Source organism: Nocardia transvalensis NBRC 15921 (assembly GCF_000308875.1).
Lineage (GTDB): Bacteria > Actinomycetota > Actinomycetes > Mycobacteriales > Mycobacteriaceae > Nocardia > Nocardia transvalensis.
In genome coordinates this window covers 284926-335688 of sequence record NZ_BAGL01000055.1, presented here as the reverse complement: position 1 = coordinate 335688, position 50763 = coordinate 284926, and the positions used below count along the sequence as shown (strand labels likewise).

General features: G+C 70.1%; 47 protein-coding genes and 1 pseudogene. 29 read left to right on the top strand and 19 right to left on the bottom strand.

Annotated elements, in window-relative coordinates:
- From ON41_RS18335 to ON41_RS18310, 6 genes are all read left to right on the top strand, one after another.
- Positions 1-1613: putative type IV secretion/conjugal transfer ATPase (locus tag ON41_RS18335; RefSeq protein ID WP_040748817.1), on the top strand; the 1613-nt coding region annotated here is incomplete at its 5' end.
- Between the two features lie 118 nt (positions 1614-1731).
- Complete coding sequence (locus ON41_RS18330; RefSeq protein WP_246829553.1) at positions 1732-2016, top strand: transposase; 285 nt, start codon at positions 1732-1734, stop codon at positions 2014-2016.
- A 178-nt stretch (positions 2017-2194) separates the two neighbouring features.
- A complete protein-coding gene (locus tag ON41_RS18325) occupies positions 2195-3889 on the top strand; it encodes a M23 family metallopeptidase (RefSeq protein WP_040748904.1) in 1695 nt (564 codons plus the stop codon).
- A gap of 122 nt (positions 3890-4011) precedes the next feature.
- Positions 4012-4554, top strand: coding sequence for a hypothetical protein (locus ON41_RS18320; RefSeq protein ID WP_051161793.1), 543 nt, complete (start codon positions 4012-4014; stop codon positions 4552-4554).
- A 37-nt stretch (positions 4555-4591) separates the two neighbouring features.
- On the top strand, positions 4592-6445 hold the full coding sequence (locus ON41_RS18315; RefSeq protein ID WP_040748815.1) for a type IV secretory system conjugative DNA transfer family protein: 1854 nt from the start codon (positions 4592-4594) through the stop codon (positions 6443-6445).
- Positions 6442-6837: a DUF4913 domain-containing protein gene (locus ON41_RS18310; RefSeq protein ID WP_246829552.1), complete on the top strand. Its 396-nt coding sequence runs from the start codon at positions 6442-6444 to the stop codon at positions 6835-6837. The genes ON41_RS18315 and ON41_RS18310 overlap by 4 nt, the downstream gene beginning before the upstream one ends.
- Positions 6838-6976: 139 nt before the next feature.
- Here ON41_RS18310 and ON41_RS18305 read toward each other — a convergent pair whose 3' ends face one another.
- Entirely contained in the window at positions 6977-7537 is a 561-nt protein-coding gene (locus tag ON41_RS18305) for a hypothetical protein (RefSeq protein WP_040748814.1), read from the bottom strand.
- A 352-nt stretch (positions 7538-7889) separates the two neighbouring features.
- A complete protein-coding gene (locus tag ON41_RS18300) occupies positions 7890-8759 on the bottom strand; it encodes a peptidylprolyl isomerase (RefSeq protein WP_040748813.1) in 870 nt (289 codons plus the stop codon).
- A 345-nt stretch (positions 8760-9104) separates the two neighbouring features.
- Here ON41_RS18300 and hisS point away from each other — a divergent pair, with 345 nt between their 5' ends.
- From hisS to ON41_RS18285, 3 genes are all read left to right on the top strand, one after another.
- Positions 9105-10382 (top strand): histidine--tRNA ligase, encoded by a 1278-nt coding sequence (hisS, locus tag ON41_RS18295; protein WP_040748812.1) that lies wholly within the window; start codon positions 9105-9107, stop codon positions 10380-10382.
- Positions 10383-10450: 68 nt separating this feature from the next.
- Entirely contained in the window at positions 10451-11095 is a 645-nt protein-coding gene (locus ON41_RS18290; protein WP_083905435.1) for a hypothetical protein, read from the top strand.
- Positions 11096-11205: 110 nt separating this feature from the next.
- Complete coding sequence (locus ON41_RS18285) at positions 11206-12213, top strand: malate dehydrogenase (RefSeq protein WP_040748811.1); 1008 nt, start codon at positions 11206-11208, stop codon at positions 12211-12213.
- A gap of 56 nt (positions 12214-12269) precedes the next feature.
- Here the strand turns inward: ON41_RS18285 and ON41_RS18280 are convergent, their stop codons facing one another.
- From ON41_RS18280 to ON41_RS18270, 3 genes are all read right to left on the bottom strand, one after another.
- Positions 12270-13139, bottom strand: a complete 870-nt coding sequence (locus tag ON41_RS18280; protein WP_040748810.1) for a TIGR03619 family F420-dependent LLM class oxidoreductase — start codon at positions 13137-13139, stop codon at positions 12270-12272.
- Between the two features lie 234 nt (positions 13140-13373).
- Positions 13374-15020: a hypothetical protein gene (locus ON41_RS41640; protein ID WP_040748809.1), complete on the bottom strand. Its 1647-nt coding sequence runs from the start codon at positions 15018-15020 to the stop codon at positions 13374-13376.
- 3 nt (positions 15021-15023) lie between these two features.
- Positions 15024-15347 carry a type VII secretion target gene (locus ON41_RS18270; RefSeq protein ID WP_040748808.1) on the bottom strand — a complete coding sequence of 108 codons (324 nt, stop codon included), beginning with the start codon at positions 15345-15347 and terminating at the stop codon, positions 15024-15026.
- Between the two features lie 209 nt (positions 15348-15556).
- Between ON41_RS18270 and ON41_RS18265 the strand changes: the two genes are divergently transcribed.
- The 4 genes from ON41_RS18265 (at position 15557) to ON41_RS18250 (ending at position 20769) form a co-directional block, all read left to right on the top strand.
- Positions 15557-16549: an NAD-dependent epimerase/dehydratase family protein gene (locus tag ON41_RS18265; protein ID WP_040748807.1), complete on the top strand. Its 993-nt coding sequence runs from the start codon at positions 15557-15559 to the stop codon at positions 16547-16549.
- A 31-nt stretch (positions 16550-16580) separates the two neighbouring features.
- On the top strand, positions 16581-17606 hold the full coding sequence (locus ON41_RS18260; protein ID WP_040748806.1) for an Rv2578c family radical SAM protein: 1026 nt from the start codon (positions 16581-16583) through the stop codon (positions 17604-17606).
- A 119-nt stretch (positions 17607-17725) separates the two neighbouring features.
- Positions 17726-19690, top strand: coding sequence for a 2-oxoacid:acceptor oxidoreductase subunit alpha (locus tag ON41_RS18255; RefSeq protein WP_051161792.1), 1965 nt, complete (start codon positions 17726-17728; stop codon positions 19688-19690).
- Positions 19690-20769 carry a 2-oxoacid:ferredoxin oxidoreductase subunit beta gene (locus ON41_RS18250; protein WP_040748805.1) on the top strand — a complete coding sequence of 360 codons (1080 nt, stop codon included), beginning with the start codon at positions 19690-19692 and terminating at the stop codon, positions 20767-20769. Before ON41_RS18255 ends, ON41_RS18250 begins: the two co-directional genes overlap by 1 nt.
- Positions 20770-20778: 9 nt before the next feature.
- Here ON41_RS18250 and ON41_RS18245 read toward each other — a convergent pair whose 3' ends face one another.
- Both ON41_RS18245 and ypfJ read right to left on the bottom strand, forming a co-directional pair.
- Positions 20779-21315, bottom strand: a complete 537-nt coding sequence (locus tag ON41_RS18245; protein ID WP_040748899.1) for a DUF2613 family protein — start codon at positions 21313-21315, stop codon at positions 20779-20781.
- Between the two features lie 229 nt (positions 21316-21544).
- A complete protein-coding gene (gene ypfJ / locus ON41_RS18240; protein WP_040748804.1) occupies positions 21545-22462 on the bottom strand; it encodes a KPN_02809 family neutral zinc metallopeptidase in 918 nt (305 codons plus the stop codon).
- Between the two features lie 163 nt (positions 22463-22625).
- Here ypfJ and aspS point away from each other — a divergent pair, with 163 nt between their 5' ends.
- Positions 22626-24407 carry an aspartate--tRNA ligase gene (aspS, locus tag ON41_RS18235; protein ID WP_051161787.1) on the top strand — a complete coding sequence of 594 codons (1782 nt, stop codon included), beginning with the start codon at positions 22626-22628 and terminating at the stop codon, positions 24405-24407.
- Between the two features lie 39 nt (positions 24408-24446).
- Here aspS and ON41_RS41635 read toward each other — a convergent pair whose 3' ends face one another.
- A complete protein-coding gene (locus tag ON41_RS41635; RefSeq protein WP_157185519.1) occupies positions 24447-25865 on the bottom strand; it encodes a hypothetical protein in 1419 nt (472 codons plus the stop codon).
- 229 nt (positions 25866-26094) lie between these two features.
- On the opposite strand from ON41_RS41635, the gene ON41_RS18220 reads away from it, so the two are divergent.
- The 8 genes from ON41_RS18220 to ON41_RS18185 all read left to right on the top strand — a co-directional run bounded on the left by ON41_RS18220 (position 26095) and on the right by ON41_RS18185 (position 35366).
- Entirely contained in the window at positions 26095-27264 is a 1170-nt protein-coding gene (locus tag ON41_RS18220) for a phosphotransferase family protein (protein WP_040748802.1), read from the top strand.
- Between the two features lie 166 nt (positions 27265-27430).
- Complete coding sequence (locus ON41_RS18215) at positions 27431-28777, top strand: replication-associated recombination protein A (RefSeq protein ID WP_040748801.1); 1347 nt, start codon at positions 27431-27433, stop codon at positions 28775-28777.
- Positions 28778-28830: 53 nt separating this feature from the next.
- Complete coding sequence (gene alaS / locus ON41_RS18210) at positions 28831-31497, top strand: alanine--tRNA ligase (protein WP_040748896.1); 2667 nt, start codon at positions 28831-28833, stop codon at positions 31495-31497.
- A complete protein-coding gene (gene ruvX / locus ON41_RS18205; protein WP_040748800.1) occupies positions 31497-32039 on the top strand; it encodes a Holliday junction resolvase RuvX in 543 nt (180 codons plus the stop codon). Before alaS ends, ruvX begins: the two co-directional genes overlap by 1 nt.
- Complete coding sequence (locus ON41_RS18200; RefSeq protein WP_040748799.1) at positions 32032-33603, top strand: endolytic transglycosylase MltG; 1572 nt, start codon at positions 32032-32034, stop codon at positions 33601-33603. The genes ruvX and ON41_RS18200 overlap by 8 nt, the downstream gene beginning before the upstream one ends.
- A complete protein-coding gene (locus ON41_RS18195; protein WP_040748798.1) occupies positions 33593-34423 on the top strand; it encodes a shikimate dehydrogenase in 831 nt (276 codons plus the stop codon). The genes ON41_RS18200 and ON41_RS18195 overlap by 11 nt, the downstream gene beginning before the upstream one ends.
- A gap of 140 nt (positions 34424-34563) precedes the next feature.
- A complete protein-coding gene (locus ON41_RS18190) occupies positions 34564-34791 on the top strand; it encodes a hypothetical protein (RefSeq protein WP_246829551.1) in 228 nt (75 codons plus the stop codon).
- A gap of 101 nt (positions 34792-34892) precedes the next feature.
- Complete coding sequence (locus ON41_RS18185) at positions 34893-35366, top strand: B-4DMT family transporter (protein ID WP_246461603.1); 474 nt, start codon at positions 34893-34895, stop codon at positions 35364-35366.
- A 115-nt stretch (positions 35367-35481) separates the two neighbouring features.
- On the opposite strand, the gene aroB is transcribed toward ON41_RS18185, so the two are convergent.
- From aroB to ON41_RS18165, 4 genes and pseudogenes are all read right to left on the bottom strand, one after another.
- On the bottom strand, positions 35482-36621 hold the full coding sequence (gene aroB, locus ON41_RS18180) for a 3-dehydroquinate synthase (RefSeq protein WP_040748796.1): 1140 nt from the start codon (positions 36619-36621) through the stop codon (positions 35482-35484).
- A gap of 1127 nt (positions 36622-37748) precedes the next feature.
- Positions 37749-38267 (bottom strand): annotated as a pseudogene (locus tag ON41_RS41085) (shikimate kinase); the annotation flags it as partial.
- Positions 38264-39469 (bottom strand): chorismate synthase, encoded by a 1206-nt coding sequence (gene aroC / locus ON41_RS18170; RefSeq protein WP_083905444.1) that lies wholly within the window; start codon positions 39467-39469, stop codon positions 38264-38266. The pseudogene ON41_RS41085 and the gene aroC, both read right to left, overlap by 4 nt.
- A 439-nt stretch (positions 39470-39908) precedes the next feature.
- Positions 39909-40358: a prepilin peptidase gene (locus ON41_RS18165; protein ID WP_040748794.1), complete on the bottom strand. Its 450-nt coding sequence runs from the start codon at positions 40356-40358 to the stop codon at positions 39909-39911.
- Between the two features lie 198 nt (positions 40359-40556).
- Between ON41_RS18165 and ON41_RS18160 the strand changes: the two genes are divergently transcribed.
- The 4 genes from ON41_RS18160 to ON41_RS18145 are packed head-to-tail and all read left to right on the top strand — an operon-like array spanning position 40557 to position 43087.
- Complete coding sequence (locus tag ON41_RS18160) at positions 40557-41678, top strand: aminopeptidase P family protein (protein ID WP_040748793.1); 1122 nt, start codon at positions 40557-40559, stop codon at positions 41676-41678.
- A 48-nt stretch (positions 41679-41726) separates the two neighbouring features.
- The gene (efp, locus tag ON41_RS18155) at positions 41727-42293 is read left to right on the top strand and encodes an elongation factor P (protein WP_040748792.1); all 567 of its coding nucleotides are present in this window, start codon (positions 41727-41729) and stop codon (positions 42291-42293) included.
- 10 nt (positions 42294-42303) lie between these two features.
- Complete coding sequence (gene nusB / locus ON41_RS18150) at positions 42304-42816, top strand: transcription antitermination factor NusB (RefSeq protein ID WP_040748791.1); 513 nt, start codon at positions 42304-42306, stop codon at positions 42814-42816.
- Positions 42817-42829: 13 nt separating this feature from the next.
- On the top strand, positions 42830-43087 hold the full coding sequence (locus ON41_RS18145; RefSeq protein WP_218003492.1) for a YciI family protein: 258 nt from the start codon (positions 42830-42832) through the stop codon (positions 43085-43087).
- Here ON41_RS18145 and ON41_RS18140 read toward each other — a convergent pair.
- A complete protein-coding gene (locus tag ON41_RS18140; RefSeq protein WP_040748790.1) occupies positions 43084-44223 on the bottom strand; it encodes a serpin family protein in 1140 nt (379 codons plus the stop codon). The genes ON41_RS18145 and ON41_RS18140 overlap by 4 nt on opposite strands.
- 317 nt (positions 44224-44540) lie before the next feature.
- On the opposite strand from ON41_RS18140, the gene ON41_RS18135 reads away from it, so the two are divergent.
- Together ON41_RS18135 and ON41_RS18130 are read left to right on the top strand one after the other, a co-directional pair.
- The gene (locus tag ON41_RS18135) at positions 44541-45098 is read left to right on the top strand and encodes a DUF4334 domain-containing protein (protein WP_040748789.1); all 558 of its coding nucleotides are present in this window, start codon (positions 44541-44543) and stop codon (positions 45096-45098) included.
- Positions 45099-45179: 81 nt separating this feature from the next.
- Complete coding sequence (locus ON41_RS18130; protein ID WP_040748788.1) at positions 45180-46409, top strand: FAD-dependent oxidoreductase; 1230 nt, start codon at positions 45180-45182, stop codon at positions 46407-46409.
- 24 nt (positions 46410-46433) lie between these two features.
- Here the strand turns inward: ON41_RS18130 and ON41_RS18125 are convergent, their stop codons facing one another.
- The 5 genes from ON41_RS18125 to ON41_RS18105 all read right to left on the bottom strand — a co-directional run bounded on the left by ON41_RS18125 (position 46434) and on the right by ON41_RS18105 (position 49440).
- Positions 46434-47147 carry an HD domain-containing protein gene (locus tag ON41_RS18125; protein WP_040748787.1) on the bottom strand — a complete coding sequence of 238 codons (714 nt, stop codon included), beginning with the start codon at positions 47145-47147 and terminating at the stop codon, positions 46434-46436.
- Between the two features lie 82 nt (positions 47148-47229).
- Positions 47230-47856, bottom strand: coding sequence for an alpha-ketoglutarate-dependent dioxygenase AlkB (locus tag ON41_RS18120; protein WP_040748786.1), 627 nt, complete (start codon positions 47854-47856; stop codon positions 47230-47232).
- Between the two features lie 61 nt (positions 47857-47917).
- Positions 47918-48388, bottom strand: coding sequence for an SRPBCC family protein (locus tag ON41_RS18115; RefSeq protein ID WP_040748785.1), 471 nt, complete (start codon positions 48386-48388; stop codon positions 47918-47920).
- Positions 48389-48470: 82 nt separating this feature from the next.
- Positions 48471-48962 carry a pyridoxamine 5'-phosphate oxidase family protein gene (locus ON41_RS18110; protein WP_040748784.1) on the bottom strand — a complete coding sequence of 164 codons (492 nt, stop codon included), beginning with the start codon at positions 48960-48962 and terminating at the stop codon, positions 48471-48473.
- Between the two features lie 130 nt (positions 48963-49092).
- Positions 49093-49440, bottom strand: a complete 348-nt coding sequence (locus tag ON41_RS18105) for a hypothetical protein (RefSeq protein ID WP_040748783.1) — start codon at positions 49438-49440, stop codon at positions 49093-49095.
- Between the two features lie 58 nt (positions 49441-49498).
- Between ON41_RS18105 and ON41_RS43445 the strand changes: the two genes are divergently transcribed.
- On the top strand, positions 49499-49627 hold the full coding sequence (locus ON41_RS43445) for a hypothetical protein (protein ID WP_276325739.1): 129 nt from the start codon (positions 49499-49501) through the stop codon (positions 49625-49627).
- Positions 49628-49655: 28 nt separating this feature from the next.
- Here ON41_RS43445 and ON41_RS18100 read toward each other — a convergent pair whose 3' ends face one another.
- Positions 49656-50594, bottom strand: coding sequence for a GlxA family transcriptional regulator (locus ON41_RS18100; protein ID WP_040748782.1), 939 nt, complete (start codon positions 50592-50594; stop codon positions 49656-49658).
- Positions 50595-50763: the final 169 nt, after the last annotated feature.

Below are 50763 nucleotides of genomic sequence, written 5' to 3'. Positions count from 1 at the left end.
CGGCCTGGGCGGCCTTCCGCATCCGCACCGACGATCTGCGCCGGGTCAACGCCGCGGCCCGCTACGAGGCGGTCGTGGAGGACGGGTTCGACCGCTTCACCTCGCCGCTGACCGATCGCGGCTACGCCGGACCCGGCGGCGGGCGGATGAGCGTCGTCGGCCGCCCCGTGGAATATCGCGCCACCACCGCCCAGGTGGCGGGGCTGTGGCCCTGGTCGGTGGGCGCGGGCGCCCCGCTGATCGGCACCCCGCTCGGCTCCCACCTGCACACCGGCGCACCCGTCTGCTTCGACCCCATGAACTGGTTCATGCGCGGCAGCTTCATCACCGCGCCCAGCCTGTTCGTGCTGGGGCTCAACGGTTTCGGCAAATCCTCGCTCGTGCGCCGCATCGTGCTCGGCGGCGTCGCGCAGAACATCACGCCGCTGATCCTCGCCGATGTCAAGCCCGACTACCGCAAGATGGTGGAGATGGTCGGCGGTCAGGTCATCGACCTCGGCTACGGCCACGGCGTGCTCAACCCGCTCGCGGGCGGCGTCCTCGGCCAGATCGTGCCGCTGCTGGACGAGATGCCCGCGCTGCAACTGCAGGTGACCCAGGAGTTGCGGGCCCGGCAGGTCACCCTGATCGCCGGTCTGGTCGAACTGGTCCGCGGCGCCCGCGTGCGCGATTACGAGGAGACGCTGATCTCCACCGCGCTGCGCATCCTGTATCGCGAGGGCAGCGGTTACACGCCGGACAGCCCGCCGATCATGGAGGACCTGGCCAATGTGATCAGCGAGGGCGGCCAGGAGCTGATGCTCGACGCCGGCGCCGAGACCGCCGAGGAGTACCACGAGGCCACCAAGGGCCTGCGCCGTTCGCTGCGCGCGCTCACCCAGGGCCCGTTCGGCGCGGTGTTCAACGGCCAGACCAGCACGCCGATCGACACGTCCGCGGTGGCGGTGTGCATCGACGTCTCGCACATCCCCCAGGGCGACAAGAAACTCAAGGCCGCCGTGATGCTGGCGTGCTGGGCCGACGGATTCGCCTCCGTCGAGGCCGCGCACACGCTCGCCGACGCCAAACTCGGCCCGCAACGCTACTTCCAGGTCGTGATGGACGAGCTGTGGCAGGTCCTCGGCCTCGGCGACTTCATGGTCGACCGCGTCGACGAGCTGACCCGTCTGCAGCGCGGCCTGGCCACGTCGCTGATCATGATCAGCCACACCATCAAGGACCTCCAGTCGCTCGGGTCGGAGGCCGCCATCGCGAAGGCGCTCGGTTTCCTCGAACGCGCGCGTGCCAAGATCTTCGGCGCGCTGCCGCCCGAGGAGATCAAGCGGCTCGATTCGACCATCCCGTTCACTTCCGCCGAGGAGGAGATGGTCACGGGATGGTCGGCGCCGCAGGCGCTCACGGGCGAGGCCCTCAAACCGGGACAGGCCCGGCCCCCGGCCCCCGGCACCGGCAAATTCCTGCTCAAGATCGGTGAGGATCGCCGCCCCGGCATTCCGTTCCACATGGAGTTCACGGTCTCGGAGCGGGAGAGCGGAATCCACGAGACCAATCAGCGGTTCAGCGAGTTCACCGAGTCCACCGGGCCGTCCGGGGACGAGGGGAGCGCCGCGTGAGGCCCGGCGCCGTCGCCGGGCTGTCGCGCGAACGGGTTGTGCCGCACCACTATTCGTTCAGTCGTCTGCCGAGCATCGGGAGGTTCATCGAATGATGCCGCACAGGTCCTATCGAAGAGTGTCACCGGAGGTGCGGCAGGCCGCGGTCCAGCAGGTGATCGCCTTGACGGGCAAGCTACGCAGCGAGTCCGAGGCGTGCCGGGTGGTGGCCGAGCAGATCGGGGTGCACACCAACTCGGTGCGCAACTGGGTCCGCGCGGCCGCCGAGGGCCCCGGTCTGGAGCGCATGGACGCCACCGCCCTGCGCCGCAAGGTCGCCCTGCTGCAACAGCAGCTGGCCGCCGCCGCCGAAATGAACCGCACCCTGGTCGAAACCCTCAACGAGGCCAAGCGCATCACATGAGCCGTGCTGTGAATCCCGCACCCCATGCACGTTTCCGCACCCCTTCCAGTGCGCTGGACGGGGTGCGTGAGTGTGCAAGGGGTGCGGTAATCGACCGCGCGCCCCGTCGTCCCGCGCCCGGCGTTGCGCGAACTCGGGTGTGGGGGCGTGGCGGAACGGTGTGGGTTGCGGGGGTGTGGTGAACGGGAAGACGTTGATCTGGGGTGTGCTGGGCAGCGTGGTGGCGTTGCTCGCGCTGTTGCTGGTGATCGTGGTGCCCGCTTCGGAGGACGAATGCGATACCGCGACCGTGCCCTCGTCGTCCGCGCCGCCGCTGGGCGGTGATCCGCGGGCCATGGGCGCGTCGGGATCGGTGACGCCTTCCGGTACGGCGCGGCCCTCGTCGGCGCGGCCGGAGACGCCCGGGGTGACGAATGCGCCTGCGGCCGTGACGAAGTCGGGCGCGAGCGGCGCGCCGTCGCTGGCGGCGGGAATGGCCCCGATCCGCCGGGTCTGGCCGCTGCCGGGCGGGTCGTTCCAGGTCTCGGACACCTTCGGCGCCCGCGGCGGACAGCATCTCGGCGTGGACCTGGCCGCCGCGGACGGCACGCCGATCTCCTCGGTGGCCGACGGCGTGGTCGTGGCCGCGGGCCCGGCGTCGGGCTTCGGGAACTGGATCGTGGTCGACTCCATCGATGTCAACGGCCGTCCGTTCTCGGCGGTGTACGGGCACGAGTGGGACAGCGGCGTGCGGGTGCGCGTCGGGCAGACGGTGAAGGCCGGCGACGTCATCGGCGCGGTCGGCTCCGCGGGCGAATCCTCCGGCCCCCACCTGCATTTCGAGATCGTGCCGGGCGGGCGCTTCGCCGGCGGCCACCAGATCGATCCGCTGCCGTGGCTGGACGGCGCGCCGACGCCGAACGGCGGTGGGGCGTGGCCGTATTCGAACAACCCGCGCTGCCTGCGCGGCTTCGGTACGGCGGGCGGTGCGCTCGCCGAGGGGAAGGTGCCGCCGGAACTCGAGATCTGGTACCGCCGCGCGGGATCGCTGTGCCCCGAGATCACCCCGTCGATCCTGGCCGCCCAGGGCCGCCAGGAGTCCGGATTCCAGCGCGGCCTCACCTCGCCGGCCGGAGCGCAGGGCCTGGCGCAGTTCCTGCCCAGCACCGCGCGCGCCACCGACCCCGACGACGGCCAGCCCTATCTGCTGGACGCGGACAACAACGGTTCGGCGAGCCTGTGGGACGACGGCGACGCGATCATCGCGCAGGGCCGCTACATGTGCTCGATCGCCCATCAGGTGGAGCGGTGGATCGGGGAGGGGAAGGTGCACGGCGACGTCGTCCCGCTGTCGTTGGCCGCCTACAACGCGGGCGAGGGCGCGGTGCTGGCGTCGGGCGGCATGCCCAACCAGGTGGCCGCGCACTACTCCGAAACCCAGCCCTACGTGACCAATATCCTCGCGATGGAGGCGCAGTACCGGGCCCCCGGCTCGATGGGCCGGTATCAGCCCGAGGGCACCGGCTCCGGCACCGGGATCGTCGCGGCCGCCGAACAGTGGATCGGCACACCGTACGTGTGGGGCGGCGGCGGCCCGTCCGGCCCGACCGGCGGCGGCCTGGACGGACCCGGGCTCACCTCCGCGGCGGTGTTCGCGGCCTCCTCCGGGCAGGTGAGCCTGCCGCGCACCGCCGAACAGCAGTGGGAGATGGGCGCGGAGGTCCCGGCGAGCAAGGCGAAACCGGGCGATCTGGTGTTCTCCCGTTTCGGTCCGCGCGGCCCCGCGGAGGTCGGTGTGTACGTCGGCGACAGCACGATGATCCGGGCCGCCGACGCCGCCGGAGTCCGCAAGGCCCCGATTCCCGGCGACAGCCGGCTACGGAGGGTGCTGTGACACTGTTCCGCCGACAACCGGCCGCGGAGGGTGCTGTGGAGCGATGGAGCCGTCGAAACGGACACGCCGGTACCGGATCCGGGCGGGTAGTGCCGATCCGCCGGTCCCGGCGGATAACCTGGATGAATACGGTGAGACACAGGAATCTGGTGGTGATGCTGGTGGTGGGCGTCGCGATGCTGGCCGCCGCGTGCGGCAGCGGCTCGGACGAGACCGCGGGTACACCCACGTCCACCGTCCGGCAGCTGGAGGCGGTCCCGGCGCCCGACCCGACCACGCCCGACGGGGTGGCGGTGGCGGCGGTGAAGGAGATCTACACCTGGCACCCGGCCACCGAGGATCAGAGCGCCTCGCTGGCGCGGGCCCGGAAGTTCCTGGGCCCCAGCCTGATTCGCACCCTGGACGCGCCGCCCGGCGCCGAGACCCCGAGACCCACGCTGCGGTGGGCGGAGTGGGGCAAGGCCGGCGCCACGGTGGAGGCGTTCACCTTCGCATCCGGTGAGAAGGCGCCCAACGCGGGCGATCCGGACCGGCAGCAGTACAAGATCGGAATAGAGCAGACCGTCGTCTATCCGGACGGCCGGCGCGAGACACTGCCGTCGGCGACGGTCATCGCCACGGTGGTGCGGACGCCCGACGGCTGGCGGCTCGACGGATTCCGTTGAGCGGCACCCACGAATACGGTCACCTCAGGAGGCGGAGATGGCGAAGAAGGTAAAGGATCCGGCCGATCCGGGGCCGGACGTATCCCTGTATCTGATCTACATCGGTTTCGCGGTGCTCGGAACCGTGTGGCTCGCACTGCATCTCGGCAACCACATGTCCGCGACCAAGCAGGACATCCCGATCAACCCGATCGCGATCGTGGCGGGCCTGGCGCGGGGCAAGTTCGAGTGGCCGACCGCGTCCACGGTGATCCTCATCGCGGTGGTGCTGGCGGTGATCGCGTACGTGATGGTGCGCAAGCGCCTGAAGAAGAACAAGGGCAAGGGCAAACTCCCGGTCGACGACAAGGCCCAGTACATGGGCAACGGCGGCGCCATCTCCTCGCTCACCGAGGCCGGCGTCCGCGCGAAGGCCGAGCAGCTCGGCGTGCGCCTGGGTTACGACGATTCGCCCGGCGTCCCGATCGGCATCTCGGTCGCCGACGGCATCCCGCTCTACGGCTCGTACGAGGATCTGCACCTGGACATCTGGGGTCCGCGCCAGGGCAAGACCACCTCGCGCGTGATCCCGGCCATCCTCACGGCGGTCGGCCCGGTGGTCGCCACCTCGAACAAACGCGATGTGGTCGACGCGACCCGGGATGTGCGCGAGAGCAAGGGATCCCGGACGTTCGTCTTCGATCCGCAGGGTGTCGCCGGTGAGCACCCGACCTGGTTCTGGGACCCGCTGAAGTGGGTCGACGCCCCGCGCGACGGGTGCGAGATGCGCGCGTCGCGGCTGGCGGGCCACTTCGCCGACGGCGACGACGGATCCGACGAGACCCGCGACGCCTACTTCGATCCCGAGGCCGAGGATCTGCTGGCGGGCCTGTTCCTGGCCGCGTCGGTCAGTAACTTCCCGATCACCCGGGTGTGGGACTGGGTCACCGATCCGAACAACGGTGAGCCGGTCGAAATTCTCCGCCGCGCGGCCGGGTATTACGGCGTCGACGGACTCAACTTCACCGCGTCGGGCCTGGCCCAGCAGTACAACGCGGAGGCGCGCACCAAGAGCGGCATCTTCGGTACCGCGAAGAAGATGGTCCGCTGCCTGAAATTGTCGAATGTGCATCCCTGGGTGACGCGCGGAGCCGATTCCCGGTACGAATTCGACGAATTGGAATTCTTGGACAGCAATTCCACGCTGTACTGCCTGTCGCTCGAGGGTCGTGGTTCGGCGGGCCCGCTGGTGAGCGCGCTGACCGAGGCCGTCGTCGAACGCGCGATGTACAAGGCGTCGCAGTCGCGCGGCGGCCGCCTGCCCATCCCGCTGATCGCCGTGCTGGACGAGGCCGCCAATATCGTGCGCTGGAAGGATCTGCCCAAGCAGTACAGCCACTTCGGCTCGCGCGGCATCGTCGTGATGACCGTGCTCCAGTCGTGGGCGCAGGGCGTACGGTGCTGGGGCGAGGCCGGTATGGAGGCGCTGTGGGCCGCCGCCAACGTCAAGGTGCTCGGCAGCGGCATCGATGACATCAAATTCCTGACCGCGCGCTCCGAGGCGATCGGCGACTACGACTCGATCTCCGCGTCGGTCTCGGAATCCAAAGGCGGCAAGAGCTATTCGAAGTCGCTGGGCTCCTCGCGCACCCTCAATGTGAACGCGCTGGTGACCCTGCCGCGCGGTCGCGCGGTCGTGTTCTCCTCCGGCGCGCCCGCGACCCTGGTTCGCGTCGTGCCGTGGTGGGAGGGCGAGTACGCTGACGAGGTCAGGCGGTCGATCGAGCACCACGATCCGCAGCGGCAACGCACCACGGTCGACGATCTGATCGAGTCCCGCGGGGCGACCGATATCGCCGCCCCCGACTCCACCACCACCTACGGGCAGCCTGAGGAGGTCCGGCCGCTGTGAACGACCAGCAACAGGACATGATCTACGCGGACGTCGTCGAGTTCGTGGAGAACTATCTGAGCCTCGTCTACCGGCGGCAGGTCACCGATCTCACCGATACGGTGTGGTGCCCGGAATGGTGGAAGCACGCGGAGGCGGTGGTGCGCCTCCAAGCGCTCTGGCGCGCATGGGAATACCTGCGGCAGGACGAGAAGACGGGGATGAGCGTCTGGTTCCTCGATCACGCCGATCCGCACATGGGTAAGCTGCTGGACCCGCGGGGGCCGTTCAAGTTCTGCAGTGTGCGCCACGGTCACAAGGACATGCTCAACCCGCTGCCGCTGAAGTCGCCGCAGCACGGCATGTTCGGGGATCCGACGATCGATCCGGCCGCGGGGGATTTCCGCGCTTAGCGGGGAGCGTTGCGGGGGCTGAACAGGCGACTGTGCAAGGGGCCTTACCAAAAGTAAAGCCCCGCACACGTTTCCGGAATGTGGGCGCTGCCCCCGCAGCGGGCAGACGCCGACGTGTCCGGTCCGGGCGGGACCTCTCTCAGTTGCGGGTACGTTCGCGACCGCGCTCTTCGAGCTGGCGGGCGCGCGTGACGCGCGGCGGCTCGTCGGGCCGGCTGCGCACCGCGGCCTGCGGTGGAGTGGCCTGGCTGACCTCCATGAGCATGCGAACCGCCGCCAGTTCCGGGGCGACGCCTACTCGTGCCAGATGCGAGGCCAATGCCTGCCGGCGTTCCACCGAGTCGTACCGGTCCAGCTCCCGCACCTTGGTGCGGGCGGCGGCGGTGCGAGCGGCGTGGCGGGCGGCGGTGGCTTGGGCGTTGAAGCGGTCCTTCTCGAGGGAGACGCCCTTTTCCAGGACGGGCCTGGACAGCATTCGCGTCAATTCCACATTGCGTGGGTCCTTGGCTTTGGCCTCGCGTGCGTCCCGGAGCATGCGCTCCCGGGCTTCCTTCACCCGCTCCTGAGTCATTTTGACGCGGGCTTCGGCCTCACGTTGGCCACGTTCCCGGGTGCGCAGTGCGACCAGAGTCGCAATCTGCAACATTTGCCTCATCAAAGCCGCTGTTTCGCGACCGATGTCGTCGAGTTCCTCGGCCATTGGCTGCTCCCCGATGCTGCAGTGATCACTATGGATGATTGTGGTGCTTCGTCACGGACAACGCCACCCGAACTGTGGTTCACGTGGCGGTGCCCCGCCTGCAAACGTGGACACCGGGAGTATTTCTCGGTATGCGAACCCGGACCCTGTAGGGCGGGTACTACACCGCTTCGTACTCCGTTCTTCGAGGTTACCAGCGAATACGCAGGGCAGCCTTACTACCGTTGTGCATCAAAAGCATATATCGCACAATTCCGACAAGGTACCCGAAGCACCGAAGGTTCTCCGGTATGAGGATGCCCTAACCGAATGTCCTGTGCCAGTGCGACATGCGGACGCGTTCCGGCGCGACTCAGGCGACCTTCACCGAATCGAACGTGACCGGCAGGTTCGGCTTACCGCCGCCCGGGCGCGGGTCCATCGAGCCGTCGTCGCCGGCCGCGGCGATCTTGTCGAGGGTCTGCAGTCCGGCCTCGCCCACGGTGCCGAAGATCGTGTACTGCGGGGGCAGCTGGGAGTCGCCGTAGATGAGGAAGAACTGGCTGCCGTTGGTGCCCGGCCCGGCGTTGGCCATGGCGACCACGCCGCGCTTGTACTGCACGGGTGTCGGATTGGCCTCGAGTTCCTGCGGGTCGAACTGGTCGGTCGGGTACTCGTTGTCGAAGGCGTAGCCCGGGCCGCCCTTGCCGGTGCCGCTCGGATCGCCGCACTGCAGCATCTTCAGGCCCTTGGTGCTGAGCCGGTGGCACGGCGCGCCGTTGTAGAAGCCCTGGTTCACCAGGCTCACGAAACTGTTGACGGTGCACGGGGATTCGCCGGCGTCGAGCGCGATGTCGATGGGGCCCTGCCCGGTCTCGATGCGCACGGTCTGCTTGCCGGTCGTGGCGACCTCGGTCTTCTCCGGCTTCTGCGCGGGTTTGGCCGGCTCGCCGCCGTCGCGGTAGGAGCAGGTGACCGACGCGGGCTTGGCCTTGAGCTCCGGCGGCGGCGGGGCCTGCGGGGTCTCCGACTGGGAGGTGTCCGGGCTGGCCGCCGCGGCGTTCTGATCGTCGCCCTTGGTGAGGTAGTAGATCCCGACGCCCGCGGCGACCACGACGACCACGCCGAGCGCGGATCCGGCTATGGCGAGACGCTTGCGCTTGCGCGCGCGCTCGGCCTGCCGGGCCAATCTCCGCTCCAGCTTGCGTTTGGCCGCCTCTCGCCGCTGTTCGTTGCTCGGCACTACCCAGTTCCTCCTGTATCTTTTGCGCCGCCTTCGGCAGCGCGGTTCGTGGCCCCCTTGGTCCCGGTGTTGGGCCGACTCCGCTCCGGCCGCGGGGCGGCCTCCGCTGCGTCGGCCCAACACCGGGACGGGCCACGAACTGCTCAGGTTCGGCAATCCACGAACTTCTCGAGTTCGGCAGATCCCGAACTCTTCGGTTCGGTGATCCGCGAACTTCTCAGGTTCGGCAATAGAGTGTGCCATTACTTCCTGAGTACTTCCTTGGCGGAGGCGACTGATTCTCCGGCGGAGGCTCGCCGGAACCGGTTGGACTATTCGGTGGGGCATACGGGAGACTGGACCATCGTGACCAAGACCAGCAGCTTCGCCGCCCCGAAGGGTTTCCCGGACTACCTGCCGCCCGCCTCCGCGGAGTTCGTCGCCGTGCGCGACGCGCTCGTGCGGGCCGCGCGGCTGGCCGGGTACGGGCATGCGGAGTTGCCGATCTTCGAGGAGACGGGGTTGTTCTCGCGCGGCGTCGGCGAGTCGACCGATGTCGTCAGCAAGGAGATGTGGACCTTCCCGGACCGCAAGGACCGCAGTATGACGCTGCGGCCGGAGGGCACCGCCTCGGTGATCCGCGCGGTGGTCGAGCACGGGCTGGACCGTGGCGCGCTGCCGGTCAAGCTCTGCTACGCCGGTCCGTTCTTCCGGTACGAGAACGTGCAGGCCGGTCGCTACCGGCAGTTGCAGCAGGTGGGCGTGGAGGCGATCGGCGTGGACGATCCGGCGCTGGACGCCGAGGTGATCGCCGTCGCCGACGCCGGATACCGCTCGCTCGGGCTCACCGATTTCCGCCTCGAGATCACCTCGCTCGGCGACGACTCCTGCCGCCCGCAGTATCGGGAACTGTTGCGGCAGTACCTGCTCGGCCTCCCCCTGGACGAGGAGACCAAGCGGCGCGCCGAGATCAATCCGCTGCGAGTACTGGACGACAAGCGGCCGGAGGTGCGGCAGCTGACCGCCGACGCCCCGCTGATGCTCGACCACCTGTCCGACACGTCGAAGGCGCACTTCGAGCAGGTGCTCGGGCACCTGGACGCGCTCGGCGTGCCGTACGTCGTCAACCCGCGGATGGTGCGCGGCCTGGACTACTACACCAAGACGACCTTCGAATTCGTGCACGACGGGCTGGGCGCGCAGTCCGGTATCGGCGGCGGCGGGCGCTACGACGGCCTGCTGGAACTGCTGGGCGGGCAGGCGCTGTCCGGTATCGGGTTCGGGCTCGGCGTCGACCGCACCATCCTCGCGTTGGCCGCGGAAGGTAAGGCCGCGGCCGAACCGGCGCTGGTCGACGTGTTCGGCGTACCGCTCGGGGATGCCGCCAAGAGCCGCCTCGTGGTCGTGGCGGGGCAGTTGCGCGCCGCGGGTATCCGCGTGGACCTGGCCTACGGCGGCCGCGGCGTGAAGGGCGCGATGAAGGCCGCCGACCGCTCGGGTGCGAAATACGCTCTGGTGCTGGGCGATCGCGACCTGGCCGAGGGCGAGATCGGCCTGAAGGACCTGGCGACCGGTGATCAGCAGCAGATCCCGATCGATGACGCGGTCACCGCCGTCACCGCCGCCCTGGCCGTGGATCGGTAGTACCGTCACGGCAACGGCGCCCGCCCCGATCGGCGGGCGTTCGCCCGTACCCGGACGAATGTGGACGCGTGACCGAACTCCCGAATCCCGAAGGGCCGCAACAGGTCGGCCTGGATCTCATCGCCCCCGAGCTGTACGCGCCGATGCTGCGGCGGCTGACGGCGGCGGCCCTCGCCGTCGGTGTGGTCGCCGCGCTGCTGCTGGCGCTGGTGGTCGCCTGGCCGATCGCGGTGCTGGCCGGGCTGGTACTCGGCGCGCCCACCGCGATCTACGCCATGGCGGTGCAGCGACGGCGAATGTGGCTGGCGGGCACCGTCATCGAGGCCCGGACCCTGCTCGGGCGGCGGCGGCTCGATATCGCCGCCGCCGGGGGAGTGGAGGTCCTGGTCTACCCGGGCCGGCTGAGCCGCATCGTGCTGCGGCTCACCGCGGACCGATCGATCCAGGTGGTCCCGCTGGCCATGTACACCGACGCGGGCAGCGGCCGGGAACTGCACATCCTGGGCCTGCGCACCCTCGCCGACGCCCTGGCCGCGAGCGAACTCGCTGCGGGCCTGGCGATTTCGGCTCTGCTGGTCGGCCAGCTGCGGGCGGAGGCCCGCGACGCCGGGCTCGAGGAGCGGCCGCTGTACCGCGCCGTGCAACTTGTGCGCGCCAAGGACACGGTGCAGCCGGTGGTGCTGAGTGACCGCGAGATAGCCGCACTGGGCTGATCCCTCGCGGGGGATCGCCGGGGTTGACTGTCTACTTGCTCACGGCATGCGGTGTGTCGCTGTGCGGCTCATTAGGGTTGGGTGAGGACCGTCGATCAAGAGGAGTTGTCGTGAGCTTTGCCGTTCGCACGCCCGTGACCGTCACCGTGACCGGCGGCGCCGGTCAGATCGCCTACGGTTTGCTGTTCCGGATCGCCTCCGGTGCGATGCTCGGTCCGCAGACGCCCGTGCGGTTGCGGTTGCTCGAGGTGCCGGCGGCGGTCGGCGCGCTGGAGGGCGTGGCGATGGAGCTCGAGGACGGCGCGTTCCCGCTCCTGCGGTCGATCGATATCAGCGACGATCCATGGGCCGGATTCGACGGCGCGCAGGTGGCGCTGCTGGTGGGCGCCCGGCCCCGCACGGCCGGAATGGAGCGCGCCGATCTGCTCGCCGCCAACGGCCCGATCTTCACCGACCAGGGCGCGGCCATCAACGCCAGCGCCGCCGAGGACGTGAAGGTGCTGGTCGTCGGCAATCCGGCCAATACCAACGCCTTCATCGCCATGAGCAACGCGCCGGACGTCCCCGCCGAGCGGTTCACCGCGCTCACCCGGCTCGATCACAACCGCGCCCTCGCTCAGCTGGCGAAGAAGACCGGGACGCCCGCGGCCGACATCCGGCGGATGACGGTGTGGGGCAACCACTCCGCCACCCAGTACCCGGATATCTCCCATGCCGTCGTCGGCGATCGTGCGGCCGCCGACGTCGTGGCCGATACCGCATGGGTGCGGGAGGATTTCATTCCGACGGTGCAGCAGCGCGGCACCGCCATCATCGAGGCCCGCGGCGCGTCGTCCGCCGCGAGCGCGGCCAGCGCCGCCATCGACCACATCCACGACTGGGCGCTGGGCACTCCCGCCGGTGACTGGGTGTCGATGGCGGTCCCCTCGGACGGTTCCTACGGCGTCCCCGAGGGTCTCATCAGCTCGTTCCCCGTCACCTGCGCCGACGGCTCCTACGCCATCGTCCCGGATCTTCCGATCGACGAATTCTCGCGCGAGCGCATCGATCTCAGCGTCGCCGAACTGCGCGCCGAGCGTGACGCCGTCGTCGACCTCGGCTTCGCCAAGCCCCGCTGACGCACCCCGCGCCCGCTACCCACGGGGAGAGGGGCGCATTGTCGGGCGGGGGCGGGTCAGTCGCACTTGGCGATGACGGAGTCCGCGTAGCGCTGGAGGTGGGCGATCTTGTGCTCGAGGGATTCGGTGTCGGGGCCGGGCGTGTAGTGGTAGCGGAAGCCGACGAGGACGTCGGTGACGCCCTTGTCCTCGAGGCGTTTGATGCCGTCGGGGGTGTAGGCGTCGATCGAGGCGACGTGGATCTCGAACGGCCCGGTCCGGTCGCTCTGCGCGCGTAGCTCCCGCAGCCGGGCCAGCATCCGGTCGAGGTCCTCGGGGTCGCCGCCGGCGTGCATCCAGCCGTCGCACCGGGCCGCGCGGCGCAGCGCGGCGTCGCTGTGCCCGCCCACCAGGATGGGCAAGGGTTCCGTCGGCGCCGGGGTGATCTTGATCTTCTGGATGTCGTAGAACTCGCCGTGATACTCGAAGTACTCGCCGGTGCACAGCCCGCGCACGATGTCGATGCACTCGTCCATGCGCTTGCCGCGGCGCTCGAACGGCACGCCCATGATGTCGAAATCCTCCGGCCACGGGCTGATTCCGACACCGAGCGCGAACCGGTTGCCGCTGAGGTACGCCAGCGAGGCGGCCTGCTTGGCAACGAGCACCGGCGGCCGGATCGGCAATTTGATGACGAACGGGTTGAAGCGCAGCGTCTTCGTGGCGGCGGCCAACGCGGCCGAGAGCACGAACGTCTCGATGAACGGCTTGCCGTCGAGGAATTCGCGCGATCCGTCGGGGGTGTACGGGTACGTCGAATCCGATTCGGCCGGATACGCGATGCTGTCGGCGATCGTCATCCCGTGATACCCGGCGGCCTCCGCGGCCTGGGCCAGCGGAATGTAGTACGCGGGATCGGTCATCGCCTCCGCAAAGGTGAAGCGCATCGAGGCATCCTCTCGGCTCGGTCGGTGCCAGAATTAGAACAAATTCCAGTTGCTGTCGCGATGGTAGCCGGGAGTGATCATGGCTGTCAGGGGATTCATCGCAGCGTCGCAACCATCGGCAGGCGCGACGATTGTGAAACATGTTCTAGGTCTACGGGGGTGGACCGTCGGCGAACGGCGACCGAAACCACGCACGGCCCGGGCTCTACAGACCCGGGCCGTGCGTGCGAGGACCTACAGCTGGTCCATCTCGTAGTCGTTGATGATCTCGTCGTTGTGGGTCTGGCCGATGACCTCGGGGGCCGTCTCGCCCAGCGCGCCGGTGAGATCGGTGTTGCCCGTGGGGCTCTGGTACGGCTGCACCGTGCGGCCGTGCTCGTCCTCGTTGCCGCGGTTGGCGCCCGCGGCGCCGGGCGCGCCCATGAAACCGGAGCCCATGCCCGCCCCGTTCGCGCCGGGCATCCCCGGTCCGAACGGCACACCGGCGATATTGGCCGCCCGTGCCGCGGCGCCGGGCACCGAACTGCCCGGCCCGCCCGGCTTCGATCCCAGGCCGCCCACGCCGCCGGAGAGACCGCCGAGGCCGCCGGCCGCACCGCCGCCACCACCGGAACCGGCGTGCGCGCCGTTGCCGCCGAAGGACGACGCGTGCGTCGCGGCCGAACCGCCCAGTCCGGTGGCCGAATCGCCGAGGCTCGAGGCCATCGTGTCCGAACCGCCGCCCGAGATGAGCTGCTGGGCCTGCTCCATGATCGGCTGGCCGACGTTCTGTGCCACCGACTGGGCGACGTCGGCCGGATTCGGGCCGCCGCCGGTGCCCATGATCTGCTGCACCACGCCGGACAGCTGGCCGGTGTAGCCGGCCAGTTCGCCGCGCGTGGAGTTGACGATCGTGACCGCCTGGCCGAGATGTTCGGTGGCGATGCCGATGAGGGTGGCCTGCGCGGGCGGGGTGAAGATCACCGGGGCCAGTGCTGTCGCCTGTGCCGCAAGCGAATTGACGACGGCGGTGAGCTGCACGTTGCCGCGCTGTACGACACCGGCCGCCTCCTCGGTGAGCTTGGAGATGTCGAATCCGCGCTGGGCGGTGTCGTCGCCGTGCGTTTGCGCCTGCTGGCCCGCGGTCTGGGCGTTGCGGGCCGCCTGACCCTGCCACACCTGGTCGACGCTCTTGAGCGCGCCCTGGCCGACCTGCATGGCGCTCTGGATGACCTGCGACGACTGGCTCAGCAGCGTGGCCGGGTTGAGCGCGCCGAGGACGCCGGTGCCGAACGAGGACAGCAGATCCTGGAAGGGCTTGAACAGTACGTCGACACCCGGAAGGCCGGGCAGCGCCGTGCCGTTCATCAGCGCCGCGACCGGATCGGCCGGGAGGGGCGCGCCGGGTGCGGCGGCGGCGACGGCGGGTGCGGCGGCCTGCTGCACCGCCGACGCGGCGCCGCCGAGACCGCCCGCGGCGCCGTTGACGGCATCGTGCGCGCCCGCGAGCATGCCCTGCGGGTCGCCGCCCAGAGCGCCCTGGGCATTGTTGATCGCGCCGTGCGCGGCGCCGAGCAGCGGCGAGCCCGGATCACCGAGGGCCGCGGGCGGTATGGCGGACTGGTCGGGCGCCGGGCCGCCGCCGAGGCCGGGGGCATGCGGCGTGCCGGCCAGCGGCGAGCCGCCGTCCTCGAACTCCTTGCGCGAGGGCATGAATGCGGGCGGCTCCGGCGGCGGTACATCGGCCGGCAACTGCCCGAGCGGCACGTCCTGGATGGGCCCGGGCTGGGCCGCCGGTGCCACGGCGGGATCGGGCATCGCCGGGGGAGCGGCCGCCGGGGGCGCCGCGGCGGCGGGCGCGCCGATCACGCCGCTGTCGTGTCCGGAGTCGAGTGTGCGCACGAATCATCCCCCGATCTGATTGCCGATGGCCCCGAGCACGGTCTGCGCGGCCGAGTCGGTGTCGTCGTACACGGCGGCCGAGCCGAAGGCGGCCTGCCCCAGGTGATTACACTTGTCCGATAGCTCGTTGATGTCCTTGGCGTGCAGGACCTGCGCGGCCGCGAACATGGCGAGGTAGTCCGCCCCGATGAGGCCGAAGACCGGTGTCATGGCGACGACGTTGCCCACGGCGTCGACATCGCCCGCCGCGGCGATCTGGCCCGCGACCCCCTCCTGCGTAGCGGCGAACGCGCGGACCGCCGTGGTCTCTACCGAAAGATCGGCCATCGACTCTGCCCCCCAATCATCATGATCATCAGTTCTCGTGAACGTCGTGCTCGTGACCTGCCCCGCCACCGGCCGACGGCCGGTGACGACCGGTCCTCAATATAACTGACCAGCACGACGTGTTTCGAGCCGACGCGAGTCCGGAGAGGAATAAATCGGAACAAACTAGAACTTGTTGCAAATTAGAACGGGTTCTATATTCTCGTGGCATGAAGGTCGCAGTCACCGGCGCAGCCGGCTTCCTAGGCACGAATCTGCTCCACCAGCTGGTGGCGCGCGGTCACGAGGTGACCGCGATCGATCGGGTTCGGCCGACCGGCGCCCCGGAGCCGGGGGTGACCTGGGTGAACGGCGATGTGCTGGACCAGGATTCGATGCGCTCGGCCCTCGACGGCGCCGAGATCGTGTACCACCTGGTCGCGGTCATCACGCTGGCGCACCACAACGATCTCGCCTGGCGGGTGAACACCGAGGGTGTGCGGGTGGTCGCCGAGGCGGCGCGCGCGGTCGGGGTGCGCCGGATGGTGCATGCCAGCTCCATCCACGCCTTCAATCAGTACACCTGCGGTGGCCGGATCGATGAGCGGTCGCCGCGGTCGGTGGAGCCGGGCCTGCCGGTCTACGACCGCTCCAAGTGGCAGGGCGAGATCGAGCTGCGCAAGGTCGTCGACGCGGGGCTGGACGCGGTGATCTGCAACCCGACGGGAGTGTACGGACCGGTCGATCACTCGGACTCCCGGATCAACACCACGCTGTGGGACTGCGCCCGCGGGCGGGTGCCGGTGATGATCGGCGGCGGCTTCGATCTGGTCGATGTGCGCGATGTCGCGGCCGGGCTGATCCTGGCGGGCGAGCGCGGCCGGACGGGCGAGAACTACCTGCTCACCGGCGCGATGATCACCATGCTCGAGGTGAGCCGGATGGCCGCGGCCGCCAACGGCAAGCGCGGCCCGTCCTTCGCGATCCCGCCCAAGGTGATCTCCGCGGTGCTCCCGGTGCTGGAACCCACGGCCAAGCTGTTCGGCAGCGACCGCATCTCGAAGGCGGCGATGGGCGCGCTGCTGTCGGCGCCGGTGGTGGACGGCGCCAAGGCGCGGACCGAACTCGGGTACCGGCCGCGCCCGACCGAGGAGACGCTGCGCGACCTCGTCGCCTTCTACAAGGGCGAACCGCTGCGGCCGGAGGCGCGCAGCATCGCTTGACAGTCGTTAGAACAGATGTTCGACTGGAGGGGTGCGGTGGCAGAACCAGACCCTCGACGCCGATGACGGGGCGCTCCCCGGCCTCGAGCGCGCGGGTTTCGTGCGCAGCGTGCGGACGCCGGAGTTCGACGGCGTCACCTTCCACGAGGTGCTGTGCAAGAGCGCGCTGAACAAGATGCCGGCGGGCTCGGGGTTGCCGTTCGACTGGACGATCAACCCCATGCGCGGCTGTTCGCACGCCTGCCGGTACTGCTTTGCGCGCGGCAGTCACGAATATCTGGAACTGGACGCCGGCCGCGATTTCGACACCCAGATCGTGGTGAAGACGAATGTCGCGGCCGTCCTCCGGCGCGAGGTGCATCGGCGCTCGTGGCGGCGCGAGGGCGTGGCGCTGGGCACCAATACCGACCCCTACCAGCGCGCCGAGGGGCGCTACCGGCTGATGCCGGGCATCATCGGCGCGCTGGCCGAATCGGGTACGCCGTTCTCCATCCTCACCAAGGGCACGCTGCTGCGCCGCGATCTGCCGCTGCTGGTGCAGGCGGCCGGGGCCGTGCCGGTCAGCCTCGCGCTGTCCATCGCGATCCTCGACCAGGACCTGCACCGCAGCCTGGAATCGGGAACGCCCTCGCCGCGCGCCCGGCTCGATCTGGTGCGCGCGCTGGCCGAGGCCGGTTTCGCGGTGCACGTCATGGTCGCGCCGGTGATTCCCTGCCTCACGGACGGCCGCGCGCATCTGGACGCGTTGTTCGGCGAGATCGCGGCGTCCGGAGCGGCCAGCGCGGTGGCGTTTCCCATGCATCTGCGCGGCAGTACCCGCGGCTGGTTCCTGGAATGGCTGGCCACCCACCACCCGGCGCTGCTGCGCCGCTACCGGCAGCTGTACGGTCGTGGGGCGTACGTCACACCGGAGTATTCGGCGTGGCTGCGTGGCCGGGTCGAGCCGCTGCTGGCGCGGCACGGGTTGAACCGCGACCGGCCGGCGGACGTACCACCCCGGCGGGGGCCGGACGACCGCCCGCGGGAGCCCGATCCGCAGCTGGCGCTGTTCGCCTGACGCAGTACCGGCTGTTCTGCTCAATCCTGTTGGACCGCACATAACCCGGGTGTGTCCGGGGTGCGGGGGAGTAACTTGGCGAGTGGTACCTCATCCCGACGAGGAAGTGATGCAGGCGCATGGCTGACGTAACGCGTCGAAGTGACACTGCCGCAGGCGAATCCGCCGCGCGGGCGAGTGCCGCGTCCGAGCGGATCGAGAAGGTCGTCATACGTTTCGCCGGCGATTCCGGCGACGGTATGCAGCTGACCGGCGACCGTTTCACCCACGAGGCGGCCGCCTTCGGCAACGACCTGGCGACCATGCCGAACTTCCCGGCCGAGATCCGGGCGCCCCAGGGCACGCTGCCCGGCGTCTCGTCGTTCCAGATCCAGATCGCCGACTACGACATCCTCACCGCCGGCGACCAGCCCGATGTGCTGGTCGCGATGAATCCGGCCGCGCTGAAGGCCAATCTCGAGGATCTGGCGCGCGGGGCCACCCTCATCGTCAACACCGACGAATTCACCAAGCGCACGCTCGCGAAGGTCGGCTACGCCGCCGACCCGCTCGCCGACGACACGCTGTCGGATTTCGTCGTGCACCGCGTCCCGATGACGTCGCTGACGCTGACCGCCACCGAGCCGACGGGTATCGGCAAGAAGGACGCGCAGCGCGCGAAGAACATGTTCGCGCTGGGCCTGCTGTCGTGGATGTACGGGCGGCCGATCGGCGGGACCGAGCAGTTCATGCGGGAGAAGTTCGCCGCGAAACCCGATATCGCCGAGGCGAACATCCTCGCGTTCCGCGCGGGCTGGAACTACGGCGAGACGACCGAGGCCTTCGCCACCACCTACGAGGTCGCTCCCGCGACGCTCCCGCCGGGCACCTACCGCCAGATCACCGGCAATACGGCGCTGGCCTACGGTCTGGTCGCCGCGGGGCAGCTGGCGGGCCTGCAGGTATTCCTCGGCACCTATCCGATCACCCCGGCCTCGGACATCCTGCACGAGCTGAGCAAGCACAAGAACTTCGGTGTCGCGACCTTCCAGGCCGAGGACGAGATCGCGGGAATCGGCGCGGCCCTGGGCGCCTCGCTCGGCGGATCCCTCGGCGTCACCAGCACCTCGGGCCCGGGCCTGGCGCTGAAGAGCGAGTCCATCGGCCTGGCCGTGATGACCGAACTGCCGCTGCTGATCGTCGACGTGCAGCGCGGCGGGCCCTCGACCGGACTGCCGACCAAGACCGAACAGGCCGATCTGCTGCAGGCGCTGTACGGCCGCAACGGCGAATCGCCGGTGGCGGTGCTCGCGCCGCGCTCCCCGGCGGACTGTTTCGCGGCGGCGGTGGACGCCGCGCGCATCGCGCTCACCTACCGCACCCCGGTGCTGCTGCTGTCCGACGGCGCGATCGCCAACGGGTCGGAGCCGTGGGCGATTCCGACCGTGGCCGAGCTGGAGCGGATCGATCCGGCCTTCGAACCCGAGGGCGGCGACGGCGAATTCCAGCCCTACGCCCGCGATCCGGAAACGCTCGCGCGCCCGCTGGCGGTTCCGGGCACGGCGGGCCGCGCGCATCGCATCGGCGGCCTGGAGAAGGCCGACGGCAGCGGCAACATCTCCTACGATCCGGCCAACCACGAACTCATGGTCCGGTTGCGGCAGGCGAAGATCGACGGCATCGCGGTGCCCGATCTCGAGGTCGACGACCCTGACGGCCGCGCCGAACTGCTGCTGATCGGGTGGGGGAGTTCCTACGGGCCCATCGGGGAGGCGTGCCGGCGCGCCCGGCGCCGCGGCGTTCCGGTCGCGCAGGCGCATCTGCGGCATCTGAATCCGTTGCCCGCCAACACCGGTGAGGTGCTGCGCCGTTATCGCACCGTCGTGTGCCCCGAGATGAACGGCGGCCAGCTGGCGACCCTGCTGCGGGCCCGCTATCTGGTGGATGTGCAGCCCTGGACCAAGGTCGCGGGCACCGCCTTCTCGGCACAGGAACTCGTGGGCGTCATCGACGCCGCGCTCGACGGCTCCATCGCGGAAATGGAACACGACAAGGCCTTCGCCGCGCGGGCGCGGGCCACGTACCGCACCACAGGGGGCAAGTGATGACCATCATCGAAACCTCGCTCGCCGGAACAGATCTCGGCCTGACCGGGCTGTCCGGCGTGCCGGGCGCCGACGGGCCGCAGAAGGCCAAGGACTACACCTCCGATCAGGAGGTGCGCTGGTGCCCCGGCTGCGGCGACTACGTCATCCTCGCGACCGTGCGCGGATTCCTGGCCGAGCTGGGGCTGCGGCGGGAGAATCTGATGTTCGTCTCGGGGATCGGCTGCTCCAGCCGGTTCCCGTACTACCTGGACGCCTACGGGATCCATTCGATCCACGGCCGCGCGCCCGCCATCGCCACCGGGCTGGCCGTGACCAGGCCCGACCTGTCGGTCTGGGTGGTGACGGGTGACGGTGACGCGCTGTCCATCGGCGGCAACCACCTCATCCACGCGCTGCGCCGCAATGTGAACATGACGATCCTGCTGTTCAACAACCGGATCTACGGTCTCACCAAGGGCCAGTACTCGCCGACGTCGGAGAGCGGCAAGGTCACCAAGTCCACGCCCATGGGCTCGGTGGACCATCCGTTCAACACCCTGTCGGTGGCGCTGGGCGCCGAGGCGACGTTCGCGGCGCGGGCGATGGATTCCGACCGCGCCGGGCTCACCGAGGTGCTGCGCGCCGCGGCCGAGCATCGCGGCACCTCGTTCGTGGAGATCCTGCAGGACTGCCCGATCTTCAACGACGGCTCGTTCGACGCCCTGCGCCGGGAGAACGCCGATTCGCATCTGATCCCGTTGCGGCACGGGCAGCCGATCCGCTTCGGCGCCGAGGGCGAATTCGCCGTCGTGCGCAGCGGTTTCGGCCTGGCGGTGGCCCGCGCCGAGACGGTCGCCGAGTCGGAGATCGTCGTGCACGACGCCTACACCGACGATCCCGAATACGCCTACGCCCTGTCGCGCCTGTCCTCCCAGGACCTCTCCCACGTCCCGATCGGCATCTTCCGCAGCGTCGCCCGTCCCACCTACGACGACGGCGTCCGCACCCAGCTGGCCACGGCCCGCGAACGCAAACCCGTCCAGGAGAACTCCCTGCAGGAACTGCTCACCGGCAAGGAGACCTGGACCGTCGGCTAGGCGGAACTCTCAGCGGTCCTGGACGAAGGAGTCGACGAGCTTCTTGCACAGGGCGGTGAAGCGGGTGCGGTTCGACTTCTGGTCGTCGGAGAGGCCGTCGGCGGAGTCGGGGGCGTAGACGATCAGGTGCAGGTCCTGGTCGGGGGCGGGGCCGAGGAGGTCGAGGGCGGTGCTGCTGCCGTCGGCGTTGCCCGGCATGCCCATATCGGTGTCGGCCAGGGTCCGCGCCTCGCCCTGTGCCCAGGCCAGGACGTCCGGGGCGACGTGGCCGTTCACTTTCTTGGGGGCGGTATCGGCCTTGCGGTCGGGGGAGGCCGCGTCGGGGCTCGAGACCGCGCGGCCGTCCTGCTGGACCTCGAGCGTCGGCGCGAGGTCGGTGCGGACCTGCCATCCCGCCGGAATCGTGGTGAGCGTCAGCGACACCGGCGGTGCGGGCGTTTCGTCGGCGGCGGCCGTACCGCCGGTCACCAGCGCGGTGCCCAGGACCACACCGGCTACGGCCGCGTGTACCCGCCCGAAACGCCATGCCGCAGAGAGCCTTCGCATGAAATCCATCCTCCTCAACCGGCGGGACCGTCACCGCCGCCCGTGATTGTGGACGAGCGGCGGCCGAATTGTGTGGTGGCGCGCCAGAGAGGTCCCGGCCGAAAGCATGCCGGGACAACGGGTGGTGATGTCGCCGGAGCAGCGGGTGGTGGTGTCGCTGGAGCAGCGGGTGGTGGTGTCGCTGGAGCAGCGGGTGGTGATGATGATGACACCGGGGACGCGCCTTCGTTTACCGCACGGGTGGGTTGTTCAGGTCGGTGGCGGAGAAGGTGTCGCAGGCTTGGACCTGGCCGGAGCGGTAGCCGCTGAGGAACCACTTCTGGCGCTCGTCGGAGGAGCCGTGGGTCCAGCCCTCAGGGTTGACGCGGCCGGTGGAGGCCTTCTGGATGCGGTCGTCGCCGACGGCGGCCGCGGCGGACAGGGCGTCGCGAATGTCCTTGTCGGTCAGCGGCTTCAGGAAGGGCTGGTCGCTGCCGGGGGCGGGCTGCTTGTCGGCGAAGTGGGCCCACAGCCCGGCGTAGCAGTCGGCCTGCAACTCCAGGCGCACCGATCCGGATTCGGGGCCCTTCGGATCCCGTTGCGCGCGACCGGAATCGCCGAGCAGGTTCTGGATGTGGTGGCCGACCTCGTGCGCGACCACGTACTCCTGGGCCAGCGGACCGCCGCTGGACCCGAACTTGTCGACCAGTTCCTGGAAGAAGCTGGTGTCGAAGTAGGCGGTGCGGTCGGCGGGGCAGTAGAACGGGCCGACCGCGCTGGTCGCCTGCCCGCAACGGGTGTTGACCGATCCGGAGAACAGCGTCACCTTCGGCGGCGAGTACTTGCGGCGGGTCTGCTGCGGCAACTGCGTACCCCACACCGCGTCGAGGCTCTGCGCGGTGAGCACGACCCGGCAGTCGACGTACTTGTTGGCGTCGGCGCCGGTCTTGCAGTGCGCGGGCGTCTTGGCCGTGCCCTGCTGCGAGGAATCGCCCCCGGCCCCGGTGAACTGCCCGAGCAGCGATCCGGGATCGCCGCCGAACAACAGTGCCAGCACCAGCACCACGATGCCGCCCGCCCCGCCGCCGAGGGCGAGCTTTCCGCCCATCCCCGGCCCGCCGGAGGAAACCCGATCCGGATCGATCTGCATACCTTCGTTGAAGGTCATCCTCGTCGCCTCTCGCGCTGTGTCCGCTCAGTGTCGCCGCTCGCGGTGACAAGCTTGACACGGCGGCGCGGATATCGGTTTCCGGTCACCCGACGTGTCTCACTACGATGGGCTTGCACCTGGTCACCACGCGCCGGTGCATCGAGCCGTCGAAAGGAATCCCGTGCTGCGCACCCACTTGGCCGGCTCGCTGCGAAGCGAGCACGCCGGTCTGACCGTCACCCTCACCGGTTGGGTGGCCCGGCGGCGAGACCACGGTGGCGTGATCTTCATCGATCTGCGTGACGCCTCGGGCGTCGCCCAGGTGGTGTTCCGAGAGGGCGCCGCGGCCGAGCAGGCGCACCGGCTGCGGGCCGAGTACTGCCTCCAGATCACCGGCGTGATCGAGCAGCGGCCCGACGGCAGTGAGAACCCGAACCTGCCGACCGGCGCGGTCGAGGTCAACGTGAGCGAGCTGGTGGTACTCAACGAGTCCGCGCCGCTGCCGTTCCAGCTCGACGAGCAGCCCGGCGAGGAGACCCGGCTCAAGTACCGCTACCTGGACCTGCGCCGCGAGGGCCCGGCGCACGCGATCCGGCTGCGGTCCAAGGCCAACGCCGCGGCCCGCGAGGTGCTGGAGCACCACGCGTTCGTCGAGGTCGAGACCCCGACCATGACCCGGTCCACCCCGGAGGGCGCGCGCGACTTCCTGGTGCCCGCCCGCCTGCAGCCCGGCAAGTTCTACGCGCTGCCGCAGAGCCCGCAGCTGTTCAAGCAGCTGCTGATGGTGTCGGGCGTGGAGCGGTACTACCAGATCGCGCGCTGCTACCGCGACGAGGACTTCCGCGCCGACCGCCAGCCCGAATTCACCCAGCTCGACATCGAGATGAGCTTCGTGACCCAGGAGGATGTCATCCTGCTGGCCGAGGACATCCTGGTCGCCCTGTGGAAGCTGATCGGCCACGACATCACCACGCCGATCCCGCACATGACCTACGCCGAGGCCATGCGCCGCTACGGCTCGGACAAGCCGGACCTGCGCTTCGGCATCGAGATCACCGAATGCGCGGAGTACTTCGCCGATACGCCGTTCCGCGTGTTCCAGGCGCCGTACGTGGGCGCGGTCGTGATGCCCGGCGGCGCGAGCCAGCCGCGGCGGCAGCTCGACGCCTGGCAGGACTGGGCCAAGCAGCGCGGCGCCCGGGGCCTGGCCTACGTCCTGGTCGGCGAGGACGGCACGCTCGGCGGCCCGGTCGCGAAGAACCTCAGCGAGGCCGAGCGCGAGGGCCTGGCCAAGCACGTCGGCGCCGAGCCGGGGGACTGCGTGTTCTTCGCGGCGGGCGAGCCGCGGGCGCAGCGAGCCCTGCTGGGCGCGGCGCGTGGCGAGATCGCGCGCAAGTGCGGCCTGATCGACGAGAGCGCGTGGGCCTTCGTGTGGATCGTGGACGCGCCGATGTTCGAGCCGGCCGCCGACGCCACCGCGAGCGGCGATGTGGCCCTGGGCCATTCGGCCTGGACCGCGGTCCACCACGCGTTCACCTCGCCCAAGCCGGAGTCGATGGACACCTTCGACACCGATCCGGGCGCGGCGCTGGCCTATGCCTACGACATCGTCTGCAACGGGCACGAAATCGGCGGCGGCAGCATCCGCATCCACCGCCGCGACGTGCAGGAGCGGGTGTTCGACGTGATGGGCATCGGCCACGACGAGGCCCAGGAGAAGTTCGGCTTCCTGCTCGACGCCTTCGCCTTCGGCGCCCCGCCGCACGGCGGCATCGCGTTCGGCTGGGACCGCATCACCGCGCTGCTCGCGGGCGTCGACTCGATCCGCGACGTCATCGCCTTCCCGAAGTCCGGCGGCGGTGTCGACCCGCTCACCGACGCCCCGGCCGCGATCACCGCGCAGCAGCGCAAGGAGGCCGGCCTGGACGTGGTCCTGGACGAGGACGGCAACCCGGTCGAGTGATGTCGATGCCGGTGCGGCGTTCCCGCACCGGCACCGCCGTCACGGCACGATCAGCCCGCCCACCAGCACGCGATACGCGTAGGTCACCGCGATGGCGGTGATCGGGCCGACCACCAGCAGCGGGATCCCGCACAGCACGGCGGAGGCGAAGGTCATCAGCGCGACGGCCAGCGCGAGCAGCAGGACCTGGCCGAGGTTGGTGACCACCAGCCGCACGCTGGCCTTGATCGCGGCGATCGGGCCCAGGTCGCGGTCGATCACGAAGTGCAGCGAGAACATGCACAGGAAGCCGACGATCAGCGCCGGGAACACGCAGGCGATGGCGGCGATCCAGGCGGCGACGAACACCAGCAGCGCGGTGAGCAATACGTTGCCCGCGTTCACGAATCCGAAGAACGCCTGGAAATCCGGTGGCGTGCCGTCGGTTTCGTAGAGCGCGCCGCGAATCATGGCCGCCTGCAACAGCCACACCACCATCGAGGCCACCAGGAAGATCAGCACCAGCGGCGCCAGCGAATTCACGTTGCCGACATTGATCACCACGGTGACCGCGAGATAGGCGACGAATCCGACGAGGGTGATGGCGACCCACGGAATCGGGTTGGCGCGGAAGCTGTTCCAGCCGTAGCCGAGAGCGTGGGGGACGCTGAGCCCCTGCGGTGGCACGAGCCCGCCGCCCGGCGGGGCGGGCGGCATCTGGCCGTAGCCCGGTGGCGCCTCGGGGTACTGGGTCTGCGCATCGCCGTACTGCGGCGGTTGCTCGCCGTACTGCGAGGGCATCTCGGCGGTCTGCGGCCCCACGCCCGATCCGGGCGGCCCGTAGGTGGGCCCGGGTTGCTGAGCGCCGGGCGGGCCGTACTGATACCCGCCTTGACCCGGGGACACGCCGTAGCCCGGGCCCGCGCCTTGCCCTGCCGCGCCGCCTTGCCCTGGTGCACCGCCGTATCCCGCCGCGGCGCTCTCCCCGGGCGCACCGCCGTACCCGACCGCGCCGCTTTGCCCTGGTGCACCGCCGTATCCAGCCGCGCTGGTTTGCCCTGGCACACCGCCGTATCCTGCCGCGCCACTCTGTCCTGGCGCACCGCCGTACCCTGCTGTACCGCTCTGCTCTGCTGCGCCGCTGTGCCCCGGCGCTCCGGGGATGGGCGCCGCGGCGCCCGATACCGGGGGCGGCGGGGGTGGGATGGGGGCGCCCTGATGCGTCGCCGCCGGTGGCGGCTCCACCGGATCGGTGCCGTACTGTGCGGCGCCCGGGCCCTCGAACTGCGGATAGCCGGCTGGTCCGGGCAGTTCGTGACGGCCGTGTTCGGGGGCGGACTCTGCGGCGCCGGCGGGTGGCTGGGCGTGTTCGCGCCCGCCGGATTCCGCCGCGGACCGCGCACCACCGCCCTCCGCCGGAGTGTCGCCGGGCCGCGTCGGTTCGCGGCGCTCCGGCCCTGACTGCGGGCTGTCGGTCATCGCGGGGACCTTTCGAATCGCCTGGGTTGCGGTGTGGCGCAGAGCAGTTGACGATGAGACAACCGGACCCACCGGCATGTGTCAAGCAACGGGGGTCCGGGTGTTCGGGTGGTGCCTGACCACAATCCAGTAGTGGCGGCAAGCGCTTCACAATGACACGCCGAGCGACGCGCGAAAGGTTGCCGAACCGCTCGCTGAAAGTGACCTGATGCGAGTAACTTGGGATCCGATGACCGCACTATTGGCCGAACGCGCCGCCGAAGTCGTGTCCGCGGCACAACAGTTGCTCACAAAGCGAATGGGTGCTCCGGTAAAGCTGAGCGATCCGATCGAGCTCAGCGGCAGTGGCAGGACGACGGTGTTGCGCGTCCGCGTTGCGGAGAACGCCTTTTCACTACCACGGACCTTGATCGTGAAGCAGGTCCGCGGCGCCGCGCAGGATCGGCGCATCGGTGGATTGGCCCCGGGGGTGACCAGTATCGATTCCGCGTTCCTGCGGGAGGCGGTCTCCTACCAGTTCACCACCGCGCTGAGCAGCGAGCACCGCCCCGGCGCCTACCTGCTGGCCCACAGCCTGCCCGACCGGTTGCTGATCCTCAGCGACCTCGGCGAGAACACTTCCCTCACGACGGTCCTGCAGACCGGCGCCGAGCCGGGCACGCGCAATTCACTGATGGCGTTCGCGCAGGCGCTCGGCCGCATGCACGCCGCCACGGTCGGGCGCGAGCCGGATTTCGTCGCGCTGCTCCGCCGGGTCGACGGCGTGCATCGGGTGGACGGCATCGCCGAGCAGGCCGCCGCGGCCATCGGCGAGGTGCCCAAAATGCTGGCGCGCGAACTGGGCATCGAGGTGCCCGGCGAGATCGCCGAACGCATCGTGCGCGGTAACCGGCTGTTCTCGGCGGGCCGCTTCCGTGCGTTCAGCCCGTCGGATCTGTGCCCCGACAACGTGATTCTCAACGACGAGGGCGCGCGTTTCATCGACTACGAGTGGGGCGGCTTCCGCGACGCCACCCTGGACATCGCGTACGCGCTGGTGTCGTTCCCCGGCTGCCTGTGCGATGTCGAGCTGTCCCGGGAGCGGGCGCGGCAGATCGTGGAGGCGTGGCGGTCGGAGGTCGTCGGCGTGTGGCCGGCGCTGGCCGACGACGAGCTGCTGGCCGAGCGGATCCTCGAGGCGCGCCTCATCTGGGTGTGGCTGAGCACCTTCTGGTTCCTGCCCGCCGACCACGCCCGCATCGCCGCGGCCCGCGAGCACGGCCTGTCCGTCCCGCGCTCGGCCGCGCTGATCAACCGCTGGGCCGCCCTGGCCGAGGACGCCCGCTGCACCGGCGACGACACGCTGGGCGATTTCGCCGAACACGTCTCCGCCACCCTCGAGGAGTACTGGGAGGAGTAAGGGACCGGTCTCCCGTGCTCCCTGCTTCGTTGTTCCCCTGCTCTCGTTGTTCCCGCGTATGCGGGATCTGTCGGACCTGGTGGGTACGGTTGTTTCCTGTGAGTGGGCATTCCGGCGGACCGATCGCGCCGCCGCGTGTGGCGACGGGATTCGGTGAGGTGGTGGCGTGAGCGACGGTTTGTTCGAGGCGCCGACGACGGAACCCGAGGCCGGTGGGGGCACGGTCGAATTCCGCGGCGCGGGCGACCACATCCCCTTGGCCGTCCGCATGCGTCCGGCAAGCCTGGACGAGGTCGTGGGCCAGCAGCATCTGCTCGGTCCCGGATCGCCGCTGCGACGGCTGGTCGAGGGGTCCGGGGCGGCGTCGGTCCTGCTCTACGGGCCGCCCGGCACCGGGAAAACGACACTTGCCTCGCTGATCTCGCAGGCCACCGGCCGCCGGTTCGAGGCGCTGTCCGCGCTGTCGGCGGGGGTCAAGGAGGTGCGCGCGGTCATCGACCTCGCGCGGCGGCGACTGCTGTCGGGCGAGCAGACCGTGCTGTTCATCGACGAGGTGCACCGCTTCTCCAAGACCCAGCAGGACGCGCTGCTCGCGGCCGTGGAGAACCGGGTCGTGCTGCTCGTCGGCGCGACCACGGAGAACCCGTCGTTCTCGGTGGTGTCGCCGCTGCTGTCGCGCTCGCTGGTGCTGCAGTTGCAATCCTTGTCCGACACCGATATTCGCGCGGTCCTGCAACGGGCCATCGAGGATCCGCGGGGGCTGGGCGGGCACTACACCGTCACCGACGAGGCCCTCGATCACATCGTCCGCATCGCGGGCGGCGACGCCCGCCGCTCGCTGACCGCCCTGGAGGCGTCCGCGGAATCCTCGCTGGACGGCACGGTCGACGTAGACCTGGTGGAGGCCAGCGTCGACAAGGCCGCGGTGCGCTACGACCGCGCCGGAGACCAGCACTACGACGTGATCAGCGCGTTCATCAAATCCCTGCGCGGTTCCGATGTCGACGCCGCCCTGCACTACCTGGCCCGCATGATCAGCGCGGGGGAGGACCCGCGATTCATCGCCCGCCGCTTGATGATCCAGGCCAGCGAGGACGTCGGCATGGCCGACCCCACCGCCCTGCAGACCGCGGTCGCCGCCGCCCAGGTGGTGCAGCTGGTCGGCATGCCCGAGGCGCAGCTGGCGCTGACCCACGCCACCATCCACATCGCCACCGCGCCCAAATCGGGGGCGGTCGCCGCGGCCATCGGCGCCGCGCTCGGCGATATCGGCAAGGGCAAGGCCGGCACGGTCCCGCCGCACCTGCGCGACGGCCACTACGCGGGCGCGGCGAAGCTCGGCAACGCGCAGGGCTACCAGTATCCGCACGACCATCCGGACGGCGTGCTCACCCAGCAGTACCCGCCCGACGAACTGGTCGGCGCCGACTATTACACCCCTACCGACCACGGCTACGAACGCGAGGTCGGACCCCGAGTGACCAAGCTGCGCCGCATCGTTCGAGGGCGCTGAGCGGCCCCTACCGACGTAAACCCGCTGGACCGTTCCCGGTAGGCTGGATGGTTGTGCAGACCCACGAGATTCGACGGCGCTTCCTGGAGCATTTCGTCCGTGCCGGGCATACCGAGGTCCCGAGTGCCTCGCTGATCCTGCCGGACCCCAACCTGCTGTTCGTGAACGCAGGCATGGTCCAGTTCAAGCCGTATTTCCTGGGCCAGGAGGCGCCGCCGTTCGCGCGCGCGACCAGCGTGCAGAAGTGCGTGCGCACCGGTGACATCGAAGAGGTCGGCGTCACCACCCGGCACAACACGTTCTTCCAGATGGCGGGCAACTTCTCCTTCGGCGACTACTTCAAGAAGGAAGCCATCGCCTTCGCCTGGGAACTGATCACCACATCCCAGGAGGAGGGCGGCTACGGCTTCGACCCCGAACGCATCTGGGTCACCGCCTACGAATCCGACCCGGAGGCCGCCGAGCTGTGGCACCGCGTCGCCGGAATCCCCACCGAGCGCATCCAGTACCGCGACGGCAAGGACAACTACTGGGATATGGGCGTGCCCGGTCCGGGCGGTCCCTGCTCGGAGATCTACTACGACCGCGGCGCGGAGTACGGGAAGGACGGCGGGCCCGTCGTCGACGAGGACCGCTACCTCGAGATCTGGAATCTCGTCTTCATGCAGGACATCCGCGGCGAGCTGAGCCCCAAGGAGGGCCACCCGCCGATCGGCTCGCTGCCCAAGAAGAACATCGACACCGGCATGGGCGTCGAACGCGTCGCCATGCTGCTGCAGGGCGTCGACAACGTCTACGAGACCGATCTGCTGCGCCCGATCATCACCAAGGCGGAGGAGCTGACCGGGAAGAAGTACGCCGTCGAACACGCCGACGACGTGCGCTTCCGGGTCATCGCCGACCACGCCCGCAGCGCCGCCATGCTGATCTCCGACGGCGTCAACCCCGGCAACGACGGCCGCGGCTACGTGCTGCGCCGGTTGCTGCGCCGCATCGTGCGCTCGGCGCGGCTGCTGGGCGCGGAGAAGCCGGTGATGGGCGAGTTCATGAAGATCGTCAGCGAACTCATGTCGCCGAGCTATCCGGAACTGTCCACCGACTTCAAGCGCATCGAGAATGTCGCGGTCGGCGAGGAGACGGCGTTCCTCAAGACGCTGACCACCGGATCCAAGCTGTTCGACGAGACCGTCGCCGAGGTCAAGGCGGGCGGTGGCCGCAGGATCGCCGGCTCGGACGCCTTCACGCTGCACGACACCTACGGCTTCCCGATCGACCTCACCCTGGAGATGGCCGCCGAGGCCGGACTCGAGGTCGACGAGCAGGGCTTCCGCTCGCTGATGGCCGAGCAGCGCCAGCGTGCCAAGGAGGACGCGGCCGCCCGCAAGCACGCGCACGCCGACCTGTCGATCTACAAGGAACTGGTCGACCGCGGCGCCACCGAGTTCACCGGCTTCGACGAACTCACCTCGGAGGCGAGCGTGCTAGCGCTGCTCGCCAACGGCGTCCGGGTGCCGGCCGCGACCGCGGGCCAGGACGTCGAGGTGATCCTCGACCGCAGCCCGCTCTACGCCGAGTCGGGCGGCCAGATCGCCGACCGCGGCGTGATCACCGCGACCGGGCTGAAGCTGCGCGTCACCGATGTGCAGAAGATCGCCAAGAAGCTGTGGGTGCACAAGGCCACCGTCGAGCAGGGCCAGATCACCGAGGGCGACACCGTCCTCGCGCAGGTCGATCCGGCCTGGCGGCGCGGCGCCACCCAGGGCCACTCCGGCACCCACATGGTGCACGCGGCGCTGCGGCAGGTGCTCGGCCCGAACGCGGTCCAGGCCGGATCGCTGAACAAGCCCGGCTATCTGCGGTTCGACTTCAACTGGCAGGGCCAGCTGTCCGAGGCGCAGAAGTCCGATATCGAGGCCGTGTCCAACGACGCGGTCGGCGCGGACTTCCCGGTCAACACCTTCGTCACCGATCTGCCCAAGGCCCGGTCGATGGGCGCGCTGGCGCTGTTCGGCGAGAACTACGGGAGCGAGGTGCGCGTCGTCGAGATCGGCGGCCCGTTCTCGATGGAGCTGTGCGGCGGCACCCACGTCGAGCACTCCTCGCAGATCGGCCCGATCACCGTGCTGGGCGAGTCGTCGGTGGGCTCCGGCGTGCGCCGCGTCGAGGCGTTCGTCGGCCTGGACTCCTACAAGTACCTGGCCAAGGAGCGCGCGCTGCTGGCCGGTGTGGCGTCGTCGCTGAAGGTACCCAGCGAGGAGGTCCCCGCCCGCGTCGAGCAGCTGGTCGAGCGGCTGAAGGTCGCCGAGAAGGAGCTGGAGCGCACCAAGATCCAGGCTGTGCTGGCCCAGGTGGGCACCTACGTCCAGGAGGCCCAGCGGGTCGGCAAGGTCCTGCTCGTGGCCGCCGCCGCGCCCGAGGGCGTGGGCGCCGGCGACCTGCGGACCCTCGCGACCGATATCCGCGGCCGGTTCGGTAGCGAGCCCGCGGTGGTGGTGCTGCTCGGCAACGCCGGCGGCAAGGTGCCGTTCGTGGTCGCGGTGAACAAGGCCGCCCAGGAGGCGGGTTTCAAGGCCGGTGATCTGGTCGGCAGTTTCGGTCCCAGTATCGCCGGGCGCGGCGGCGGTAAGCCGGAGATGGCGCAGGGCGCCGGTTCGGATCCCTCGGGGATCGCGGCCGGGCTGGCCGCGGTGCGGGCACGGGTGGCCGAGCTGGCCGCCTGATGGACGCCGGATCCGCCGTCGAGCGGCCCAGCGCCGCGACCGATCCGGGCCGTGGCCGCCGGATCGCCCTCGATGTCGGCACCGTGCGCATCGGCGTCGCCGCCTGCGATCCCGACGGCGTCCTCGCCACCCCGGTGGAAACGGTGCAGCGCGCGGGTTCGAAACGCGGCCGCGGCCCGAGCGGCGCGGCGGGCGAACTCGCCAGGATTGCCGAAATTGTGCGGGAGTACGAGGCCGTCGAGGTGATCGTCGGCCTGCCTCGCACGTTGCGCGGGGAGAACGGCACGTCGGCGCGTATGGCGATCTCCTTCGCCAGAGATTTGCGATCACTGATTCCCGGAGTGCCGATACGACTTTCCGACGAACGTTTGACTACGGTGTCAGCTGCACGTGCATTGCGGGACAGTGGAGTTCGCGCGCGTGGCCAGCGGCAGGTGATCGATCAGGCGGCGGCCGTGTCGATCCTGCAGGGATGGTTGGACGAACGGAGTGCGGTGTTGAGGTCGGCCGGGGAGCAGTCGGCAGGGTGGTCGGATGAATGACCGCTGGGCGCGGGCCGAGGAACGTCATCGGCAGAGCGTCGAGGAGCGGAGATACCGGCGACGCCCCGACCGCGGCTCGGGCGGCGCCGACAACCGTGCCGTGCGCGGCCGCGGCGGCCGGCACGGCGGCCCCGCCGACGACTGGGACGACTACGAGGACGACACCACCGTCATCCCGCGCTACACCGACGACGAGCCGGATCCGATGCCGACCCCGCCGCAGCAGCGGGTCGGGCAGCGGGCCCGCACCTCGCGCGGCGAACCGGCCCGGGGCCAGCGCTCGCGTGCGCGCTCGGACCGTGAGCAGGCGGCCCGGAGCCGATCGGGCCGGGGGCAGTCCGGTCGCACCCAGCAGGGCCGCAGCCAGGCCGCCCGCAGCCGGCGCTCCCGCGCCGCCTCCCGCAAGGCCGCCGAGCGCAAGCGGCGGCGCCGCAATCTCTGGGTCCTGGGCAGTATCTTCGTCGTCCTGATCGTGGTCGCCGGCGGCTACGCCGGATACAAGCTCGTCGGGAAGCTCGGCGGTCCCGAGGATTACGCCGGACCGGCGGGTCCGGCGGTGGTCGTGCGGGTGAAGTCGGGCGATACCGCCGAGCAGATCGCCCAGACCATGTTCGACAAGGGCGTCACCGCCAGCACCGGCGCGTTCTACGAGGCGGCGATCCGCAATTCGAAGATCACGTCGGTGCAGCCCGGCTTCTACGCCGTGCCGAGCCACAGTAAGGGCTCCGAGGCCGTCACGGCGCTGATGAGCAAGGACTCGCGCGTCGGCAATGTGGTGATTTCCGAGGGACGATTGCTGCACGATCAGGCCGAGGTGAAAAATCATGGGAACCCCGCGCCGGGCATCTACTCACTCATCGCCAATGCCAGTTGCGTGGGTACCGGGAGCGCGCGCAAATGTGTGACCGCTGATCAGCTCGACGCCGCCGGGGCCGGCACCGATCTGGCCGCGCTCGGAGTTCCGTCCTGGGCCGAGCAGCAGGTGCGGCGGGCACCCGATCGCAGTCGGCAGATCGAGGGTCTCATCGGCGCCGGCTCCTTGGATTTCGATCCGAGCGGTACGCCGCAGGAGATCCTGCGCCAGCTGATCACCCAGAGCGCCGCCACCTACGAATCGACCGGCCTGCTGCAATCCGGTGCGGCGAACGGGCTTTCGCCCTACGAGACGCTGATCGCCGCGTCGCTGGTGGAACGCGAAGGAAAACCCCAGGACATGGACAAAGTGGCCCGGGTGATCGTGAACCGGCTGAAGGTCGGGCAGATGTTGCAGCTCGATTCGACGGTGAACTACGCGTTGAACGAGATCGAGATCGCCACTACCGACGCCGATCGCGCGAAGGTCACGCCGTGGAACACCTATGCCATGGCCGGGCTGCCCGCGAATCCGATTTCGGCGCCGTCGCTGAACGCGCTACGCGCCATGGAGAATCCGGCGCCCGGCGACTGGCTGTACTTCGTCACCGTCGACAATTCGGGGACGACGCTGTTCACCAAGAGCTATTCCGAGCATTTGCAGAACATCACCCAAGCCCAGCACAACGGGGTGCTCGACAGTGGGCGGTGAGATCCGCAAGGCCGCGGTGCTGGGAAAGCCGGTCGGCCATTCCCGTTCTCCCCAGCTGCATCTGGCCGCGTACCGGGCGCTCGGGCTGCCGTGGACGTACGAGCGCGTCGAATGCTCGGCGGCGCAGCTGCCCGCGCTGGTGGACGGACTCGGGTCCGAGTGGATCGGACTCTCGGTGACCATGCCCGGCAAGGAAGCCGCCCTGGCGTACGCGGCGGAGCGCACCGAGCGCGCGGTGCTCGTGGGATCGGCGAATACGCTGGTGCGCACGGAGACCGGCTGGCGCGCCGACTGCACCGACATCGACGGGGTGCTGGGCGCCCTGTGCGGCGGCGGGGTCGGCTCGGTCACCGAGGCCGTGGTACTGGGTGCGGGCGGCACCGCGCGTCCGGCGTTGCTCGCACTGTCCGAACTCGGTGCGACATCGGTGACCGTTGCCGCTCGGGACGCGGGAAGGGCAAGCAGCGCACTGGAACTCGCGCGGCGGCTCGGAATGACCGCTACGTACGAGGCCTTCGCGCCGGAGGCGGTGCGAACCGCGTGTTCGACTGCGGACGTTGTCGTCAGCACGGTCCCGCCCGACGCCGCGGCGACCGTCGCCGAGCAGGCCGCCCTCGCACCGCTGGTTCTCGACGCGATCTACAACCCCTGGCCGACCCCGCTGGCCGAAGCGGTGACGCGGGCGGGCCACACGGTGGTCAGTGGCCTGCAGATGCTGTTGAACCAGGCGTACGGGCAGGTCGAGTTGTTCACCGGCCGACCCGCTCCGCGTGCGGAGATGGCGGCGGCGCTGGACGAGGGACTTCGGGCCGGGAGCTGACGCCACGGCGTCCGATCCTGTTCATCGTCGGTTCCGGCCGGTATCATCCTGTTGTTCAACGCATCTCGCGGGGAACGCGTTTCAGGGACTCAGGGGGAGGGGTCGAAGTCATGTTCACTCGAGTTGGTATCGCCTTGGCGATGGCTGTCGGTACGTCCGCATTCGTGCTGGCCGGGCAACCGACGGCACATGCCGCCGGTTGCGCATCGCAGTCGCCGCGGTGGGGGTACGTCTGTCTGGAGAGCGTGTCGGACATTTCGCTGGGCTTCTGCTTGAAGGAGGCGCCGCAATGGCATCCGCAGGCGGAGTGCGCGCAGCGCAACGACGGCAGTGGCCGGTACGACATCTGGATTCCCGCCCCCCACTGACCGGTCGCGCGCGGTCGACGGATCGCCCGGTCGGCGCCCTGCCTCGGTTTCTGTAACAGGTTGCTGTTTTCGGATTCGATCGGCAGGTTAGGATGATCGACATGAATGCGTGGGTGTTGCGTGCCACTGCTCTCGGAGTGCTGACCGTGGTCCTCCGGACCGTGCTCGGCTGGGGGATGGTCTACTACCCGACGCACGGTGCGTGGATGCGGATCCTGTGCTTGATCGTGCTGATCGCCGCCGTCGTCGCGTGGGGTCTGCTCGACGGCCGCGCCGACCGCCGCAAGAATCCGGATCCCGAGCGCGGCGGCGAGGACCTCACCATGCGCTGGCTGAAGGCGGGCATCGTGGGCGGCCTGGGCAGCGGCGTGATCGCCTGGGTGCTGGATTACCTGCCCAAGTTCGAACTCGGCGACAACGGCCTCGGCTTCGAGATCACCGCCGGGGCCTCGTTCATCATCCTGCTGATCTTCGTCCCGGCCATGGTCGGCGTCGCGCTCGGCCGCTTCCTCGTGGGCCGCGAGGCGAAGAAGGCCGAGCCCGCCCCGCCGCCGAACGCCGCCTCCGCCCTGTAGGCGCTGGGCGGTTCGCCGCCGTCGTAGTCGCCCCGCTGGGCGAATCGCGATGTGGTCGTGAGGAATTCATCGGGGCGCGGCACCGTCGTCGGTGGCGCGCCCCGATTTCTTCGGCTCAGAGCAGGACGGCTCCGTCGGTGACGGGCTCGTCGCGGGCGATGGTGGCGTAGGCCGCAGCGAGGAGGCTCGGGTCGGGGCCCTCGAGGCGGCCGGGCTTGGCCAGGCCGTCGAGGACGACGAAACGCAGGACGCCCGAGCGGGTCTTCTTATCGGTCTGCATGGTCTCGAGCAGGTGGGGGAGCGCGCCGGCGTCGTAGGTGGTGGGCAGGCCGACGCTCGCCAGGATGCTGCGGTGGCGGTCGGCGGTGGCGTCGTCGAGGCGTCCGGCCAGGCGGCCCAGCTCCGCGGCGAAGACGAGGCCCACCGACACCGCCGCGCCGTGCCGCCAGCGGTAGCGTTCGCGGCGCTCGATGGCGTGGCCGAGGGTGTGGCCGTAGTTGAGGATCTCGCGCAGGCTGGCTTCTTTGAGATCGGCGGCCACCACATCGGCCTTGACCTGGATCGCGCGACGCACCAGTTCGGGCAGCACTGCACCGGCCGGATCGAGGGCGGCCTCCGGATCCCGCTCGATCAGCTCGAGGATGACCGGGTCGGCGATGAAACCGGCCTTGATGATCTCCGCCATCCCGGCCACGATCTCGTTGCGCGGCACCGTCTCCAGCGTCGCCAGGTCCACCAGCACCGCCGCCGGCTCGTGGAAGCTGCCGACCAGGTTCTTCCCGGCGTCGGTGTTGATGCCGGTCTTGCCGCCGACCGCCGCGTCCACCATCGCCAGCAGGGTGGTCGGCACATGCACGACCTTCACCCCGCGCATCCAGGTGGCGGCCACGAATCCGGCCAGGTCGGTGGCCGCGCCGCCGCCGAGGCTGATCACCACGTCGCGGCGGGTGAGGCCGATGCGGCCCAGCACCTCCCAGCAGAATCCGGCCACCGGCAGTTCCTTACCGGCCTCGGCGTCGGGAATCTCGATGCGATGCGCGTCGATCGCGTCCCCGGCGCTGCCCGGATCGGCGTCGGCCAGCGCCTGGCGCACCGCCTCGGCCGTCTCCGCCAGCGGGGGCTGGTGGAAGATCGCGACCGTACGGACGCCGGGCTGGCCGGTCACCTGCTCGACCAGTTCGCTCAGCAGTCCGCGCCCGATGATCACCGGGTACGGGTCGGCGGTGCGGACCTCGATGCGGGTGGGATCGGTCATGCTTGCTGCTCCGATTCTGCTAGTGCTCGTGGTGTGTGTTCCCCGGGATGCCCCGCCCGCGACGCAGGCTCGGCGCCCGCGCCGGGCGGACCGGCGAGACGAGACGCCGACCGTCGGCGCGATCGCCCACCGCCCTGCCCCGCCTCTACGTGGGTACCGGTTGTCGTTGGTGAAACCGGCTGTGCGGCAGAGGATTCGCCCTCAGCGGTCTTCGCGGCGATCGCGGGTTCGCGGCTCGCGTCGGTGGTGTTTGCGGGGATGGTGGGTTCGTGGCTCGCGTCGGTGGTGTTCGTGGGGATGGTGGGTTCGTGGCTCGCGTCGGTGGTGTTCGTGGGGACGGCGGATTCGTGGCTCGCCTCGGCGGTCTTCGAGGGAATGGCGGCTCCGGGTGCGCCGGAGGCGCGGGTGGCGGTGCGGCGGCGGGATCGGCGTGCCGGGTCCCGTCCGTCTCGCGCCGCCGGTGTCCCCGCGGTCGCGGCGACGGCGGCCGTGCGGGTGGAGCCGGGGCCGCTGCCCGTCGATGAGCCGTGTGGTCCGGCGCTGGCCCGGTTAGGCGTTTCGGTGGCTGATCGGCCGATCGGCTGAGCGGTCTCGGGGGTTCCGGCAGCCGGTTGGCCGACACCGGTGGTTCCGGCTTCGGGCGGCGAATGGCGTTGGGACGGTTCGTGTTCGGGGCTGGGTGCCGTCTGTGTGGTGGCAGCACCGCGGGAACGGCGGCGGCCGCCTCGGCGGGACCGCCGGGAGCGGCGCTTGGTGCCCTGTTCCGTGGCGGGCGAATCCGATTCCTGCGCTGCGGGATTCGGGTGCGCCGCGTCCTCCGAGGGCGTGTCGACGGAGTCTCGCTTGTCCGAGCTGGTCGTAGCAGCGGTGTCTCGTTTGCCGGAACTGTTCGCGGGAACGGTATCCCGCTTGTCGGAACTGTTCGCGGGAGCGGTGCCCTGCTTGCCGGAACTGTTCGCGGGAGCGGGGTCTCCCTTGCTCGGACTGTTCGCCGTGGCGGTGTCCCCGGTGCTGTTCTTGGCCGAGCGGTTCCTGCGCCGGCGGCGGGAACGGGAACGGCGGGACGTGCCCTCGCCCTCGGGGCGGGCCGGGGGATCGACTGGCGCCGTCTCGACCGGCTCCAGGCCGAGTTTGGCGAGGATGTTGCGGACCACGCGGCCGGGGCTGCGGCCGTCGGTGCGCACGCGGACGCTGGCCACCTCGCGATAGAGGGGGCGGCGCTCGCGCATCAGGCTGCGGTATTTGGCGCCGGGATCGTCACCGACCAGCAGGGGACGGTTGGAGTTGGCGCCGGTGCGCCGAAGCCCCTCGGCCACACTGATTTCCAGATACACCACGGTGCGCTCGCGCAGCAGCTCCCGGGTGGCGGCCGACAGCACCGCGCCGCCGCCCAGCGAGACGACGCCCTTGTGGGTGAGGACCGCGCGGCGCACCACCCGCTCCTCGATGCGGCGGAACTCCGGTTCGCCGTCCTCGGCGAAGATCTCCGGGATGGTCCGCCCGGCCTCCTGCTCGATGCCGGCGTCGGTGTCGTAGAGGTCGACGCCGAGTTCGCGCGCGAGCTTACGGCCGATCGTCGACTTCCCGGCGCCGGGCGGGCCGACCAGCACCACGTACGGGCGGCGCGGGTCGGTCTGCACGATCATGAACCGTCGGCGCCCGGAATGTGCGGGCGCGCACTGATCCGCTTCAGGTAGCTGGTGATGTTGCCGACGGTCTCGGGCAGCGAGTCGCCGCCGAACTTCTCCAGCGCCGCCTGGGCCACGACCAGCGCGACCATCGCCTCGGCGACCACACCGGCGGCCGGCACCGCGCACACGTCCGACCGCTGATGGATGGCGACGGCCTCGTCGCCGGTGGTCATGTCCACGGTCGACAGCGCGCGCGGCACCGTCGAGATCGGCTTCATCGCCGCGCGCACCCGCAGCGGCTCGCCGTTGGTCATACCGCCCTCGAGGCCGCCCGCGCGGTTGGTGGACCGGAGAATTCCGTCCGGACCGGGCCGCATCTCGTCGTGGGCCTGGCTGCCGCGGCGGCGCGCGGTCTCGAATCCGTCGCCGACCTCGACGCCCTTGATGGCCTGGATGCCCATCAGCGCGCCCGCCAGCCGCGAATCCAGCCGGTTGTCGCCGCTGGTGAACGAGCCCAGCCCGACGGGCAGGCCGTCCACGACGACCTCCACGACGCCGCCGAGGGTGTCGCCGTCCTTCTTGGCGGCCTCGATCTCGGCGATCATCGCCGCCTCCGCCTCCTTGTCGAAGGCGCGCACCGGACTCTCGTCGACGGCGGCCAGGTCGGCGGCGGTCGGCACGAGACCGGCCGTTGCCCGAGCGGTCCCGATCGACACCACGTGCGAGACGACCTCGACACCGAACGCCTGGCGCAGGAACTGGCGCGCGACGGTCCCGGCGGCGACGCGGGCCGCGGTCTCCCGGGCGCTGGCCCGCTCCAGCACGTTGCGGGCGTCGTCGAAGCCGTACTTGAGCATGCCGGAGTAGTCGGCGTGGCCCGGGCGCGGCCGGGTCAGCGGGGCGTTGCGCGCCAGCTCCGCCAGTTCGGCCTCGTCGACCGGGTCGGCCGCCATGACCTGAGTCCACTTGGGCCACTCCGAGTTCGCGATCTCGATTGCGACGGGACCGCCCATGGTGTGCCCGTGCCGCACACCACCGACCACGGTGACCTTGTCGGCCTCGAACTTCATCCGCGCCCCGCGCCCGTAGCCGAGCCGGCGGCGGGCCAGCTGCGCGGCGATATCGGCAGACGTCACCTCGACCCCGGACACCATCCCCTCGAGGATGGTGACAAGGGCGGGACCATGGGACTCACCAGCAGTAATCCAGCGCAACACGCCGTCCATCTTTCCACGTCAGCACCGTCAGCCGGACATCCGGTCCGCCGCGTTCGCCGATCCACCCGCCCGAACACCGTGGACGACGCATTCCCGCCCCCTCGAGCCCCACGCCCCGACCCCTCCACCACGGTCGCGGCGTCCGTCGCCTCCACCGTCCCGCCGCCTATCTCTGCATCTCGATGCCTGCCGCCGTCACCCCACTTCTCGGTGCCTTCCGCTGTGACCCCGGTTCTCGGTGCCTTCCGCTGTGACCCCGGTTCTCGGTGCCTTCCGCTGTGACCCCGGTTCTCGGTGCCTTCCGCTGTGACCCCGGTTCTCGGTGCCTCCTGCCGTGATCCCAGTTCTCGGTGCCTTCCGCTGTGACCCCGGGTCTCCGTGCCCTCGGCTGTTATCCCGGCACGTTTTTGGCCGGGATCCCCGTCGAGGCGTGCTCGATTCAGCCGGTGAGCAGCAGGGCGGCGAGGGTGGCGAGGCACATGGACGGGCCGTGGGGCACGGTGCCGTCCGCGGGACCCGCGCGAATACGACGGGTGCGCAGGATCTTCGCGGTGAGGCCGGCGGCCGCGGTGAGCAGCGGCGCTGCCAGCCCGGCCCAGAACCATGCGGCGCCGCCGCCGCACGCCGCGGCCGCGCCGAGGCCGACGGCCAGTTTCACATCGCCCGCACCGAACGCGGCGGGGGCCGTCAGGTGCACGAGTAGATACGGCACCGCCAGCAGCGCCGCGCCCACGACCGCCGCGAGCAGCCGCCCGGTGGCCGCCGCGTAGCCGAGGATCGCCACCGCGCCGGTGACGGTGAGCGGATCGGGCAGCCGTCGCATGCGGAGATCGATCGCGCTCAGCACGGCGGACCACGCTGTCAGAATCCCGAACGCACCGGCTGTCATGCCGCCTATCGTCCCGCTCGCGAGCGTCCCGCGGAACAGGCGATCGCGAAATGTGGACAACTTCAACGCATGTGAACAACCGACGGCTCGGAACATGGGCCCGAAGCGGGTTCCCGCAGCGTGCGGGCCGGTCGCGCACCGCATCCGATCCACGGGTGGCGGGATATGCCGCGGCCCGGTAGCGGGTAGCGTAGATCCATGCCTGCTGATCACGAGGTGCGCCGCCCCGACCACGCGGCCCGGCGGACCGCGCTGCGGAACCTGTTGGTGGAGAACAGGGTCGACGCCCTGCTGGTGACCGATCTGGTGAACATCAGGTACCTGACGGGATTCACCGGATCCAATGCCGCACTGCTCGTGTACTCCTGGGACGGCTCCGAGGACCGCACGGTCATCTGCACCGACGGCCGGTACGCCACCCAGGTCGGTGAGCAGGTGCCCGACCTGCGCGCCGAGATCGCGCGGGCGAGCGCGCGGCGCATCCTCGAGCTGGCGGGCGAGTGGCAGACGGGCCGCGTCGGGTTCGAGAGCCACGTCGTCACCGTCGATCAGCACCGCGGATTCGTCGAGCAGGGCTGCGGTCTCCAGCTGGTGCCCGCGCCCGGCCTGGTCGAACAGCTGCGCACGGTGAAGGACGACTACGAGGTCGAGCAGCTGCGCGCCGCCTGCGCGGCCGCCGACTCCGCGCTGGCGAGCCTGCTCGAGCGCGGCGCGCTGCGCCCGGGCCGCACCGAACGCCAGGTCGCGCGCGAGCTGGAATGGCTGATGTTCGAGCACGGCGCCGCGGCGGTCGCCTTCGAGACGATCGTCGCCGCGGGCGCGAATTCGGCCGTGCCGCATCACCGGCCGACCGACGCGGTGCTCGCGGCGGGCGATTTCGTGAAGTTCGACTTCGGCGCCGTCGTCAACGGCTACCACTCGGATATGACCCGCACGCTGGTGCTCGGCGAGCCCGCCGGCTGGCAGCGCGAGGTGTACGAGCTGGTGCGGGCCTCGCAGCGCGCCGGGCGTGAGGCGCTGAAGCCGGGCGCGGGCTGCGCGGAGGTCGACGCGGCCGCCCGCTCGGTGATCGAGGACGCCGGTCACGGGGAGCTGTTCGTGCACGGGCTCGGGCACGGCGTGGGCCTGCAGATCCACGAAGCACCCGGAATCGCCAAAACCGGCACGGGTACACTGCTCGGTGGCATGGCGGTGACCGTCGAGCCAGGTGTGTACTTCCCCGGCCGCGGCGGTGTCCGGATCGAGGATACGCTCGTGGTTCGCGAGGGGGGTCCCGAACTGCTCACCCTGACCACCAAAGAGCTGACCGTGGTCGACTGATCGCGGTCGGCCGAACGCGTTCGAAACGAAATAGGAGACCCGAGGACAGTGGCGGACACCAGCGACTTCAAGAACGGCCTCGTGCTGAAAATCGACGGTAACCTGCAGCAGATCGTCGAGTTCCAGCATGTCAAGCCGGGTAAGGGGCCGGCGTTCGTGCGGACGAAGCTGAAGAACGTCGTCTCGGGCAAGGTCGTCGACAAGACCTGGAACGCCGGTGTCAAGGTCGAGGTCGCCACCGTCGACCGCCGCGATATGACCTACCTGTACCACGACGGGTCGGACTACATCTTCATGGACGGCGACACCTTCGACCAGATCCAGATCGGCGAGCAGATCCTCGGCAACAGCGCCAAGTTCCTGCTGGAGAACATGGCCGTGCAGGTCGCCATGCACGACGGCGAGGTGCTGTACGTGGAGCTTCCGGTCACGGTCGAACTCGCGGTCACGCACACCGAGCCGGGTCTGCAGGGCGACCGCTCCAGCGCGGGCACCAAGCCGGCCACGATGGAGACCGGCGCCGAGATCCAGGTGCCGCTGTTCATCAACACCGGCGACAAGCTGAAGATCGATACCCGCGACGGCGGCGGGTATCTCGGCCGCGTGAACGCCTAATCTGGTGACTGTGGCCGATCAGCCCGGGGACAAGAAGTCCTCGTACAAAAAACTGGGCGCCCGCCACAAGGCGCGCCGCCGCGCGGTGGACCTACTGTTCGAGGCCGAGGCCCGCGATATCGACCCTGCCGAGCTGCTCGCCGAGCGCGAGCAGCTGGCGGGCGGCGACCAGTCCGTGGCGCCGGTGAACCCGTACACCCGCATCCTGGTCGAGGGCGTCGCCGACGATCTCGACCGGGTGGACGGCTCGATCGAGTCCTACCTGCAGGACTGGACGCTGGCCCGGCTGCCCGCCGTCGACCGCGCCATCCTGCGGGTCGCCGTGTGGGAGCTGTTCCACGCCGGCGACGTCCCGCCGGTGGTGGCCGTCGACGAGGCCGTGGAGCTGGCCAAGGAGCTGTCCACCGACGACTCCCCGAGCTTCGTCAACGGCGTCCTGGGTCAGGTCGTCCAGGTCGCCCCGCAGGTCCGCGCCGCCGCCGCGGCCACCCGCGCCACCCCGCCCAGCGACGGCGAGGCATAGGAGGCGAGGCGTAGTGCGCAAGTATCTCGTCATGGCCATGCGCACCCCGCGCTTCGACGATTCGGTCGTCCAGCCCCATCGTGATTGGCTGGCGGCCGTTCGTTCGCGCGGACAGCTGGAATGCAGTGGCGGCTTCACCGACGGCAGCGGTGGCGCCTATCTCGTTCTCGCCGAAAACCTGGACGCCGCAAGGGAATTGATCGAGACCGATCCGATCCACACGACCGGCGCCTCCGAACTCACCGTGTACGAGTGGGAGATCACCGGCTAGCCCGGCGGATCGGCGACCCATCCGGCGACGATCACCAAGCCCGTCGGCCGATGCACGGCGAGGAAGCCGAAGGGCCTGTCGAAGGTCGCCGAGATTTCCGTGACCCGGCGCGGGCGGGGAACGCCGGCGGCGCGGGCCATGGCGACGGCCGTGACGGCGGCGGCCTCGAAACCCTCGCGGGTGAAGCGGGCCAGCGCGTCCTGCGCGGCGTCGGCGACGTAGAGCGGGGTTTGGGAGATGGCCGGAAAACGACCCGCGCCATCATCGGACGCGGTGCGCAGGCCGAACAGATCCGCGTGCCGAAGCAGATCGTGGCTGGAGCGAATCACGAACGGCGGCACCTGAATTCGCACCGTGTCCGCCAACGCGCGGGTCTCCCGCACGACCAGGCCCGGCCCTTCGGTGCCGATCGGCAGGGCGGTCCGCGCGTCGATCGAACCGTCCAGCGCGTCGAGGCCCGCGCCGAGAATGTCGCCCGGCGCGCCGTCGCCCAGCAGGAGATGTACATCGAGGTCGTGGCGCCCGCGCACCGTCACGCGGGTGACCGGTTCGGCGGCATCGAGGAGGGCGGCATCGCCGAGGTCGCTCGAGAACCGGGACAGCCCGGGCCCGCGATGCCCGCGCCACGGGCCGGCCCCGGGCTCGAGCACATCGTCGTCGAACGGCTGCAGCCAAGGGGTTCGGGCGACGATCGCGGTGGCGAGGACGAGCAGCGTATCGGCGGTGACCGTCAGCGGGAACCGGTCGATCAGGCCGCCCGTGCGCCGGTCCGCCCAGGCGTCGAGCGCGGGCTGCCCGGTCAGTTTCTCCACGACGCCCTCCGGCAGCGACCGCGCCCACTCCGCGCGCAGCTCCACATCCTCGCGCACCCACACGCCGAGGGCGCCGGAGACGGTCTCGGCCTCGTCCAGTTCCGCCAGTAGCCGCAGGGCGGCCTCGTGCGCGTCGTCAGCCGAAAGCCCCACCGCCGCAGCGAGTTCCGTGCGAGCGGGTGCGTTCGCCGCCGTCGCCAGCAGCCCCAGCAGCGGCCACACGCCACATCCGGACAGCACGAAATCGCCGGTCCCCGCCACGGCACACCACCGGCGCGTCAGCGTGTTGGCGGCGGCCACGTGGGGGAGCAGGCTGGTCCGCATGACGCCAGCCTAGACGGCGCAGTCGGCGTAGCCGTCCTCAGTCCGCGCACGGCCGGAGCGAATGCGGAGATACGCCTGGCCACGACGGGCCGTGCGGGATGGTTGTGCGCCCCCGCCGTGGGTGTACGTGGGCCGGCGGGGGCGCGCCCCGGACCGGGCGGTCCGGGAGTTCGGGGGAGCGGTGGGCTCGTGCCGACCATGCTGCTGCCTCAACCGCACTCGAGGTCCAGGGTGCTGGTCGTGGTCTCCGTCACGCCGGCCTAGTGCGATATCGTGAGAGCGTTAGTGTCTGGTGTTCTCACCATGAGGAGGACGGGATGGCGGGTGTCGACACCCCCACGGCGCGGTTGCGCGAGCTGAGCGAGGGCGGCTGCACGCCGGAGCAGGCCTGGGAGCTGTTCGACAGCCTCCCGCCGGTACGCGTGGACGAGATCACCACCGGCCGCTGGCGCGGCGCCGAACTCGACACCGGACATCCGTGGGCCGGGGTACTGGTCGAATCCGGCTGGTACGGAAAGCAGTTCGACGCACCCGACGCGGTGCAGCCGCTGCTGTTCGCGGGCCCGGACGGCGCGGTGTTCCCGGTCGATCCGCGCCGGGCGCCGCTGAGCCTGGCGGGCCGGGTCCCCCTGCGGGGCGTGCGGGCGCTGCGCAAAGTACTGCCCGCGCTGAAGCCGATCCTGCGCACGCCGACGCCCCGTGCGCGGCTGCGCGACCTGGAGTTCCGCGGCAAACTCGGCGCCGCGATGATCTACGACCACCTGGCGATCATCGACGTCTTCCGGCTGGTCGACGACGAGACGCTGCTCGGCGTGATGGATATGCGCGGCATGACGGATCCCTACTTCTTCATCCTGCGCCGCGACCGCGCCTGAGAAATCCGGCCGATCCGGTCGGGGCATCGGCCTACCATCGTGGTGTCCGGTGAATTCCGATGCGGTTCGGGAGGATGCCCGATGGACCGAACAACCTGTCTCGTCGCCGGCGGCGGTCCGGCGGGAATCGTGCTGGGGCTGTTGCTGGCTCGCGCGGGCGTCGAGGTCACGGTGCTGGAGAAGCACGGCGACTTCCTGCGTGACTTCCGCGGCGACACCGTGCATCCGACGACCCTCGACCTGCTCGACGAACTGGGCCTGGGTGAGGAGTTCGCGAAACTGCCGCAGCGCCGGGTGACGACCGTCCAGGTGCCGATCGGCGGTCGCATGCAGACGCTGGCCTCGTTCACCGACCTTCCCGGACGCCACAAGTACATCGCGATGGTGCCGCAGTGGGATCTGCTGGATCTGCTGGCGCGGGCGGCCGACCGGGAACCGGAGTTCCGGCTCCGCGTGAACACGGAGGCCACCGACATCATCCGCGAGGGCGGCCGCGTCGCGGGCGTCCGCTACCGGACGAACGACGGTGCGGCGGGCGAGATCCGGGCCGATCTGACGGTCGCCTGCGACGGCCGCACCTCGGTCCTGCGCGAGGCGGCCGGGCTGGGCTCGCGGCGCTGGCCCACACCGTTCGACGTGTGGTGGTTCCGGATTCCGCGCCACGACACCGATCCGGCCGGCGTGGTCCCGGTGCTGACCGCCGGGCGGGTGGCGATCATGCTCGACCGCGGCGACTACTGGCAGTGCGCCACCCTCATCGCCAAGGGCAGCGACGCGGGACTGCGGGACGGACCGGTCGGCGAGATCATGGGCGATATGGCCGCAGCGGTGCCGTGGCTGTCGGATCGGGTTGCGGCCGTGCGGGATTGGAGCGAGGTGAAGCTGCTCGACGTGAAACTCGACCGGCTGGACCGCTGGTACACCGACGGCCTGCTGTGCCTCGGCGACGCCGCGCACGCGATGTCGCCGGTGGGCGGCGTCGGCATCAACCTCGCGGTGCAGGATGCCGTGGCCGCCGCGAGAATCCTTGCGCCGAAACTGGTGTCGCACGAGGTGACGGTGGCGGATCTGGCCCGGGTACAGCGCCGCCGGATCGTTCCCACGGTGGTCACCCAGGATATGCAGCGGCTCCTGCACGCCCGCGCCATCGGGCCCGCGGTCTCGGGTGCGGTCGATATCTCCAATGCCGATCGGACGCCGCTGCCCCTGCGGATACTTCGCCGGATCCCGATCGTCCGCAGCGTCCCGCCCTATCTGGTCGGGCGCGGTGTACTCCCCGAACACGCCCCCGAATTCGCCCGCCGCCCCTAGCCGTCCGGGCCGCGGCGGTGCGGGTCAGGCGCGGTCGAGAATCGCGTCGAACCGCTCGTCGGCGCGATCGAGCTGGTCGAGGATGTGCTGCTTGACGTGGTCGGCCAGCGGCGTATCGGCGCGCAGCACCAGCTCGCGGTAGACATCGGTGAGCGGGCGGTACTTGGTGGCGAGCTTGTTCATCACCGGGCCGGTCGCGTACAGGATGCCCACGCCGTTGTCGGTGAAGTCGGAGATCTTCACCACGCGTGCCCACGGATCGCGGTCCAGGCTGGCGGTGATGTGCTCCCGGTATTGCGCGTGCCGGTCCACGGCCGGGTCGTACGGCGGGTTGGTGACCGCGGCGACCAGGCCGGAGACGCGCTCGCCGAATCGGTTCGCGAGTTCGGCGAGCGCGCCTTCGGTCACCGAACCCGTTCGCTCACCGGCGAGTTCGGGGCCGTGGTCCTCGACCGTATCGTGCAGCAGGCCCGCCAGCACCACGTCGGTATCGCGTACCTCGTAGTGGCTGACGATCCGGATGGCCACGCGCAGCAGATGATTGACGTACGGCTCGCGGCCGTACCGGTCGTCGCGGTGCAGTCCGGACGCCAGATCCAGCGCCGGCGCGACTCGTTCGGGCTGTGGCAGTTTGTCCGCCTCGAGCTCCAGGCGACGCCGCAGCCCGCTCTCGCCGTGAACGTCGGAGATCGTATGCAGTGGCATCACCGAGAGGATCCCCGCCCCAACTGTGCTCATGCAGCCAATCTAGCCGCACGGCACGACGCTCCCCCTTATCGATCCCTTGCGTTTCGGGGGCCGGGGGTTGAATTCCGCGTGGCTAGCGTACGCCGCGCGGCCGGAATTGGATGCTGATTCGCGGCCCGGCCGGACGCCGCGTCTTGGGTACCGCGTGTTCCCACGTGCGCTGGCAGGAGCCGCCCATGACGATCAGGTCGCCGTGGCCCAGCGGGTAGCGGACGCTCGCGCCGCCGCCGCGCGGGCGCAGCAGCAGCGCTCGGGCCGCCCCCACCGAGACGATCGCGACCATGGTGTCGTGGGTAGCGCCGCGGCCCGAGGTGTCGCCGTGCCAGGCGACGCTGTCGTCGCCGTCGCGGTAGTAGCAGAGGCCGGCGGTGCGGAACGGCTCGCCGAGTTCGGCGCGGTAGTGGGCGCTCAGCGCGTCGCGCGCGTCGTCGAGCGCCGGGTCGGGAAGCGTCTCGCCCTCGCCGTAGAACCGCAGCAGCCGGGGAACGTCCACCACGCGGTCGTACATCTGCCGGCGGTCCGCCTGCCACGGCACCCGCGCGGCCAGCGTCTCGAACAGCAGATCGGCCCCCGACAGCCACCCGGGCAGCAGATCCACCCAGGCGCCGTCGCCCAGCACCGTCCGCCGGACCTCGTCGAGAGCCCCGAACTCGATCTCCCCGAACCCGTCGAGCAGCGATCCCTGCAGCGGTGTGGACATGCGTTCGAATCTACGTGCTATCGAACATATGTTCAAGCACTGCCGACCGTGACTCGCTGAGCTAGACGACCTTGCCGAGGTTGTCGAGTTCGTTGCCGCGGCCGGCGACGATGCGCTGGGTCCACTCGTCGTCGTGCATCGGTTCGATGGTCATGACGACTCGGACGGCGCCGTCGCCGTCGGGGCTGATGTCCACCGTGGTGCGGTGCTGATAGGGCTCCTCGCCGGGGACGAAATCGACCAGCGAGTCGTAGGCCAGGTGTGCGGTGGGGTAGACGGCGGTGAAGGTCTTGCGGGACTGCGTGGCCAGGGGGAGTCCCGCCGAGTTCATGAACTCGACCTGTTCGGGGCCGGTCGCGGTCATGGTGTAGACGAGTTCGCCGTCCGGGCGGAGGTCGAGTTCGTCGACATGGACGGTGAATCCGTCCGGCGCCCACCAGGATTCGATCCCCTTCTCCGTCGTCCACAGCTCCCAGATCCGCTCGGCCGTGGTCGGGTACGTCCGTTCGAGGGTGATCTGCTGGTCGGTCATCGTGCGGCTCCGTCTCGTCGGTATTCGGAACTGCAATTTTCCGAGCATAGGTATATGTGGCACATCGGTATTTCAGGGCAGTTCACGCGCGCTCGGCCCGCTGCCGGACCAACTCCTCGACCGCGGAGGGCAGCGTGGTGTCGAAGTCGATGAGCTTGGCCCAGGTCGGGGTGATGACGATCCGGACCATGCCGTCGTAGAGCGAGCGGACCTCGGCCTCCCACTCGACGCGCTGCTCGGGCGTCATCTCGTAGCTGCCGTTCATCTCCAGGTACTCCTCCGGGATGCCGTCGACCACGTCCAGCTCCGCCCGGCCGCGGACGAGCAGGATCTTCGGCGGATGGACCTCGGTGTCGATCGTCAGCGCGACCTCGGGCCGGCGGCGCAGGGAGGGGAGTTTCGGTGCGTTCTTCGTGGTACAGACGACGATCTGCGAGCCGTTCCAGGTGAAGGCGATGGGGATGTTGCGGGGTGTGCCGTCCGTGGCGACGTAGGCCATGCGCAGCACGTCGCGGGCCAGGAGTTCCTGGCTGGTCGGGAGGTTCAGGATCGCGGTGATCTGGTTCTGGTCCATGGTGGTCGCTCCGTCTTCGGTGGCGAGGCCCCTTCGGCCCCTCGTACCCCTGGGACGGAGCCGCCCGAACGTTCTCGACATCCGCGGCGAAAGAATTTTTATTTCGGGACATTCTGCGCGTCGTGTACGATCAGCGGTCCTGCCAGGTGATGAAGTCGAATTCCACGTACCGCTCGGCCGCGGAGGGGATGTGCGTCAAGGTGAGCGCGGACAGATTGCTCTGATCGGTACGGACGCAGACGATGTCGCCGATGTGCCGCGAGGGCAGGTTCGGGAAAGTCTTGGCCCAGGAGCCCGACGGCACCGCGCGGCAGCGGCTGTAGGCATTGGGGGCGTCCGCCTGCTCGGCGGGCGGGGCGAAACGCGCCGCGCCGTCGCTCATCGCGTTGAGGAGATCGGCGGAATTCGACGGGCTCACATCGGCGCCCGGCTGGTTCTGATCCTCGACCTGGCCGGTATCCAGATCTATCCCTTGCACATTCGCGAGTCTCTGATGGCCTTTCGTCAGGGCGGCCGGGACAACGACCGCCGATGTCGTGGTGACGCCGGGGGAGGTCGGGGGCGCGGAGGTGTGCGACGAGGAACCCGACGAGCACTGGACCACGGTGACGGTCACGCCCACGATGGCGACGATCAGCGCCAGGATGGCGACGAACGTGTTCTAACTCACCGCAGCCCGGCGGGCCGGGGAACTCAGCTGAAGCTGCGGCGGTAGGCGAGTGGGGTGACGCCGGTCGTGCGTTTGAAGCGATCGCGGAAGGCGGTGGGGGAGCCGAATCCGACCTGGGCGCCGATGCGTTCGACCGTGTGCGGCGTGGTTTCGAGGAGGTGCTGGGCCTGGCGGATGCGGGCGCGGTGCAGCCATTGCAGCGGTGTGGCGCCGGTCTGCTCGCGGAAGCGGCGGATCACCGTGCGGGTGCTCAGCCCGGCGCGGGCGGCGATGTCGTCGAGGGTCAGCGGGCGGGCGAGGTTGCCCCGCATCCAGTCCAGCAGCGGTTCCATCGCCGCGCCCGCCGGTGCGGGGGTGTGGTCGTGGACGATGAATTGTGCTTGCCCGCCTTCGCGTTCCAGCGGCATCACCGACAGCCGGGCGGCGTCCGCGGCGACGACGGACCCGTAGTCGCGCCGGACGATGTGCAGGCACAGATCCAATCCGGCCGCCGCGCCCGCGGAGGTGAGGATCCGGCCGTTGTCGATGTACAGCACGCCGGGATCGACGTCGATCTCCGGATAGGTGGCCGCGAGTTGCTCGGTGCCGAGCCAGTGCGTGGTGGCGCGCAGCCCGTCCAGCAGCCCGCTCGCCGCCAGCACGAAGGTGCCGGAGCAGATGGAGGCGATGCGGGTCCCCGCGTCCGCGGCGGCCCGCAGCGCCGCCGAGACCTCAGGCGCCACCGGCACGGTCGGGTCGGAGGTGCCGGGCACGACGATGGTGTCCGCGCCCGCGAGCCCGTCCAAGCCCCAGGGAGCGCGCAGAACGAATGTCCCCGTGTCGATCTCGGGTTCGGGGGCGCAGACGCGGATCTGGTAGCCCGGTCGTCTGTCGGGCAGCCGGGTGCGGGAGAAGACCTCGATCGGGACGGACAGGTCGAACGGGACCACCGCGTCCAGCGCGAGGACGGCGACCGTGTGCATGGCAGGAATATAGCCGTCCAGGGCAGAGGAATACCAGGTTCCATGGGAAGAAGGAGCCGTATTTCACCAGTTCACACCATGATTCGCAGGGCTGGCGATAATCCGTTGAAGTATGTCGATAACGCCACTGGCCCGCGCCCCGAGGCGTGGATAGCGTCGAGCCGTCCCG

Bases quoted from the DNA above. Each gene is read 5' to 3' on its own strand.
- ON41_RS18165 (WP_040748794.1), bottom strand. From the start codon at position 40,358: ATGACAGCCGGTGCGTTCGGGATTCTGACAGCGTGGTCCGCCGTGCTG.
- ON41_RS18120 (WP_040748786.1), bottom strand. From the start codon at position 47,856: ATGTCCACACCGCTGCAGGGATCGCTGCTCGACGGGTTCGGGGAGATC.
- ypfJ (WP_040748804.1), bottom strand. From the start codon at position 22,462: ATGACCTTCAACGAAGGTATGCAGATCGATCCGGATCGGGTTTCCTCC.
- ON41_RS18130 (WP_040748788.1), top strand. From the start codon at position 45,180: ATGGACCGAACAACCTGTCTCGTCGCCGGCGGCGGTCCGGCGGGAATC.
- ON41_RS18270 (WP_040748808.1), bottom strand. From the start codon at position 15,347: ATGGCCGATCTTTCGGTAGAGACCACGGCGGTCCGCGCGTTCGCCGCT.
- ON41_RS18185 (WP_246461603.1), top strand. From the start codon at position 34,893: ATGAATGCGTGGGTGTTGCGTGCCACTGCTCTCGGAGTGCTGACCGTG.
- ON41_RS18280 (WP_040748810.1), bottom strand. From the start codon at position 13,139: ATGCGCTTCACCTTTGCGGAGGCGATGACCGATCCCGCGTACTACATT.
- ON41_RS18265 (WP_040748807.1), top strand. From the start codon at position 15,557: ATGAAGGTCGCAGTCACCGGCGCAGCCGGCTTCCTAGGCACGAATCTG.
- ON41_RS18115 (WP_040748785.1), bottom strand. From the start codon at position 48,388: ATGACCGACCAGCAGATCACCCTCGAACGGACGTACCCGACCACGGCC.
- ON41_RS18190 (WP_246829551.1), top strand. From the start codon at position 34,564: ATGGCTGTCGGTACGTCCGCATTCGTGCTGGCCGGGCAACCGACGGCA.
- ON41_RS18200 (WP_040748799.1), top strand. From the start codon at position 32,032: ATGAATGACCGCTGGGCGCGGGCCGAGGAACGTCATCGGCAGAGCGTC.
- ON41_RS41635 (WP_157185519.1), bottom strand. From the start codon at position 25,865: ATGACCGACAGCCCGCAGTCAGGGCCGGAGCGCCGCGAACCGACGCGG.
- ON41_RS18315 (WP_040748815.1), top strand. From the start codon at position 4,592: ATGGCGAAGAAGGTAAAGGATCCGGCCGATCCGGGGCCGGACGTATCC.
- ON41_RS18220 (WP_040748802.1), top strand. From the start codon at position 26,095: ATGACCGCACTATTGGCCGAACGCGCCGCCGAAGTCGTGTCCGCGGCA.
- ON41_RS18245 (WP_040748899.1), bottom strand. From the start codon at position 21,315: ATGCGAAGGCTCTCTGCGGCATGGCGTTTCGGGCGGGTACACGCGGCC.
- ON41_RS18255 (WP_051161792.1), top strand. From the start codon at position 17,726: ATGGCTGACGTAACGCGTCGAAGTGACACTGCCGCAGGCGAATCCGCC.
- ON41_RS18110 (WP_040748784.1), bottom strand. From the start codon at position 48,962: ATGGACCAGAACCAGATCACCGCGATCCTGAACCTCCCGACCAGCCAG.
- ON41_RS18305 (WP_040748814.1), bottom strand. From the start codon at position 7,537: ATGGCCGAGGAACTCGACGACATCGGTCGCGAAACAGCGGCTTTGATG.
- ON41_RS18160 (WP_040748793.1), top strand. From the start codon at position 40,557: ATGCCTGCTGATCACGAGGTGCGCCGCCCCGACCACGCGGCCCGGCGG.
- ON41_RS18100 (WP_040748782.1), bottom strand. From the start codon at position 50,594: ATGCACACGGTCGCCGTCCTCGCGCTGGACGCGGTGGTCCCGTTCGAC.
- ON41_RS18135 (WP_040748789.1), top strand. From the start codon at position 44,541: ATGGCGGGTGTCGACACCCCCACGGCGCGGTTGCGCGAGCTGAGCGAG.
- ruvX (WP_040748800.1), top strand. From the start codon at position 31,497: ATGGACGCCGGATCCGCCGTCGAGCGGCCCAGCGCCGCGACCGATCCG.
- ON41_RS18140 (WP_040748790.1), bottom strand. From the start codon at position 44,223: ATGCGGACCAGCCTGCTCCCCCACGTGGCCGCCGCCAACACGCTGACG.
- ON41_RS18320 (WP_051161793.1), top strand. From the start codon at position 4,012: ATGAATACGGTGAGACACAGGAATCTGGTGGTGATGCTGGTGGTGGGC.
- ON41_RS18125 (WP_040748787.1), bottom strand. From the start codon at position 47,147: ATGAGCACAGTTGGGGCGGGGATCCTCTCGGTGATGCCACTGCATACG.
- ON41_RS18250 (WP_040748805.1), top strand. From the start codon at position 19,690: ATGACCATCATCGAAACCTCGCTCGCCGGAACAGATCTCGGCCTGACC.
- aroB (WP_040748796.1), bottom strand. From the start codon at position 36,621: ATGACCGATCCCACCCGCATCGAGGTCCGCACCGCCGACCCGTACCCG.